The sequence below is a fragment of the Bradyrhizobium frederickii genome, from assembly GCF_004570865.1.
Lineage (GTDB): Bacteria > Pseudomonadota > Alphaproteobacteria > Rhizobiales > Xanthobacteraceae > Bradyrhizobium > Bradyrhizobium frederickii.
This window is the reverse complement of the sequence record NZ_SPQS01000015.1, coordinates 57,053-114,379: the sequence shown is the minus strand read 5'-3', so window position 1 is coordinate 114,379 and position 57,327 is coordinate 57,053. Positions and strand designations below refer to the sequence as shown.

Annotated in this window: 52 protein-coding genes and 2 tRNA genes (2 of these 54 only partly in view); 38 read left to right on the top strand and 16 right to left on the bottom strand. The window is 65.4% G+C overall.

Annotated elements, in window-relative coordinates:
* The 4 genes from E4K64_RS25015 to E4K64_RS25000 form a co-directional block, all read left to right on the top strand.
* A protein-coding gene (locus tag E4K64_RS25015) for an efflux RND transporter permease subunit (RefSeq protein WP_135165877.1) crosses the window boundary here: on the top strand, positions 1-1,106 show its 3' end. Its footprint begins 1,999 nt before the window's first position; 1,106 of the gene's 3,105 nt are visible here — the last part of the coding sequence; its start codon lies off the left edge, out of view; its stop codon occupies positions 1,104-1,106.
* A gap of 36 nt (positions 1,107-1,142) precedes the next feature.
* Complete coding sequence (locus tag E4K64_RS25010; protein WP_135165876.1) at positions 1,143-1,874, top strand: tRNA-uridine aminocarboxypropyltransferase; 732 nt, start codon at positions 1,143-1,145, stop codon at positions 1,872-1,874.
* A 94-nt stretch (positions 1,875-1,968) separates the two neighbouring features.
* Positions 1,969-2,042 (top strand) — tRNA-Cys (locus E4K64_RS25005).
* A gap of 90 nt (positions 2,043-2,132) precedes the next feature.
* Positions 2,133-2,390, top strand: coding sequence for a hypothetical protein (locus E4K64_RS25000; RefSeq protein WP_135165875.1), 258 nt, complete (start codon positions 2,133-2,135; stop codon positions 2,388-2,390).
* Positions 2,391-2,474: 84 nt separating this feature from the next.
* On the opposite strand, the gene E4K64_RS24995 is transcribed toward E4K64_RS25000, so the two are convergent.
* Positions 2,475-2,672: a hypothetical protein gene (locus E4K64_RS24995; RefSeq protein ID WP_135165874.1), complete on the bottom strand. Its 198-nt coding sequence runs from the start codon at positions 2,670-2,672 to the stop codon at positions 2,475-2,477.
* Positions 2,673-2,933: 261 nt separating this feature from the next.
* Here E4K64_RS24995 and E4K64_RS24990 point away from each other — a divergent pair, with 261 nt between their 5' ends.
* The 16 genes from E4K64_RS24990 to E4K64_RS24915 all read left to right on the top strand — a co-directional run bounded on the left by E4K64_RS24990 (position 2,934) and on the right by E4K64_RS24915 (position 21,655).
* A complete protein-coding gene (locus E4K64_RS24990; protein WP_135165873.1) occupies positions 2,934-3,194 on the top strand; it encodes a hypothetical protein in 261 nt (86 codons plus the stop codon).
* Positions 3,195-3,526: 332 nt separating this feature from the next.
* Entirely contained in the window at positions 3,527-4,447 is a 921-nt protein-coding gene (locus tag E4K64_RS24985) for an ABC transporter substrate-binding protein (RefSeq protein ID WP_135165872.1), read from the top strand.
* Positions 4,447-6,063 (top strand): amino acid ABC transporter permease/ATP-binding protein, encoded by a 1,617-nt coding sequence (locus E4K64_RS24980; RefSeq protein ID WP_135165871.1) that lies wholly within the window; start codon positions 4,447-4,449, stop codon positions 6,061-6,063. The genes E4K64_RS24985 and E4K64_RS24980 overlap by 1 nt, the downstream gene beginning before the upstream one ends.
* Positions 6,064-6,110: 47 nt before the next feature.
* The gene (locus tag E4K64_RS24975; protein WP_135165870.1) at positions 6,111-7,352 is read left to right on the top strand and encodes an acetamidase/formamidase family protein; all 1,242 of its coding nucleotides are present in this window, start codon (positions 6,111-6,113) and stop codon (positions 7,350-7,352) included.
* Positions 7,353-7,512: 160 nt separating this feature from the next.
* Positions 7,513-9,843: an acetamidase/formamidase family protein gene (locus E4K64_RS24970; protein ID WP_167772251.1), complete on the top strand. Its 2,331-nt coding sequence runs from the start codon at positions 7,513-7,515 to the stop codon at positions 9,841-9,843.
* 14 nt (positions 9,844-9,857) lie between these two features.
* On the top strand, positions 9,858-10,241 hold the full coding sequence (locus E4K64_RS24965; RefSeq protein ID WP_126257703.1) for a RidA family protein: 384 nt from the start codon (positions 9,858-9,860) through the stop codon (positions 10,239-10,241).
* A 213-nt stretch (positions 10,242-10,454) separates the two neighbouring features.
* Positions 10,455-11,609, top strand: a complete 1,155-nt coding sequence (locus E4K64_RS24960; protein WP_135165868.1) for a PspA/IM30 family protein — start codon at positions 10,455-10,457, stop codon at positions 11,607-11,609.
* A 10-nt stretch (positions 11,610-11,619) separates the two neighbouring features.
* Positions 11,620-12,282: an OB-fold-containig protein gene (locus E4K64_RS24955; protein WP_135165867.1), complete on the top strand. Its 663-nt coding sequence runs from the start codon at positions 11,620-11,622 to the stop codon at positions 12,280-12,282.
* Between the two features lie 19 nt (positions 12,283-12,301).
* Positions 12,302-13,996, top strand: a complete 1,695-nt coding sequence (locus E4K64_RS24950; protein WP_135165866.1) for a flotillin family protein — start codon at positions 12,302-12,304, stop codon at positions 13,994-13,996.
* A 207-nt stretch (positions 13,997-14,203) separates the two neighbouring features.
* Positions 14,204-14,572: a hypothetical protein gene (locus E4K64_RS24945; protein ID WP_135165865.1), complete on the top strand. Its 369-nt coding sequence runs from the start codon at positions 14,204-14,206 to the stop codon at positions 14,570-14,572.
* 136 nt (positions 14,573-14,708) lie between these two features.
* Positions 14,709-14,783 (top strand) — tRNA-Asn (locus E4K64_RS24940).
* Positions 14,784-14,998: 215 nt separating this feature from the next.
* Complete coding sequence (locus tag E4K64_RS24935; protein WP_135165864.1) at positions 14,999-15,178, top strand: hypothetical protein; 180 nt, start codon at positions 14,999-15,001, stop codon at positions 15,176-15,178.
* A 138-nt stretch (positions 15,179-15,316) separates the two neighbouring features.
* Positions 15,317-15,979 (top strand): protein-L-isoaspartate O-methyltransferase family protein, encoded by a 663-nt coding sequence (locus tag E4K64_RS24930; protein ID WP_135165863.1) that lies wholly within the window; start codon positions 15,317-15,319, stop codon positions 15,977-15,979.
* A gap of 206 nt (positions 15,980-16,185) precedes the next feature.
* Positions 16,186-17,571, top strand: coding sequence for a TolC family outer membrane protein (locus tag E4K64_RS24925; RefSeq protein ID WP_135165933.1), 1,386 nt, complete (start codon positions 16,186-16,188; stop codon positions 17,569-17,571).
* Between the two features lie 304 nt (positions 17,572-17,875).
* Positions 17,876-18,649 carry a PopZ family protein gene (locus E4K64_RS24920; RefSeq protein ID WP_167772239.1) on the top strand — a complete coding sequence of 258 codons (774 nt, stop codon included), beginning with the start codon at positions 17,876-17,878 and terminating at the stop codon, positions 18,647-18,649.
* A 129-nt stretch (positions 18,650-18,778) separates the two neighbouring features.
* On the top strand, positions 18,779-21,655 hold the full coding sequence (locus E4K64_RS24915; RefSeq protein WP_135165861.1) for a valine--tRNA ligase: 2,877 nt from the start codon (positions 18,779-18,781) through the stop codon (positions 21,653-21,655).
* Between the two features lie 2 nt (positions 21,656-21,657).
* On the opposite strand, the gene E4K64_RS24910 is transcribed toward E4K64_RS24915, so the two are convergent.
* On the bottom strand, positions 21,658-22,260 hold the full coding sequence (locus tag E4K64_RS24910; protein ID WP_135165860.1) for a DNA-3-methyladenine glycosylase: 603 nt from the start codon (positions 22,258-22,260) through the stop codon (positions 21,658-21,660).
* A gap of 130 nt (positions 22,261-22,390) precedes the next feature.
* Between E4K64_RS24910 and lipA the strand changes: the two genes are divergently transcribed.
* Positions 22,391-23,347 (top strand): lipoyl synthase, encoded by a 957-nt coding sequence (gene lipA / locus E4K64_RS24905; RefSeq protein WP_135165859.1) that lies wholly within the window; start codon positions 22,391-22,393, stop codon positions 23,345-23,347.
* Positions 23,348-23,353: 6 nt separating this feature from the next.
* Entirely contained in the window at positions 23,354-23,824 is a 471-nt protein-coding gene (locus E4K64_RS24900) for a type II toxin-antitoxin system RatA family toxin (RefSeq protein ID WP_135165858.1), read from the top strand.
* A 1,087-nt stretch (positions 23,825-24,911) separates the two neighbouring features.
* Here the strand turns inward: E4K64_RS24900 and E4K64_RS24885 are convergent.
* Both E4K64_RS24885 and E4K64_RS24880 read right to left on the bottom strand, forming a co-directional pair.
* Positions 24,912-25,517: a CinA family protein gene (locus E4K64_RS24885; RefSeq protein WP_126257692.1), complete on the bottom strand. Its 606-nt coding sequence runs from the start codon at positions 25,515-25,517 to the stop codon at positions 24,912-24,914.
* Positions 25,518-25,521: 4 nt separating this feature from the next.
* On the bottom strand, positions 25,522-26,703 hold the full coding sequence (locus E4K64_RS24880; protein WP_135165857.1) for a bifunctional 2-C-methyl-D-erythritol 4-phosphate cytidylyltransferase/2-C-methyl-D-erythritol 2,4-cyclodiphosphate synthase: 1,182 nt from the start codon (positions 26,701-26,703) through the stop codon (positions 25,522-25,524).
* A gap of 329 nt (positions 26,704-27,032) precedes the next feature.
* Between E4K64_RS24880 and dusB the strand changes: the two genes are divergently transcribed.
* Genes dusB through ntrC form a run of 3 tightly spaced genes read left to right on the top strand, consistent with a single transcriptional unit; the run spans position 27,033 to position 30,604 of the window.
* Complete coding sequence (gene dusB, locus E4K64_RS24875) at positions 27,033-27,986, top strand: tRNA dihydrouridine synthase DusB (RefSeq protein WP_235884776.1); 954 nt, start codon at positions 27,033-27,035, stop codon at positions 27,984-27,986.
* Positions 27,983-29,152: a two-component system sensor histidine kinase NtrB gene (locus E4K64_RS24870; protein ID WP_126257689.1), complete on the top strand. Its 1,170-nt coding sequence runs from the start codon at positions 27,983-27,985 to the stop codon at positions 29,150-29,152. Before dusB ends, E4K64_RS24870 begins: the two co-directional genes overlap by 4 nt.
* A 9-nt stretch (positions 29,153-29,161) precedes the next feature.
* Positions 29,162-30,604 carry a nitrogen regulation protein NR(I) gene (gene ntrC, locus E4K64_RS24865; protein WP_028136498.1) on the top strand — a complete coding sequence of 481 codons (1,443 nt, stop codon included), beginning with the start codon at positions 29,162-29,164 and terminating at the stop codon, positions 30,602-30,604.
* A gap of 168 nt (positions 30,605-30,772) precedes the next feature.
* Here the strand turns inward: ntrC and E4K64_RS40515 are convergent, their stop codons facing one another.
* Complete coding sequence (locus E4K64_RS40515) at positions 30,773-30,919, bottom strand: hypothetical protein (protein ID WP_164718604.1); 147 nt, start codon at positions 30,917-30,919, stop codon at positions 30,773-30,775.
* A gap of 178 nt (positions 30,920-31,097) precedes the next feature.
* Between E4K64_RS40515 and E4K64_RS24860 the strand changes: the two genes are divergently transcribed.
* From E4K64_RS24860 to hflX, 4 genes are all read left to right on the top strand, one after another.
* The gene (locus E4K64_RS24860) at positions 31,098-33,488 is read left to right on the top strand and encodes a sensor histidine kinase (protein WP_135165855.1); all 2,391 of its coding nucleotides are present in this window, start codon (positions 31,098-31,100) and stop codon (positions 33,486-33,488) included.
* Between the two features lie 17 nt (positions 33,489-33,505).
* On the top strand, positions 33,506-34,876 hold the full coding sequence (gene ntrX, locus E4K64_RS24855) for a nitrogen assimilation response regulator NtrX (protein ID WP_128921809.1): 1,371 nt from the start codon (positions 33,506-33,508) through the stop codon (positions 34,874-34,876).
* 314 nt (positions 34,877-35,190) lie between these two features.
* Positions 35,191-35,439 carry an RNA chaperone Hfq gene (hfq, locus tag E4K64_RS24850; RefSeq protein ID WP_007591126.1) on the top strand — a complete coding sequence of 83 codons (249 nt, stop codon included), beginning with the start codon at positions 35,191-35,193 and terminating at the stop codon, positions 35,437-35,439.
* Between the two features lie 11 nt (positions 35,440-35,450).
* Positions 35,451-36,833, top strand: a complete 1,383-nt coding sequence (gene hflX / locus E4K64_RS24845; RefSeq protein WP_167772238.1) for a GTPase HflX — start codon at positions 35,451-35,453, stop codon at positions 36,831-36,833.
* A gap of 88 nt (positions 36,834-36,921) precedes the next feature.
* Here the strand turns inward: hflX and mazG are convergent, their stop codons facing one another.
* A complete protein-coding gene (gene mazG, locus E4K64_RS24840) occupies positions 36,922-37,776 on the bottom strand; it encodes a nucleoside triphosphate pyrophosphohydrolase (protein WP_135165853.1) in 855 nt (284 codons plus the stop codon).
* 126 nt (positions 37,777-37,902) lie between these two features.
* On the opposite strand from mazG, the gene queC reads away from it, so the two are divergent.
* On the top strand, positions 37,903-38,616 hold the full coding sequence (gene queC, locus E4K64_RS24835) for a 7-cyano-7-deazaguanine synthase QueC (protein WP_135165852.1): 714 nt from the start codon (positions 37,903-37,905) through the stop codon (positions 38,614-38,616).
* Positions 38,617-38,799: 183 nt separating this feature from the next.
* Here queC and E4K64_RS24830 read toward each other — a convergent pair whose 3' ends face one another.
* From E4K64_RS24830 to nthA, 3 genes are read right to left on the bottom strand one after another with little or no spacing between them, the layout of a single operon-like run.
* Positions 38,800-39,177 (bottom strand): nitrile hydratase accessory protein, encoded by a 378-nt coding sequence (locus tag E4K64_RS24830; RefSeq protein ID WP_167772237.1) that lies wholly within the window; start codon positions 39,175-39,177, stop codon positions 38,800-38,802.
* Complete coding sequence (gene nthB / locus E4K64_RS24825) at positions 39,177-39,836, bottom strand: nitrile hydratase subunit beta (protein ID WP_135165850.1); 660 nt, start codon at positions 39,834-39,836, stop codon at positions 39,177-39,179. Before nthB ends, E4K64_RS24830 begins: the two co-directional genes overlap by 1 nt.
* Positions 39,833-40,459 (bottom strand): nitrile hydratase subunit alpha, encoded by a 627-nt coding sequence (gene nthA, locus E4K64_RS24820; RefSeq protein ID WP_135165849.1) that lies wholly within the window; start codon positions 40,457-40,459, stop codon positions 39,833-39,835. Before nthA ends, nthB begins: the two co-directional genes overlap by 4 nt.
* Before the next feature lie 62 nt (positions 40,460-40,521).
* On the opposite strand from nthA, the gene E4K64_RS24815 reads away from it, so the two are divergent.
* From E4K64_RS24815 to E4K64_RS24780, 8 genes are all read left to right on the top strand, one after another.
* Positions 40,522-41,280, top strand: coding sequence for a hypothetical protein (locus E4K64_RS24815; protein WP_135165848.1), 759 nt, complete (start codon positions 40,522-40,524; stop codon positions 41,278-41,280).
* Positions 41,281-41,311: 31 nt separating this feature from the next.
* Entirely contained in the window at positions 41,312-42,118 is an 807-nt protein-coding gene (locus E4K64_RS24810) for an enoyl-CoA hydratase/isomerase family protein (protein ID WP_135165847.1), read from the top strand.
* Positions 42,119-42,231: 113 nt separating this feature from the next.
* The gene (locus tag E4K64_RS24805; protein ID WP_135165846.1) at positions 42,232-43,704 is read left to right on the top strand and encodes a DASS family sodium-coupled anion symporter; all 1,473 of its coding nucleotides are present in this window, start codon (positions 42,232-42,234) and stop codon (positions 43,702-43,704) included.
* Between the two features lie 234 nt (positions 43,705-43,938).
* Positions 43,939-45,087 (top strand): methionine ABC transporter ATP-binding protein, encoded by a 1,149-nt coding sequence (locus tag E4K64_RS24800; RefSeq protein ID WP_209311989.1) that lies wholly within the window; start codon positions 43,939-43,941, stop codon positions 45,085-45,087.
* Positions 45,077-45,742 carry a methionine ABC transporter permease gene (locus E4K64_RS24795; RefSeq protein WP_135165845.1) on the top strand — a complete coding sequence of 222 codons (666 nt, stop codon included), beginning with the start codon at positions 45,077-45,079 and terminating at the stop codon, positions 45,740-45,742. Before E4K64_RS24800 ends, E4K64_RS24795 begins: the two co-directional genes overlap by 11 nt.
* Positions 45,743-45,986: 244 nt before the next feature.
* Complete coding sequence (locus tag E4K64_RS24790; RefSeq protein ID WP_235884771.1) at positions 45,987-48,284, top strand: TonB-dependent siderophore receptor; 2,298 nt, start codon at positions 45,987-45,989, stop codon at positions 48,282-48,284.
* Between the two features lie 56 nt (positions 48,285-48,340).
* Positions 48,341-49,630 (top strand): siderophore utilization protein FsrB, encoded by a 1,290-nt coding sequence (fsrB, locus tag E4K64_RS24785; protein ID WP_135165843.1) that lies wholly within the window; start codon positions 48,341-48,343, stop codon positions 49,628-49,630.
* 89 nt (positions 49,631-49,719) lie between these two features.
* A complete protein-coding gene (locus E4K64_RS24780) occupies positions 49,720-50,547 on the top strand; it encodes a hypothetical protein (protein ID WP_135165842.1) in 828 nt (275 codons plus the stop codon).
* Positions 50,548-50,555: 8 nt separating this feature from the next.
* Here the strand turns inward: E4K64_RS24780 and E4K64_RS24775 are convergent, their stop codons facing one another.
* The 7 genes in view from E4K64_RS24775 to E4K64_RS24745 are tightly spaced (at most 35 nt apart) and all read right to left on the bottom strand, a layout consistent with a single transcriptional unit that may run on beyond the window.
* On the bottom strand, positions 50,556-51,551 hold the full coding sequence (locus tag E4K64_RS24775) for an FAD:protein FMN transferase (RefSeq protein ID WP_135165841.1): 996 nt from the start codon (positions 51,549-51,551) through the stop codon (positions 50,556-50,558).
* Entirely contained in the window at positions 51,548-52,120 is a 573-nt protein-coding gene (locus E4K64_RS24770) for a nitrous oxide reductase accessory protein NosL (RefSeq protein WP_135165840.1), read from the bottom strand. Before E4K64_RS24770 ends, E4K64_RS24775 begins: the two co-directional genes overlap by 4 nt.
* A complete protein-coding gene (locus tag E4K64_RS24765) occupies positions 52,117-52,944 on the bottom strand; it encodes an ABC transporter permease subunit (RefSeq protein WP_135165839.1) in 828 nt (275 codons plus the stop codon). Before E4K64_RS24765 ends, E4K64_RS24770 begins: the two co-directional genes overlap by 4 nt.
* The gene (locus E4K64_RS24760; protein ID WP_135165838.1) at positions 52,941-53,861 is read right to left on the bottom strand and encodes an ABC transporter ATP-binding protein; all 921 of its coding nucleotides are present in this window, start codon (positions 53,859-53,861) and stop codon (positions 52,941-52,943) included. The genes E4K64_RS24765 and E4K64_RS24760 overlap by 4 nt, the downstream gene beginning before the upstream one ends.
* Positions 53,858-55,213 carry a nitrous oxide reductase family maturation protein NosD gene (locus tag E4K64_RS24755; RefSeq protein ID WP_235884770.1) on the bottom strand — a complete coding sequence of 452 codons (1,356 nt, stop codon included), beginning with the start codon at positions 55,211-55,213 and terminating at the stop codon, positions 53,858-53,860. The genes E4K64_RS24760 and E4K64_RS24755 overlap by 4 nt, the downstream gene beginning before the upstream one ends.
* A gap of 35 nt (positions 55,214-55,248) precedes the next feature.
* Positions 55,249-57,195 carry a TAT-dependent nitrous-oxide reductase gene (gene nosZ, locus E4K64_RS24750; protein ID WP_135165837.1) on the bottom strand — a complete coding sequence of 649 codons (1,947 nt, stop codon included), beginning with the start codon at positions 57,193-57,195 and terminating at the stop codon, positions 55,249-55,251.
* A gap of 22 nt (positions 57,196-57,217) precedes the next feature.
* Positions 57,218-57,327, bottom strand: partial view of a NosR/NirI family protein gene (locus E4K64_RS24745; protein WP_235884775.1) — the 3' portion only. The gene runs 2,113 nt beyond the window's last position; only the last 110 of its 2,223 coding nucleotides appear in the window; the start codon falls outside the window, past its right edge — the gene reads right to left on this strand; the stop codon is at positions 57,218-57,220.

The window sequence follows — 57,327 nt, the reverse complement described above, 5'->3', positions numbered from 1 at the left end:
ATTCCGACTACCAGTACACGCTGACCAGCACCGACCTCAGTCTACTGCAGAAGTGGGCGCCGATCGTGGCCAAGCGCATGGAGAGCGTCGAAGGCATCACCGACATTTCCAGCGACCGCGATCCCGGCGGCCTTCAGCTCACGCTCGCGATCGATCGCCAGAAGGCCTCGGCGCTCGGCGTCAGGGTTCAGGACATCGACAACGCGCTGAACAACGCCTTCTCGCAGCGGCAGATCTCGATCATCTATACCCAGCGCAACCAGTACATGACCGTGCTGGAGATCGATCCGAAATTCCAGGTCGATCCCTCCAACCTCGACCGCATCTATGTCGCCGGCGCGGGCGACGCGCAGGTGCCGCTGTCGGCCGTGGTGCACGCCACGCGCAGCCTCGCCGCGCTCGCGGTCTATCACTCGCAGTCGTTCCCCTCGACCACGGTGTCGTTCAACCTGCTGCCCGACGTGCAGCTCCAGGCGGCGACGCAGAGCATCCAGCGCGCGGTGGAAGAGCTGCACATGCCCGAAGGCATCCGCGGCAGCTTCGACGGCAATGCCGGCGACTTCGCCAGGACCAGCGGCCGCCAGCCGCTTCTGATCCTCGGTGCGCTGGTGGCGATGTATATCGTGCTCGGGGTGCTCTATGAGAGCCTCGCCCATCCGCTCACGATCATCTCGACGCTGCCCTCGGCCGGGCTCGGCGCACTGCTCGCCTTGCAGATCACCAACACGCCGCTGACGGTGATCGCTTTCGTCGGCATCATCCTCTTGATCGGCATCGTCAAGAAGAACGGCATCATGATGGTGGATTTCGCGCTCGACGCCGAACGCCAGCGCGGCCTGTCGTCAGCGGAGGCGATCTTCGAGGCCTGCCAGGCCCGCTTCCGGCCGATCCTGATGACGACCATGGCGGCGCTGTTTGCCGGCATTCCGCTCGTGGTGGCGACCGGCCCCGGCACGGAGCTGCGCCGCCCGCTCGGCATCACCATCATCGGCGGCCTATTCGTCTCGCAGATCCTGACGCTCTACACCACGCCCGTGATCTATCTCCTGATCGACCGCCTGCGGCGCCGTTCCGAGCCGCGTCCGCTGGCGGTACCGGCGGAATAGGTTGTTGAAGCGGCGCGCGAAGCGTATAGCGCGCCCATGTCGAACCCAGCAGATACGGCCGCTGCCGATCCCATTCCCGAATGCCCGCACTGCCAGAAGCCGATGCCGCTGTGCATCTGCGACAGCGTCACGCCGATCGAAAACCGGCTGTCGCTCCTGATCCTCCAGCATCCGCAGGAGCAGGACAGGGCGCTCGGCACCGCGCGCCTGCTTGCGAGGCATTTCGCCGACGCCACGGTGCGGGTCGGCCTGTCCTGGCCGAGCCTGTCCAAGGCGCTGGGGCGGCCGGTCGAGAACGCCGCGCGCTGGGCCGTGCTCTATCTCGGCTCGGCACGCGCCGCCGATCTCGAGGTGGAAGGCGAGATCGTCGCGCTCGACCGCAAGGGGGGTATCGCGGAGAACCAGCGCGCGATCCTCGGCAAGCTCGAAGGAATCGTGTTGCTCGACGGCACCTGGAGCCAGGCCAAGGCGCTGTGGTGGCGCAATCCCTGGATGCTCAAGTGCCAACGCGTGATCCTCAACCCGGCGCATCGCTCGCGCTATGGCCGTCTGCGCAAGGAGCCGCGCAGCGATGGGCTTTCGACCATCGAGGCCGCGGCGACAATTCTGGCCGGCCTCGAGCGGCGTCCCGACATTGCCGACACGCTGCATGCGAGTTTCGAACGATTGCTGACACGCTACCGCGAGGTCCAGGCCGAGATGCCGGAATTGGCACCCAAGCCCGCGCCGAAGGGGCGGCGCGACTTCCGGCGACGCAAACGAGGCTGACCTCGGCCCACATCGGAAGAGGCCCGTCGCGGCCATGGTCGGACGAAGGCGGTTGCCTAAACGCTTCATCCCCTATATTGCTCCGCCCTTACGGGGCCACGTGGCGGAGTGGTTACGCAACGGTCTGCAAAACCGTGTACACCAGTTCAATTCTGGTCGTGGCCTCCATCACAACTCTCTGATTTCTCAGCATAATTAGCAGCTCGGCGCGGATCCCGCCGCCGCCGCGCGCCGTCGTCTGCCGAGGGCGGAGGCGGCGTGATCACCGGGTTTGCCCGGGGCCTGCTGGACCCCCCCGAATCAGGCCGCTGGCATAGAGTTCGCATCTGCGAAGTGATGCATCTCGTCACCCGAGCACTGGAGCCACGAATGGGCGACATCGTCCGATTTGTCCCGAAATCCGAGCAGGAGCGGGCTCGCCTCATCCGTGAGGCCCGCGCGATCTATGACAGCATCTTTCCGTCGGCGACGCCCAACCGGGCGCCGCAGGATGGCGAGGATCGCGTCAAGACCTGATTGTGCCAAGTCGGGTGTCCGGCGCCGACCCCATAGCAAAACGCCCGCGGAGGCGGGCGGTTCGGTTCACGCTGAACGCGGCTCTCAGGAGGCCGCGTACCAGTCGTCGGGAAACGGCAGGAGGGGCCAGGCGCCCTCATTGTCATTGGCGGCTTTGGGCGTCGCGTCGAAGCTCCACGAGCGCCGCACGAATTCCTCCTCCGGCGCGGGGGCGAAATTTTCAATGGCCATGGCGTCCCGGACGGCATCCAGCAGCAAGTTGAATTCGGCTTCGCTTCTCATCGCACCCTCGCAGAACGCGGATGGCGCAATGTCGCAAAGCCAGCTTGTCATCCGATTGAGCCGATCGTTCGCATTTTAACGATCCGGCGATCGAAGCTCGATTGGTTAGCGATTTTTAGAAGTCCCGGCGGGAACCTACGTTCCGCACCCCCGCACGCAGTGTGAAAGAGATCACATCCCGCGCGATTTATTTCTCCTACCCCTTCGCACGACACCGGCCAGGACAGGCCGGGAGGCGGCAGGGCAGACAGGAGACTGGTCATGAAGGCGAGGTTCTTGCGGTTTGCGGGTGTGAAGAGCCGGGCGCGCAGCGCTTCCACGGTCGGGCTGTTGCTGACGCTGTTTGCCTCCGCTGCCCACGCGCAAGGAACGGCGGAGCAGCGCCGGGCCTGCACCCCCGATGTCTACCGGCTCTGCGCCGGCGAAATTCCCAATGTCCGCGCCATCACCGCTTGCCTGCGCCGTAACCGCTCCAGCCTGAGCGAGACTTGCCGCAGCGTGTTCGACCAGGCCGGCGGGTGAGCCCGCCTGTGGGTTGTTGCGCAGCAAGTAGCTTGCACGCACGCCCGAATTCCCCGCAGCCGCCCTGTGGATATGCTGCGGATAGATTGTTGACCGGTGAATTGCGGCAGCGCCGCTGCACGGAGCAAGACCTATCGTCTCTTGCGAATTTGGAAGCTCGAATCGGGCGCCCTGGCATGCGACCAGTTTTTGTGCAGCGCCATGCCCAAACCGCGGGCCTCCTCGATCCAATTTTTTGTACGCCCGCGGACAAGCTTTTCACGCGGGATCCCACCTAGCTTCGCCGTGACCTGGAACATGGCAGGCGCCATGACAACGCGAAGGAGCTGGAGATGGAGAGACGGGTTTTGCCGCAGGCGCGGCGGGGATTGGCGCGCGCATCATTGTCACCGCGCAAGCTCATGCTCGGCGCCGCCGTCGCTTTTGGACTCCTCGTTGCCGCACCGCTGAGCGCGCAGGCCGCAGCGCCCGCCGCCTGCGCCGCGCTCCAGGAAAAATATCCGGACTGGAAGGGCAAGACGCTGGTCAACGCCATCAATCCGCATACGCCGGGCTATGAGACGATCGATCCCAAGGATCCCAGCAAGTATATCGGCTTCGACATCGATCTCGGCGAAGCCATCGGCGAATGCCTCGGTTTCAAGCTGACCTACAAGGCGGTGACGTTCGCGGCGCTCCTGACCACGCTCGCCGCGGGACAAGCCGACATCGTGATCTCCGACATCTACGCCACCAAGGAGCGCGCCAAGGCCGCCGACTTCATCACCTACTCGAAGGTGTTCGACGGCGTCCTCGTCGCCAAGGGCAATCCGAAGGGCATCAACGGCATCAACTTGTCGCTGTGCGGCGCCGCTGCGGCCGAAAACACCGGCTATGTCGAGGTGCCCTTGATCCAGGCGCTGATCCCGGAATGCAAGAAGGCCGGCAAGCCCGAGCCGACCATCCAGCTCTACGACAACAACGCCAACTGCATCCAGGCGATCCTCGCCGGCCGCGCCGACACCTACATCAACGACGTCAACACCGTCGACAGCGCCGTCAAGGCCTATCCGGACAAGCTGGAGAAGGCGATCGCGGTGACGATCCCGTATTCCGTCGGCATCGCCGTGCCCAAGAACAAGCCGAAATTCCGCGACGCCGTGCTCGCCGCGCTGATCGAGGTGCAGAAGGCCGGCACGCACATGGAGCTTCTGAAGAAGCATGGGCTCGATGTGAACAACTTCATGGAGCCGGAAATTCTCACGGCCGACTGATGTCGCTGTTCCTCCACTACCTGAGCATGCCGTATCTGCTCGCGGGCATCGAGCTCACCCTCGAGGTGACCGCCCTCGGGCTCGGCGGCGGATTGATCCTCGGATTGATCCTCGCCGGCATGCAGCTCTCCCGCTTCTGGCCTCTGGCGGCGATCGCCAGGGCCTATACCGTGATCTTCCGCGGCACGCCGCTGATCCTTCAGATGGTGTTCGCCTACGACGCGCTGCCGCATATCGGCATCAAGCTGCCGGCGGTGCTGGCCGCCGGCCTCGCGCTCGCCTGCAACGAGGCGCCGTTCATCGCGGAGATGCTGCGTGCCGGCGTGCTCGGCGTCGACCGCGGGCAGCTGACGGCCGGCCAGGCGCTGGGCATGACGCCATCGGTGCTGATGCGCAGGATCATCGCGCCGCAGGCCATCCGCACCATGATCCCGGCCTTCGGCAACGAGGCGGTGAGTGCGCTGAAGAATTCCTCGCTCGCCTCCGTCGTCGCGGTGCAGGAGCTGACTTTGCGCTCGACGCAGCTTGCGTCCTCGACCTTCGACTTTTTCTCGATCTTCTTCGCCTCGGGTCTGCTCTATCTCGTGCTGACCGCAACCATCAGCGCGATCCAGCTCTTCGTCGAATGGCTGCTGGACCTCGACCGCACCACCCGCCGCGAGCGCAGGCTCGCCGATTATCTGCCCTGGCGCCGCGTCGATCTGGCTGCCAAGCTCGAACTGGCCGATGCGACCGCCACCGATCCCGAGCCCGCAGAGCTCGCGGTCACGCCGCCGCTGGCCCTGACCCGCGAGGAGCGAGCCCGCCGGGCCGCGACGATCGCGCGCAATAACATCGCGGTCGAAGTGAAGGACCTGACCAAGAGCTACGGGCCACAGACGGTGCTCGGGGGCCTCGACCTCACGGTGCGCATCGGCGAAGTGGTCGCGCTGCTCGGGCCGAGCGGCTCCGGCAAGAGCACGCTTCTTCGCTGCATCAACCACCTCGAGAACTGGGACGGCGGCACCGTGCGCGTCGGTGGCCGGCGCCTCGGCTTCAGCGAGAATGGAAAGCCGCTGTCGCCGCGGGCGATCGCCAATGAGCGCGCCAGCGTCGGCGTCGGCATGGTGTTCCAGCAGTTCAATCTGTTCGCGCACCTGTCGGCGAAGGAGAACATCGCCGGTCCCCTGCGCTGGGTTCACGGCATGACCCGCATCGATGCCGACCGCCGCGCCGCCGAGCTGCTCGATCGTGTCGGGCTTTCGCATCGTGCCCACGCGCTGCCGCGGCATCTGTCCGGCGGCCAGCAGCAGCGCGTCGCCATCGCCCGCGCGCTGGCGCCGAACCCGAGCGTGCTGCTGCTGGACGAGCCGACCTCGGCGCTCGATCCGGAGCTGGTCAACGAGGTGCTGGAGGTGATCCGCCGCCTCGCCATCGACGACGGCCTCACCATGATCATCTCGACACACCAGATCCGCTTCGCCGACGAGGTCGCCGACCGCGTCGCCTTCCTGAGCGGCGGCGCGATCATCGAGGAGGGACCGGCGCACGAGGTGCTCTCCAATCCCCGCAATCCGCTGACGGCGCGATTCCTCAGCGTGATGGAAGCCGACAAGACCCCGGAGACGGTGCGATGACCATCGTCACGACGTTCCAAGACCGCGTTCCCTGAAGAGGCCACCTCATGAAGCATGTCACGTTGCCGGTTTCGCCGAAGACTGTCCACTGGGGCTATTTTTCCAAGACAGTGGCACCGGCCCTGACGCTGCGCTCCGGAGATCGCGCCACGATCGAGACGCTGACCCACCACGCCAATGACGATTACGAGCGAATGATCCAGGGCGATCCAGGCGCCGAAAGCGTGTTCCAGTGGACGCGCGAGCACAAGGCTGTCGCGCGCCGAGGCTCAGGTCCGACGGAAGGCCCGTTCATCCGCGGTGCAGGCGAGGGCATCGGTGTGCATCTGCTCACCGGTCCGGTCGCGATCGAAGGTGCCGAGCCCGGCGACATTCTGGAGGTACGCATCCTCGATGTCCGGCCGCGGCCGAGCTGCAGCGCCTGCCATGCCGGCCGCTGCTTCGGTTCCAACGTCGCAGCCAATTGGGGCTTTCACTATCACGACCTGATCGAGGAGCCGAAGCCGCGCGAGGTCGTCACCATCTTCGAGCTGGACACCTCCGGCGAGCCCTACGCGAAGGCGGTCTACAATTACGTCTGGACGCCGCAGACCGATCCCGACAGCATCGTGCATCCGACCATCGACTATCCCGGCGTCCGCGTCGATCACGCCACCATCAGGAAGCGCGAGAACATTCTCTCCAGCGTGAAGGTGCCGGCGCGGCTGCATTTCGGCACGATGGGGCTCGCACCGTCGGAAGCCGATTTCGTCAGCTCGATCCCGCCGAGCTACACCGGCGGCAACATCGACGATTGGCGCATCGGCAAGGGCGCGCGGATGTTCTATCCGGTCGCCGTCCCCGGCGCCTATTTCTCGGTTGGCGATCCGCACGCCGCGCAAGGTGACAGCGAGCTCGGCGGCACCGCGATCGAGACCTCGCTGACCGGCGACTTCGAATTCATCCTGCACAAGAAGGCCGACCTTGCCGGCACCAGCCTCGAAGGCCTCGACCACCCGATGCTGGAGACCGACCAGGCCTGGTCGTTCTACGGTTTCACCTATCCGAACTATCTCGCCACGCTCGGCGCCGATGCGCAAACCGAGATTGCCAATCACTCGAGTCTCGACCGTGCGATGCGCGATGCGTTCAGAAAGCTCCGCCGCTTCCTGATGACCGTGCATCGTCTCAGCGAGGACGAGGCGATCTCGCTGCTGTCGGTCGCGGCCGATTTCGGCGTCACCCAGGTCGTCGACGCCAATTGGGGCGTCCACGGCACGATCCGCAAGAACATCTTCCGGTGCGACTGAACCTCTCCACGTCGTCCTGCTCTAACGCTTTGAAGAGCAGCCCGTTTTTCAGGATCGGATGGTGACCGACGAACCTCGTCTTCGGCCCGTCGCTGCGACGGATGACCGCGTGCGTCTGGCACGGAGGTTGCTTCGATCGACTGCAATCTGGGTCGATCCGATGAGCTTCCGCCCGTTCACGAGCGAGTCCTACGCGCAAGACGACCGCCCAGAAGCCTGGCGGGACGTGCTGGCCGCGGTCGGCCTGCAGCCGGCGGGTGGCCACAGCGTATTGGACGGACACGCGACCGCGTCGCACCGGCATGCCGCAGGCGTCGCGCTGACGCGCATGGCAGCGGGCGCGCAGAGCATTGTTCCGCTCTCACGAGCAAGCGAAGACCCTCCCATCGCGCTGATGCCGGTCGAGGACGGCATGGTGCTGAAGAGCGCCGGCAGTCATCGTATCGTTCCGGTCGGTCATCTCGTGCTGCTGCCGCGCAGCGGCGATTGGAGCATCGTGTTCCAGCGCGACATGCGCGCCATCGTGCTGTCGGTGACATCGGAGGCGCTGCACGGTCGCCTTTCGGGCAAGCCGCGGCTCGGCGGGCCGCGCGTCGTTCCGCCGAGCGGCTTTGCCGACGTCTTCTCCCGTCTGCTCGATGCCACTGCACGGACGCTCGACACCCTGAGCGATCCCGAATGGAATTCGGTCGCCCAATCCTTCGTCGATCTGCTGCTGACGCTGGTGCATCAGCTGGCGTCCTCGGCCTCCGATGCTGGATCGAGCGCGACGCAGGCCGCGCTGCTGCACCGGATCTGCCAGACCATCGAGCGTCGCCTCGACGATCCCGATCTGGTGCCGGCACGCGTCGCGCAGGCCGAGGGAATTTCCGAACGCTACCTGCAAAAGCTGTTCGAGACGGTCGGAGACAATTTCACCCACTACGTTCGCGAGCGCCGCCTCCAGCGCGCCTGGGCCGACCTATCCAACCCAACCGAGGCGCATCGCTCGATCTCGGAGATCGCCTACGCCTATGGCTTCGGCGATTCCGCGCATTTCAGCCGAGCCTTCCGCCATCGCTTCGGCCTGCCGCCGCGCGAGTTTCGCCAGCAGGAGGCGGAGCGCGCGACGGCGCATCACGGCGTTCCCGGCCAGCGCGGCTGGCCCCAGGAGGCGCTCGCACAGCTTCGCGCGCATCAGAGCGTTGAGGCGCGCAGCAGCGTCGCCTGCGCCGGTGCCGAGAAACGGGCCGCATCGGAGCGCAGGCATCACCATCTTCCCGTCGAAGCCAGCCGCGTTCATTGGGGCTATTTCAGCCGCTCGCTGCCGCCGCAGATCGAGATTGCCTCGGGCGACACCATCACCATCGAGACGCTGACGCAGCACGCCTCCGACGATCCCGAGTTGATGATCGCGGGCGATGCCGCCGCCGAAAGCGTGTTCGGCTGGACGCGGCAGCGGAAGAACGTCGACCGCCGCGGGGCAGGGCCGATGGACGCCAGCGTGTTCGGCCGTGGTGCGGGCGAGGGATTTGGCGTGCACATCTGCACCGGTCCGGTCGCTGTGAAGGACGCCCAACCCGGCGACGTGCTCGAGGTGCGCATCCTCGACATCGTGCCGCGGGCGAGCCGTAATCCCGATCATGCGGGCCGCGTGTTCGGTTCCTCGGTCGCGGCTTGGTGGGGCTATCATTACAACGAGTTTCTCGGCGGTCCCAAGCCACGCGAAGCCGTCACCATCTACGAGATATTCGACAACGCCGACGAGGCCCACGCCCGCGCCCTCTATTCCTACCGCTGGGAGCCGCAGACCGATCCTTTCGGCGTAGTTCACACGACCTACGACTATCCCGGCGTTCCCGTCGCATCCGCCACGATCAAGCGTCGCCATGCCGTGCTCGATGGCATCAAGATTCCCCTGCGTCCCCATTTCGGCGTGATCGCGGTGGCGCCGCGCGAGGTCGATTTTGTCGATTCCGTGCCGCCGTCCTATTTCGGCGGCAACCTGGACAATTGGCGGCTGGGGAAGGGGACAACCGTCTATCTGCCGGTTTCCGTGCCCGGCGCGCTTCTGTCGGTCGGCGATCCCCACGCCGCGCAGGGCGACGGCGAGCTCAGCGGCACAGCGATCGAATGCTCGATGACCGGCACATTCGAGGTGATCCTGCACAAGAAGGCCGATCTCGCCGGCCGGCCTTTCGCCGATCTCTCTTATCCCCTGATCGAGACCGCCACCGATTGGGTGCTGACCGGCTTCAGTCATCCGAACTATCTCGCGGAGTTCGGCGCCCAAGGACAAAGCGAGGTCTACGCCAAGTCTTCGCTCGATCTCGCCATGAAGGATGCGTTCCGCAAGATGCGGCGCTTCCTGATGAACGTCAAAGGCCTCAGCGAGGACGAGGCCATCGCGCTGATGTCGGCCGCCGTCGATTTCGGCGTCACCCAGGTCGTCGACGGCAATTGGGGCGTGCACGCCATCCTCAGCAAGCGCCTGTTCCAGGACATACCCTAGCAAGGACACTCGAGTTGAAATTCCACATGATCAGCGACGGGCCGAAGCCGGTCGCGCCCTTCAGCCACGCGGTGGAAACCGATGGTTTCGTCTTCGTCACGGGCCAGATGCCGGACACGCCGCAGACGCCGGGCGTGCTGCCCGAGGGCATCGTCGCACAGACCCGCGCGGTGATGGCGAATTTGAAGATCGTTTTGGCCGGTCTCGATCTCGGCCTCGAGCATGTCGTGATGACGCGAGTTTATCTCACGCGCTTCAGGGAGGACTACACGGCCATGAACGAGACCTACCGCACGTTCTTTCCGCCGGACCGGCTCCCCGCGCGCACCTGTGTCGGGGTCACCGGGCTCGCCTATGACGCGTTGATCGAGATCGATCTGGTGTGCCGTCGGCCGTGACGGTCGGCAGGGTGGGCCGAGAGCGGGCTCATTTGCCTCAAATTGCAATCTGTGCGAGCAAGAAAATCTTGATCGGTTGTGAGTAGAGGTATCGGGGTGGGCTTGAACGTGGGCGGCGACCGGCGCGACTAACCGGAAGAGTGCCGAGGGATCAGAGGAATGTGAACAACCCGCCTCTTCCTAAAGTACTAAAATGGTGCTTTAGTACTTTTCATGAGTCAGTCCTCTCGAAACGCGCCCTCCGCGCTGCGTTACAGGCTTGCCCCTGACCCGGCCGCCAAGGCCGCACTGGAGGCGACGTTCCAGGCCTATGACCGCATGATGGAAATCCTGGATGAGGTCGCGCGAAGCCACAACGTCGGTTCCAACGTCGTGCTGCTGCATGCCCACGCCTATGACCCGATCCGCAAAGCAACCGCGCTGCCGTCGCGTCTGGTGACGCTGGGCCTGCGCGACCGCAGCGAATATCGCGCGGCGCAGGGCCGCCGTCTGCCGCTCGACGACAAGCTCGCCAAGATCAAAGGTCCGGCCACCATCTCGATTGCGACCGTGCAAGGGCGCTTCAGCGTGCCCTTCGACTATGCCGGCTATGCCGAGGGCTGGGGGCAAAGTGTGCCCGCGTGCCTGGTTCGCACCGAGGACGGTTTCGAAGTCCACTACGGCGTCACGCCGAACATTCTGCCAGAGGAGGAGAACGCTATGGATACCATCGCTGCCGCCCCCGACAATTTCCTGTCCCGGGTCGGGCGCCTGATCGCCGGGATCGCTTACGACGCGATCGAGCAGGCGGAAGGCAAGAACAAGCTTGGGGTGGTCGGACAGGCCATCCGCGAGATCGAGCGCGCCGAGAGCGAAGCGCGCGACGCGCTCGCCGCCGCGCGCGCCGAGGAATACCGCCTCAACGCGCGCCGGACTGAAATCGAGCGCGAGATGGCCAATCTCACTCCCAAGATCGAAGCGGCGATCGCCGATAGCCGCGACGACCTCGCTCGCGCCGGCATCGCGCGACAGATGGATCTGGAGGCACAGTTCGACGTGCTCTCCCGCGCCATCGACGAGAACAACGAGAAGATCGAGCAATCTGTGACTTCGCTGCGAGCGGTGCTGTCGGCGCTCCAGGACGCCGAGCAGCGCCGCGCCGAGCTCGAAAAGAGCGAGGCGGCCGCAAGCCAGCAGGGCTCGACGTCGTCCCGTAAGCCGGGCGGCACTTCCGCCGCAGCCAAGGCCTTGCGTGCGGGCAGGGCGGTGGCCCGCGCCACCGGCGTGCCCCAGGCCATCCCGTATTCGAGCGACATCGACGAGCTCAGCACGCTCCATCGCGACAAGGAAATTGCGGCGAGGCTGGCGCGTCTGAAGTCACGCACCTGAGTGCCGTGTCATGAGCGCTCTGCTCGAACACGTCATGTCGCCGGAGGTGAGGCCGTTCGCGATTGCGGCGGCCATGATCGTCATCGTCGGCTCGATCGAGGTGGTCTCGATGCTGGTCGGGGCCTCCTTGAGCGAGATGCTCGGTACCCACATCGATTTCAGTCATCCCAGCGACAATGGCGTGATCAACGCCATCTCCTGGATCAATGTCGGCGGCGTGCCGCTGTTGATCTTCCTGCTGCTGCTGCTCGGCGCCTTCTCCATCACCGGCTTTCTGATCCAGGACGTCGCACAGATGGTGGCCGGTCCCTTGCCGGCGACGGTCGCCTCGGTCGGGGCAGTCGTGGTCTCGGTTCCACTGGTCCGCGCCGCCAGCCGCGCCATCGCGCGGGTCATTCCCAAGGATGAAAGCTACGCCGTCGGCCTCGGCGACCTCGTCGGCCGCATCGGTGAGGTCGTCATCGGCCCGCTCGACCAGGGGCCACCCGGCCGCGTCAGCGTCGCCGATGTCCATGGCAACCGCCATTTCGTCGCGGCGGTCGCGGCGCCGTCGTCGGCTCCTTTGCCGCAGGGAACCGCCGTCCTGCTGGTCGATCGGGCCGGCACGCGCTTCGTGGCGGTCAAGGCCGACGATGAACTCAAACCTTCCAAGTCCAGTCTAAGCAGCAGCTAGGTCATTATCGGAGAAAGTCATGTTCGACATCGCAGTTCCGGCCATGATCGGCGTCGCGCTGATCGTCGTCCTGGGGATCGTCTTTACCATCCTCTACAAGCGCGCAACTCGCGACGAAGCCTTCGTGCGCACCGGCCTTGGCGGCAAGAGGGTCGTGCTCGACGGCGGCGCCATGATCCTGCCGATCTTCCATTCCTATGCCAGCGTCAATCTGAAGACGCTGCGGCTCACTGTGGAACGCAAGGAGCGGGAATCCCTGATCACCAAGGACCGCCTGCGCGTCGACATCGTCGCCGAATTCTACGTCCGCGTTCGTCCTGACGACGAGAGCATCGCGCTGGCCAGCCAGACGCTGGGCGCGTTGACCAACGACGCCGAGGCCTTGCGCAACCAGGTCGAGGCCAAGTTCGTCGACGGCCTGCGCTCGGTGGCTGCGACCATGACCATCCTGGAGCTGCAGGAAAAGCGTAGCGATTTCGTCAAGCACGTGCAGGCGACCGTGGAGTCCGACGTCAAGTCCAACGGTCTCGAGCTGGAATCGGTTTCGCTGACCAAGCTCGACCAGACCGACGTGAAGTTCTTCAACCCCGAAAACTTCTTCGACGCCGAGGGCCTGACCCAGCTCAAGACCATCACCGAGACCCGCCGCCGCGACCGCAACGCCATCGTGCGCGACAACGAGGTCGCGATCGCGCAAAAGGACCTCGAGGCGCGGCAGCAGACACTGACAATCGAGCGGACCAAGAAGGAAGCCGAGCTTTCGCAGGAGCGCGACATCGCCAACAAGACCGCGAGCACCCGCGCCGAGGTCGCAACCGCAACCCAGACCGCGCGCCTGACCGAGGAGAACGCCCGGATCGATACCGACAGGGCGGTTGCCGAAAAGGAGGCCGGTGCCAAGCAGGTCAAGGAAACCGCAGTGATCGAATCGGATCTGGCGATCAACAAGCGCAAGACCGATGCCCAGCGCGAGATCCAGATCGCCACGCAGGAGAACGAGATCCAGATCGCCGCCAAGAGCAAGCAAACCTCGGAAGCCGTCGCCGAAGCCAAGACCGCCGAAGCGCTTGCCGTCTCCGCGGAGGAAAAGGTCGTGACTGCGCGTGCGGTCGAGGTGGCCGATCGCGCCCGTCTCACCCAGGTGCTTGCCGCGCGGACCGAGGCCGAACGCAAATCGACCGAGCTGATCGTCGCGGCCGAGGCGGAAAAGAAGGCTTCGCTCGATCGCGCCGAGGCCGTGAAGACGCTGGCCACGGCCGAAGCCGAGTCCAACAAGATCAAGGCCGCCGGCGTCCGCGACATCGGTGAAGCCGAGGCTGCCGTCATCACCATGAAGAACGAGGCGCAGAACAAGCTCGGCAGCAACATCATCGATTTCGAGATCGCCAAGAGGCGGATCGAGACGATGCCGTCGGCGCTGGCCGAGATGGTCAGGCCGATCGCCAACCTCAAGGACGTCCGTATCCTGCACACCGGCGGCGCGTTCGGCGGCAACGGCGCCGGCGGAGGCAATGTCGGCTTCGGCGAAGGGCTCGCGGGCGAACTGCTCAAGGTGCACGCGCTGCGTCCGATGATCGACGAGATCCTGCGCCAGGGCGGCTTTGCGCCTGGCGACGATCCCGTGCAGGCGCTGGTCGGCGCCGTGACCGGAAAGAGCAACGGCGCCGCTGTGCCGGCGCCAGCGCCGGAAAAGGCAAACACCGCCGATCTATGAATGCCGGTTCATTGCTGCGGAGAATTCGAAACGATAGAAACAGGTCGTGCGCGTCTCGCGTCGCGCAACGTTCCGGAGTGCAGATCGACGGCGTGTTGAACCTTCGATCGCGCTCCGGACCTGTCTTGAGGCAACGCTTTTGTTGCCGCGGCGCCTGCGCCGATCGACGCCGGGCGCCGAGGCCTGTTTCGATCGGAGGATTTTCACATGAAGCATTTTCTGACTGGATTGATCGCGATCGGTCTTTCGATCGCCGCCATGCCGTCGGTCGCGGCTGACGCCCGCAACGTCACCGTCGTCAACGAGACCGGCTATGCCATCAAATTCCTCGGCTTCAACGCGCCGGACGACGGCCTGGACGAGTGGGACAACGAACTGGAGAAGGTGTTGCAGAACCAGGCCAGCACCTATGTCGAGTTCGACGAGGACGACGAGGGCTGTGTCTGGAACATCCGCGTCGACTGGCAGAGCTACGACGAGGCGGTGCTGTGGAAGAACGTCAACCTCTGCAAGATGACCGCGCTTCGGCTGCGCTACGATTCCGGCACCAAGACCACCTCGTTTCTTGCGGAATAGCGGCTGCCGACAATGTCCGGAGGAGGGGCCGTTCAGACCCTTCCTCAAGGACGTTTCGGATGACGACGAATTCGTCCTTTGCAAGCGCAAGCGGCTTTGTTATACGCAGCCGCGCGCGAACGACTGGTTCGCCTTTTCCTCGGTAGCTCAGCGGTAGAGCATCCGACTGTTAATCGGATGGTCGCTGGTTCGAATCCAGCCCGGGGAGCCAAATTTTTCCGTGAATTCAACAAGTTATGGTCGCATCCTTGTGCGATGCGCGATCTCGTTGCATTGATCTCTGAACCGCGAATCCGCGATTCCTGCCGGGAGTTCGCATTCAAGCCGATGTGTGGATGGGCATCGTCGCGCCATGCGGACGGCGCCAAATCGACCCAATTGCAATCGAGCTTCGACAGCTGCCGGATCTTTACGGAGCTGATTCCCATGCCACACATCCAGGTCGACCGTTCCCAAATGGCCCCCTCGATTCTGCCGGCTGAGATCCCGGAGCTCAGCGACGACGAATGCCTCGCCTGTCTGGCGCGTGCGGTCGAGACGCCCGATTCGGCGCGACTGGATGAGGTCGCAGCTCTGATCGGCCGGCTCGCGGTGGCGATCGAGTAATCCGTTCCGGAGCCCGACGCGGTCAGATGCGGAAGCCTTAGTCCCGCAGGCGAACGGCCGTGTTGCGTTTTGGCCGTGCATGCTCCAAAGATGCCGCGAATTTCGTCCGCGGCATCGTCCGCATTGCAGGGTCCGCAAATGTCCGGTTTTTCGACCGCGCGCCTCAAAATGGTCGATGGCCAGGTGCGCACCAATGACGTCACCGACCGTCGTGTTCTCGATGCCATGCTTACGGTTCCGCGCGAGGCCTTCGTGCCGGCCGCCCGGCAGGCACTGGCCTATCTCGATCTCGACCTCGACGTGAGCGAGGGCACAGCCAAGCGTTTCCTCATCAAGCCGCAGCTGACCGGCAAGCTGCTTCAGGCCGCCGAAATCGGCGAGGGCGACAGCGTGCTGGTGGTCGGCTGCGCCACGGGATACCTCGCGGCGCTGGCTGCCAAGCTGGCCCGCCAGGTCACCGCAACGGAATGCGATTCGGCGCTCGCCGCGAAGGCCAAGGATGCCTTTACGTCGCTGGGGCTTGCCAATGTCACCTGCAAGGCCGCAGCCTGCACCGAAGGCGATCCGTCCGCCGCGCCCTATGACGTGATCATCCTCAATGGCGCTGCCGAGGTCATGCCGGAGGCGCTGCTCGGGCAGCTCAAGGAGGGCGGGCGCCTGGTAGGGGTGTCCGCCGAATCCAGGCCGCCGCGGGCCATGATCATGACCCGGACCCACGGTGAATTCGGCCATCGAACCCTGTTCGACGCCACCGCGCCGGTCCTTCCCGGGCTCGAACGGGCCGCCGCTTTCGTCTTCTGACGACCCAAAGCCCGTTAAAATCCCGTTCTGAATCAGAAGTGTGGCCGGGATGCTGCACGTGAAGAGTTTCCACCGAGAACTACCTTGAGGTGGTTCCGTCGCGGCAATCCGCGTCCTATGTTGCGGCGGGGCAACGACTCCACTCGGTAGACGGTAACCCAGCTCGCGGGCACGAGCCGGGCGTTAGAATGAACGGAATTTCAGGGATGCATGGGGTGAAGCTCTTCACCGGAGCTGCGGTTTCGGTCCTGTTGCTGGCGCTTGCCGGGCCGACGCCTGCCTTGGCCGACACGATCGAGGCGGCACTGGTGCGCGCCTATCAGAACAATCCGCAGCTCAACGCACAGCGTGCCCAGGTGCGATCAACTGACGAGGGCGTGCCGCAGGCCTTGTCCGGCTATCGGCCCAAGGTCAATCTGACTGCGAGCGGTGGCTATCAATATCAGGATTTGCAGAGTGGCGTGGGGACTGACTCAGTCTACGGAACCAGGACGCCCCGCAGCGTTGGCGTTACCGCGACGCAGACGCTCTACAACGGCAACATTACCGGCAACAGGACGCGGGCGGCGGAGAGTCAGGTTTCCGGCACCCGCGAAGCGCTGCGCGGTATGGATCAGAGCGTGCTGCTGAGCGCAGCAACGACCTACATGGATTATCTGCGGGACGCCGCCACGCTCGAGGTCCAGCGCAGCAACGTGCGTGTCCTCGAACAGACGCTGAAGCAGACCCGTGATCGCTTCAATGTGGGTGAGGTGACACGCACGGACGTCGCACAATCGGAAGCGCAGCTGGCTGCCGGCAGGACCCAGGCCCTTACCGCGGAATCGAATCTCAACACGACTCGCGCCACCTTCCGTCGGGTCATCGGCAACGATCCGACGAACCTTGCGCCGGGCTCACCGGTCGATCGGTTTCTTCCCCCAACGCTTGCCTCGGCGATCGAACTCGGTCTGGTCGAGCACCCCGACGTGACGGCCGCCATGTACGGCATCGACGTCAATTATCTGCAGGTCAAAATCGCCGAGGGTGCGCTGCTGCCGACACTTACGGCTCAGGTAACGGCCCAGCGGGCCGACGAACAGTCCTTGATTCAGATGCGCTCGTACACCGCATCGGCGATCGCGCAGCTCCAGGTGCCGATTTATAATGGCGGTGGCGAATATTCGCTGATCCGCCAATCCAAGGAAAATCTGGCGCAGCAGCGCCTCAATCTCGAAAAGACTCGCGATCAGACCCGCGCGACCATCGTGCAATGGTGGGGTTCGTTGCAGGCCGGCAAGGCGCAGGTGCAGTCGGCGCAGGCGCAGGTGACGGCGTCCGAGATCGCGCTGAACGGCGTCCGCGAGGAAGCCAAGGCCGGTCAGCGCACGACCCTCGACGTGCTCAACGCGCAGCAGGCGCTGGTCAATGCGCGCGTCGCGCTCGTGACCGCGCAGCACGACCGTGTCGTCGCGTCCTACAACGTCCTCGCCGCCGTCGGCCGTCTGGCGCCGCAGGTGCTTGGCCTTGCGACCAATGTCTACGATCCCAGCGTTCACTACCATCAGGTCCGCGACAGCTGGGCCGGTGTGCGCACGCCTGACGGGCGCTGATCCCCGTAATCGTCCGGTCGGCCTCGCGAACAGCCGAAGCCGACCGGCGCTTTGCTTGCAATCATCAAAATCCCTGACATAGCCTTGCCAGGACAATGCGGGTCGATTCGCCTCGTATTGATGCCGTATGCGTAAAGCTTGAGTGCCGGGGGCAGGGGCGCACCGCCGCACGTTGAGCCGTGATCTGGGGACAAGTCGGGCTGCCGCGACGAAAATGGCAGGCCGCACGCCCGGAACCGGGCCAATCCTGCCTTGCTTGGTGTAAAACAACGCATGCGAGGGCGTTGATGATGTGGAGTCGGAGATGACGCAGCCTGCAAAGGTCACAGAACCCTCGATGGAGGAGATTCTGGCCTCGATCCGGCGCATCATTGCCGACGACGAGGCCAAGCCGCCGCCGGCTGAGACCGCCAAGCCTGAGAAAGCCGCGGCCCCCGCAGCGCCGCCAAAGCCGCAGGCGATGAACGACATTCCGCCCTCCAAGGTCGCGCCCGCAAAACCTGCTGCCGAGAAGCCCGCTCCCCCTCCGGCCGCAAAGCCGGCCCCAGCTCCCGCACCGGCGGCGGATGCATCGCCAAACAGTCAGGACGATATCGACGCGCTGCTGGCGGGACTCGACGCGGCCACGCCCGCGCCCGAGGTCCGCGCGCCTGAGCCGGAACCGGAGCCCGAGCCTGAACCCGACGTGCTCGAATTGACCGACGAGATGGCGATGGATCCGACGCCGGCTCCGCCGCCACCGAGCTTCCGCAAGGTCGAGCCGCGGGACGATCTCGAATTCGCCGAATCGCCGCCGCCGCGCCCGACCCCGCCACCGTCCTACGCGCCGGTGGACTTCGACGCCCCGCCGCTGCCGCCGCAGCAGCCGATCCTGGCGCAGTCGACGGTCTCGGCGGTGGAATCCGCCTTCAACTCCCTGGCCCATACGGTGCTCAGCAGCAATGCACGCACGCTGGAGGATCTGGTCAAGGAGATGCTGCGTCCGATGCTGAAATCCTGGCTCGACGACAATTTGCCGGGCCTTGTCGAACGCATCGTGAAGGCCGAAATCGAGCGGGTCTCGCGCGGCGGCCGCTGACGCGGGCGGTGCGGCCCCGATAAAGCCCTGCTCCTGCGGCATATTCGGCCTGCGGACCGGGCTGGAAAGCCTTCTTGCCGCTGAGCTTTCCGTTGACTTGCCCCGCGCACGCGGCTTTCTAGCAGCCCCATGATTGAGAAAAATTACCAGCCCGCCGATATCGAAGCCCGCATGTCCGTGGTGTGGGAGGACAGCCTTGCCTTCAAGGCCGGCCGTCCCGACCGCCGCGACGCCGTGCCGTTTACCATCGTGATCCCGCCGCCGAACGTGACGGGCTCGCTGCACATGGGCCACGCCCTCAACAACACGCTCCAGGACATCCTGTGCCGGTTCGAGCGCATGCGTGGCCGCGACGTGCTGTGGCAGCCCGGCACCGACCATGCCGGCATTGCCACCCAGATGGTGGTCGAGCGGCAGCTGATGGAACGCCAGCAGCCCGGCCGCCGCGAGATGGGCCGCGAGAAATTTCTCGAGCGGGTCTGGCAGTGGAAGGCCGAGAGCGGCGACACCATCATCAACCAGCTCAAGCGCCTCGGCGCGTCCTGCGACTGGTCGCGCGAGCGCTTCACCATGGACGAGGGCCTGTCGAAGGCCGTCGTCAAGGTGTTCGTCGAGCTGCACCGCGAGGGGTTGATCTACAAGGACAAGCGGCTGGTGAACTGGGACACCAAGCTGCTCACCGCAATCTCGGATCTCGAGGTGCAGCAGACCGAGGTCAAGGGTCACCTCTGGTATCTGCGCTATCCGATCGAGGGCAAGACGTTCAGCCCCGAGGATCCCTCGAGCTTCGTCGTCGTCGCCACCACGCGGCCCGAGACCATGCTCGGCGATACCGGCGTCGCCGTGCATCCGGAAGATGAGCGCTATCAGAAGCTGATCGGCCACAACGTGATCCTGCCGCTGGTCGGCCGCAAGATCAAAATCGTCGCCGACGATTATTCCGATCCGGAAAAGGGCTCGGGTGCGGTCAAGATCACGCCGGCGCACGACTTCAACGACTTCGAGGTCGGCAATCGCCACGGTCTGCGCCGCATCAGCGTGATCGACAGGGAAGGTTGTCTCGATCTCGTCGACAACGAGGACTATCTGCGCGACCTGCCCGAAGGCGCCGGGGAGTTCGCCGAGGAATTCCACAAGGTCGACCGCTTCGCCGCGCGCAAGCGCATCGTCGAGCGGCTGGAGAGCTTCGGCTTCGTCGAGCGGATCGAGCCGCACACCCACATGGTGCCGCATGGCGATCGGTCCGGCACTGTGATCGAGCCGTACCTGACCGACCAATGGTATGTCGACGCCAAGACGCTGGCCAAGCCGGCGATCGCGGCGGTGCGTTCGGGCGAGACGACGTTCGTGCCGAAAAACTGGGAGAAGACCTATTTCGACTGGATGGAGAACATCCAGCCCTGGTGCATCTCGCGCCAGCTGTGGTGGGGCCACCAGATTCCGGCCTGGTACGGGCCCGACGGCAAGGTGTTCGTCGCCGAGACCGAGGAGGAGGCGATCAGCCACGCCCTCGGCTATTACGTCGAGCAGGAGGTGATCACGGCCGAGCAGGGCCGCGAGTTGGCGCTCGACCGCAACAAGCGCGAAGGCTTCATCACGCGCGACGAGGACGTGCTCGACACCTGGTTCTCCTCGGCGCTGTGGCCGTTCTCGACGCTCGGCTGGCCCGAAGACGCGCCCGAGGTGCAGCGCTACTACCCGACCAATGCGCTGGTGACCGGCTTCGACATCATCTTCTTCTGGGTCGCCCGCATGATGATGATGGGCCTGCACTTCATGAAGGAAGTGCCGTTCTCGACGGTCTACATCCACGCCCTCGTCCGCGACGAGAAGGGCGCCAAGATGTCGAAGTCGAAGGGCAACGTCATCGATCCGCTCAACCTGATCGACGAATACGGCGCCGACGCGCTGCGCTTCACGCTGGCGGCGATGGCGGCGCAGGGGCGCGACATCAAGCTCGCCACCAGCCGCGTCGAGGGCTACCGCAATTTCGCGACCAAGCTCTGGAACGCCTGCCGCTTCGCCGAGATGAACCAGTGCGCGGTACCTGAAGGCTTCGAGCCGGCGAAGGCGAAGGAGACGCTGAACCGCTGGATCGCGCATGAGAGCGCGCACACCACGCGCGAGGTGACCGAGGCGATCGAAGCCTATCGCTTCAACGATGCGGCCGGCAGCATCTATCGTTTCGTCTGGAACGTCTATTGCGACTGGTATGTCGAGCTCGCCAAGCCCGTGCTGCTGGGCCCCGACAGTCCCGCCAAGGACGAGACCCGCGCCATGGTCGCCTGGGCGCGCGACGAGATCCTGAAGCTGCTGCACCCCTTCATGCCCTTCATCACCGAGGAGCTGTGGGAGGTGACGGCCAAGCGCGACGGCCTGCTCGCGCTGGCGCCATGGCCGCTGCAGCGGACCGAGCCGACGTCCGAGCAGCTTGCGATGCTCGCCGCGACGACCGGGACGACCGATCCGCTGGTCTCGCCGGCCTGGGTGCTGCCGATCTTCGACCATGCCGACTTCACCGACCCTGCGGCCGAGGCCGAGATCGGCTGGGTGATCGACCTCATCACCCAGATCCGTTCGGTGCGCGCCGAGATGAACATCCCGCCGGCGACGTTGACGGCGCTTGTGCTGGCCGGCGCCTCGGCCGAGACCAGGGAGCGCGCGCCGCGCTGGACCGACGTCATCAAGCGCATGGCGCGGCTGTCGGACATCTCCTTCGCCGACCGTGCGCCCGACGGTGCGGTCCAGCTGCTCGTGCGCGGCGAGGTGGCCGCGCTGCCGCTCAAGGGCGTGATCGACGTCGCTGCCGAGCGCACGCGTCTCGACAAGGAGATCGCCAAGGCCGACGCCGACATCAAGCGCGCCGAGTCGAAGCTCGCGAACGAGAAATTCGTCGCCAACGCGGCCGAGGAGGTCGTCGAGGAGGAGCGCGAAAAGCGCGAGGCCGCGCTGGCGCGGAAGGCCAAGCTGCTCGAGGCGTTGGAGCGGCTGAAGCAGGCGTCTTAGGCCTACCTCGGAAACGGCTTGCTCAAGAACTTCGATCCCCTGATGCCGTAGCGCCAGGGCAGCTCGACCGCCTTGGTGATGCCGATCCGGATGCCGGTTGCGACCTCGACGTCCTCCGTCCGCGCATGCAGCGCGATCGGCGGCCGGTCCAGCGGCAGCGTGTTGTGCGCGATGGTGATCCCGAGCGCTTCGGTCAGCTTGCCCGGGCCCGAGCACAGCGCGTGCAGATCCTGGAGATGACGGCGGCGGCGCATGGTGGCGATGCCGTGCGTCGGCTCGATCGCGCGGATCAGCACGGCGCTGGCCGAGCCTTCCTCCTCGCAGACGAAATTGACGCACCAATGGATGCCGTAGGAGCGATAGACGTAGGCATAACCGGGCGGGCCGAACATCACCTGGTTCCGCGGCGTCGGCCCGTTGTAGGAGTGCGCCGCCGGGTCGGTATGATGATAGGCCTCGACCTCGACGATGATGCCGCCGATTCCGTCGACCAGCATCGTCGCGCCGATCAGGTCGGGCGCGACCTCGTGGACGCTGCGGCCGAAAAAGGCACGCTGCAACCGTTTGCCGAGCCGCGGGGGTGAGGCGTTCGATCTTGGAGCCATTCGAGATGAGAATCGCCAGAGGACAGAGCAGGATATTGCCCATATCTGCCATGTTCCCCGAAGCGGGGCGAGGCGGGTTGCGATGCCCCGCCAGACCGACTAGGTAGGACCTGAACAGACCGGACACCCCATGGTCGTAATCGTCGACACCATCTCGAACCCGCTGCGCCCGCGCCACCCCGAAAAGGTGAACCGACCCGATTCCGCTTCCCCGCCGAAGCCGGACTGGATCCGCGTGCGCGCGCCCAACACCCGCGGCTATGCCGACACCCGCAACATCGTGCGGTCCAACGGCCTGCACACGGTGTGCGAGGAAGCGGGCTGTCCGAACATCGGCGAGTGCTGGGACAAAAAGCACGCCACCTTCATGATCATGGGTGACACCTGCACCCGCGCCTGCGCCTTCTGCAACGTCAAGACCGGCCTGCCGAACGCGCTGGACGCGGCCGAGCCGCAGAACGTCGCCGAGGCGGTCGCCAAGCTGGGGCTTGCCCACGTCGTCATCACCTCGGTCGACCGCGATGACCTCGCTGACGGCGGCGCCGAGCATTTTGCCCAGACCATCCGCGCAATCCGCGCCGCGTGTCCCTCGACCACGATCGAGATCCTGACGCCGGACTTCCTACGCAAGGAGGGGGCGCTCGAAATCGTCGTCGCCGCCAAGCCCGACGTCTTCAACCACAATCTCGAGACCGTGCCGTCGCGCTACCTCACGGTGCGGCCGGGCGCGCGCTACTTCCATTCGATCCGGCTGCTGCAGCGGGTCAAGGAGCTCGATCCCACCATCTTCACCAAGTCCGGCATCATGGTCGGTCTCGGCGAGGAGCGCCACGAGGTGCAGCAGGTGATGGACGATTTGCGCTCCGCCGACGTCGATTTCCTGACCATCGGCCAGTACCTGCAGCCGACCCGCAAGCACCATGCGGTGATGCGCTACGTGCCGCCGGACGAGTTCGCCTCTTACGAGAAGGTTGCCTACACCAAGGGCTTCCTGATGGTGTCCGCGAGCCCGCTCACCCGCTCGTCGCATCATGCCGGCGAGGATTTTGCGAGACTGAAGGCCGCGCGGGCAGCGCACGCCCGCTGAACCGCCATGCCCAAATTTTCGAGCAAGCGCCGTGTCAATCACAGCGCATCCGAGATGTTCGACCTGGTCGCCGACGTCGAGCGCTACCCGGAATTCGTGCCGCTCTGCAGCGCGCTGAAGGTGCGCCAGCGGATGGCGAAGCCCGACGGCACCGAGGTGCTGATTGCGGACATGACGGTGTCGTTCAAGCTGGTCAGGGAATCCTTCACCAGCCGCGTGACGCTCGACCGCGCCAATCTGAAGATTCTCGTCGAATATCTGCAAGGTCCCTTCAGCAATCTGGAAAACCGCTGGACGTTCGAGCCCAAAGGTGAGGGCGTCTGCGACGTCGGTTTCTTCCTGTCCTACGAATTCAAGAGCCGCATGCTGGCGTTGCTGATGGGCTCGATGTTCGATGCCGCCTTCGCGCGCTTCTCCACCGCGTTCGAAAAGCGGGCGGACGCGATCTACGGCCGGCCGAAGCTGGCGTCGACGTAGCCGTTGTGGCTTCTCGTGTCCCGGACGCGCCGCAACGCGCAAGCGTTGCTGCGCAGAGCCGGGACCCATGACGCCACGGCACTCGCTGCGACATGGGCCCCGGCTCTGCAGCGCATCGTCGGAGGGGCGCTGCGCTGCGTCCGGGGCACGAGAGCGGGGTGTTGCGTACGAAGGCGGAAGCAAGCCAGAAGCTTTCCGTAGAGACAGTATCAATCCCGTCATCCTGAGGTGCGAGGCATGCGATGCGAATGCATCGCATGCGGAGCCTCGAAGGATGCGCGGCCGAGCTGATGCAGCGGGGCCGTCGCCCTTCGAGGCTTTGCTCTGCGACGCTATCGCGCCGCAGCGCGCGCACCTCAGGGTGACGGTGATGCATAGGGTTTGCAACGTACTCGCCTTCCTACGGACACACCCCCGCATCCTCGCGGCTCATTTCGCCCGAGCTTTGCCTGGTCGCTTCGCCCTCCTTTGTCAGAGGGCGCAGGGAAGACCGGATGCCGGCTGGGCACCCGCGGTCCACTGTGCGAAACCTGCGTGTCGAGAAACTGCACAGCGGCATACAGGTGAAGCCAAACAACCGGCCTTCCCTGCGCAGTGGTTTGACGGCTTATGCCGTGCTCTCCCCGGGGAGCGTTGCACTATTGCCCCCGTCGCCTTGCAGATCGCTGATGCGCGCACCCGGTCGGGCCGCCACATCACCGCAAGACTTGACGCACAGACCCCGGGCGTCAGGACCACACGGTTTTGCCGTACGCATGTCACACCGGTCGTGTGCGCGCCGGCTGTCGCTCACGGTCTTGCCGCCCTGCGATGCCTCTCGCGCCGATGTGACTTGCGTCCACCGCAGCTCACCCCACGTTTCGTGACGATCGCGATACGCCCCTCTGACCGGGATGAGGTGAGGGGACGATGCGATAAATCCGAACTTCTGTAAAGGCGAATATTTTCGCGATGATGTCTTGCCCTGCGGCTAGCGTGTTTTGCCTGTCGGGCAACGCAAAGGCTTGTAGCCCGATCGGACCACCGCGCCTCTCCCGGCACCGTGCTCGATCACGCCGGCGCATTGCTCGCGGCGGCGTGGGGTGCTTCAGCCCCGCGGCGACCGCGGCGGCCTGCGCTTCACAGCGTGCCGGCGCGGCGAGCGGGTCACGCGCGGGCGCAGGCGGGTTGCGGCGGCGCGCGGCTTGGTCTGGGCTTGCGGGCCGCGGGCAAGATCCATCAGCATGCGCAGCGCCTCGACGACGGAGCGCTGACGCACGGCGGTGCGGCCGATCGCGCCGAAGCGATGCTCGCGGTGGATGATCCGGCCATCGCGTGCCGCGGCGGCGAAGTGGACGAGACCGACTGGCTTGCCGGGCGTCGCGCCGCCGGGGCCGGCAATGCCGGTGATGGCGACGGCGAGATCGACGCCGGCGCGCTCCAGCGCGCCGACCGCCATCGCGGTCGCGGTTTCCTTGCTGACGGCGCCGAAATTGGCGAGCGTGCCGGCTTCGACGCCGAGCATCGCGCGCTTGGCGTCGTTGGAATAGGTGACAAAGCCGCGATCGATCACGTCGGACGAGCCGGGGATGTCGGTCAGCGCGCCGGCGACGAGGCCGCCGGTGCAGGATTCAGCGGTGGCGATCGTCAGCTTGCGCATCCGGCACAGATCGAGCAGCGAGCGGGAGAGGGCGCGTGCGTCGCTGCCGCCCATGATCTTACACGCTCCAGGGCAGACGGATGGTGGCGCTCGCGGTGGCCGCGATGCCTTCCTCGCGGCCGGTGAAGCCGAGCCGCTCGCTGGTCGTCGCCTTCACCGCGACGCGCGAGATGTCGACGCCGGAGATCTCGGCGATGCTCGCGCGCATGGTGTCGCGCAAGGGGCCGATCTTCGGCCGCTCGCAGATCATCGTCACCTCGAGATTGGCGACGCGGCCGCCGCGCGCCGTGACGCGCTCGATGGCGTATTTCAGGAACTGGTCGGAGGAGGCACCCTTCCACTTCGGATCGCTCGGCGGGAAGTGTGAGCCGATGTCGCCGTCGGCGAGCGCGCCGAGGATGGCGTCGACCAGCGCATGGAGGCCGACATCGCCGTCGGAATGGGCGAGAAAACCCTTGGTGTGCGGCACGCGCACGCCGCACAGCATGACGTGATCGCCTTCGCCGAAGGCGTGCACGTCGTAGCCGGTGCCGGTCCTGATATCGCCGAGCTGGGCCGCCAGGCGCGCTTCCTCGCGCACGAAATCCTCGGGTGTGGTGAGCTTCATGTTGGCAACATCGCCTTCAAAGGTTGCAACCGTCAATCCTGCCCATTCGGCAATCGCGGCATCGTCGGTGAAATCGCTGCGGCCGTCCTGCGCCGCGCGACGATGCGCTTCGAGGATGACGTCGAAACGAAAGGATTGCGGCGTCTGCGCGATCCGCAGCCGGGCGCGGTCCGGCGTGCCCTCGACCTCGCCGGCATCGCCGGTGAGCTTGATGGTATCGGTGACGGGGATGACGGGGATCGCGGCGCCGGTTCGGTTCGTCGCCTCGATCGCGCGCGAGATCAATCCTTCCGAGACGAAGGGGCGCGCGGCGTCGTGAATCAGGACGATATCGGGCTTGTGTTGTACGAGCGCCTCGAGGCCGGCAAGCACCGAGGCCTGCCGCGTCGCGCCGCCATTGGTCGGCGGCTCGTGCTTGAGCCCCGCGACCGCGGCCGTGAACATCGCGCTGTCATCGGGGTTCACTACCGGCTGCACCGCAAACACGTCGGCGTGGCGGCTGAAGGCTTCCATGGCGCGATAGATCACCGGCACGCCGCCGATCTCGCGATATTGCTTCGGCCCCCCGGCGCCCGCACGCAGTCCACGCCCGGCTGCGACGAGGACGACCGCGGTGCGCTGTGATTTCGCCATAGGACTCAAATACTCAGTTGGTGATGGAGAGTCGGGGAGTGGGGTGATTGCCGCATGCCTCTAGCACGGCAGGCCCGCAAAAAAAGGGGGTTTCCCCCGATTGTTCGCAACGGCATTTTGCTGCACTGCACTTGAAAGACTTGCAGAATTGTCTAAACTGTAGGCATGACGCTTGACTGCACAAGAATTGTGCGCAAGATAGATCATGGCAGGCGCGATGAGGCCCCTGCCCAGTCGACGAGACCCCTGTGACCGGTTCGGCAATATTCGGCTCTAAGCCGTTGAAAATAGGCGATATTGATGTCGCCATTCCGGTCTTCCTGGCGCCGATGTCGGGGGTGACTGACTCGCCCGTCCGCCGGCTGGCCGCGGAGCTCGGGGCCGGTCTCGTCGTGTCCGAAATGACCGCCAGCGATGAGCTCGCCAACGGCCATTGGATGTCGCGGTTGCGTTGCGAAGCCGCCGGAATTGGTCCGCACGTGGTCCAGCTCGCCGGCTGCGAGGCCCATTGGATGGCCGAGGGCGCCCGGATCGCCGAGGCCGAAGGCGCCGATATCATCGACATCAACATGGGCTGTCCGGCCCGCCACGTCACCGGCGGCCAGTCCGGCTCGGCCTTGATGCGCGACCTCGACCACGCCGTCAGCCTGATCGATGCCACCGTCGCGGCGGTGAAGGTGCCGGTGACGCTGAAGATGCGGCTCGGCTGGGACGATCGCAGCCGCAACGCGCCGGAGCTGGCGCGGCGCGCGGAGGCCGCCGGCGTCAAGCTCGTGACGGTGCATGGCCGGACCCGCAGCCAGTTCTACAAGGGCGAGGCCGATTGGGACGCGATCCGCGCCGTGCGCGAGGCGATCGCCATTCCGCTCGTCGTCAACGGCGACATCACCTCCTACGAGCGCGCGCGCGCGGCGCTCAAGGCCTCCGGCGCCGATGCCGTGATGATCGGCCGCGGCGCGCAGGGCCAGCCCTGGCTGCCCGGCCAGATCGGCCGCCGCCTGAAGGGCGGGGCTGAGGAAGCGGTGCCCTCGCTCGAAACCCAACTGCATTATATCCGCACCCTCTATGAGGGCGTCTGCGCGCTCTATGGTCTTCGCGTCGGACTGAGACATGCCCGCAAGCATCTCGGCTGGGCACTCGACGTCGCGGCCGCGGCGAGCGGCGCGTCGGTCGAGAAGCTGAAGTCGTGGCGCCAGAAGATCCTCACCTCGGAGGATCCGCGCCTCGTCCACCAGTCGCTGCAGGATGCGTTCGACGACTTCGCATGGAGCGCTGCTGCATGAGCTCAGCCGCTGAACATCGCGGTCCATCCGACAGCGACGCAATGCTCGATGCCTTGCCCAATCCCGTGCTGATGATCGGGCCGGACGGCAAGATCGTCGCCGCCAACATCGCAACCGAAGCCTTCTTCGAGATCTCGACGCAGTTCCTGAAGCGGCAATCGTTGAAAGAGCTGGTGCCGTTCGGCAGCCCGTTGCTGGCGCTGATCGACCAGGTGCGCTCGTCGAACTCGCCGGTCAACGAATACAAGGTCGATCTCGGCACGCCGCGCATGGGCGGCGACCGTCAGGTCGACCTTCACGTGGCTCCGCTTACCGAGCGCCCCGGCCATATCGTGGTGATGCTCCAGGAGCGCACCATCGCCGACAAGATGGACCGCCAGCTCACCCATCGCAGCGCGGCGCGCTCGGTGATCGCGCTGGCCGCGATGCTGGCGCACGAGATCAAGAACCCGCTGTCCGGCATCCGCGGCGCGGCGCAGCTTCTTGAGCAGCAGGCCTCGTCCGAGGACCGCATGCTGACGCGCCTGATCTGCGACGAGGCCGACCGCATCGTGACGCTGGTCGACCGCATGGAGGTGTTCGGCGACGAGCGTCCCGTGGTGCGCGGTCCCGTCAACATCCATTCGGTGCTGGACCACGTGAAGCGGCTGGCGCAGTCGGGCTTTGCCCGCAACATCCGCTTCATCGAGGATTACGACCCCTCGCTGCCGCCGGTGCTGGCGAACCAGGATCAGTTGATCCAGGTGTTCCTCAATCTCGTGAAGAATGCCGCCGAGGCCCTGATCGACGTGCCCGACGCCGAGATCCAGCTCACCACCGCGTTCCGCCCCGGCGTGCGCCTGTCAGTCCCCGGTCAAAAATCCCGGGTATCTCTGCCGCTCGAGTTCTGTGTGAAAGACAACGGACCGGGCGTGCCGGACGATCTTCTGCCCAACCTGTTCGACCCCTTCGTGACCACCAAGCAGACCGGCTCGGGCCTGGGTCTTGCATTGGTCGCCAAGATCGTCGGCGATCACGGGGGCATCATCGAATGCGAATCTCAGCCGCGCAGGACCACCTTCCGCGTGCTGATGCCGATGTATTCCACATCGGCGAAACATGCCGATCAAAGCAGTCGCGCCGACTCTGCCGGGAAGTCGTCGCCTGTGTCACAGGGGGCAAAATGAGGATTAACGATGCCCGCAGGTAGCATTCTCGTAGCTGATGACGATACCGCCATCCGCACCGTTCTCAATCAGGCGCTGTCCCGGGCCGGCTATGAGGTCAGGCTCACCGGCAATGCCGCAACGCTGTGGCGCTGGGTCAGCCAGGGCGAGGGCGATCTCGTCATCACCGACGTGGTGATGCCCGACGAGAACGCCTTCGACCTGCTGCCGCGGATCAAGAAGATGCGGCCGAATCTGCCGGTCATCGTCATGAGCGCGCAGAACACGTTCATGACGGCGATCCGCGCCTCCGAGCGCGGGGCCTACGAATATCTGCCGAAACCCTTCGACCTCAAGGAGCTGATCGCCATCGTCGGCCGCGCGCTCGCCGAGCCGAAGGAGCGCGTCTCGACGCCGGACGAGGACGCCGAGATGGAGGCGATCCCGCTGGTCGGCCGTTCGCCGGCGATGCAGGAAATCTATCGCGTGCTCGCACGCCTGATGCAGACCGACCTCACCGTGATGATCACGGGCGAATCCGGCACCGGCAAGGAGCTGGTGGCCCGCGCGCTGCATGATTACGGCAAGCGCCGCAACGGCCCGTTCGTCGCCGTCAACATGGCCGCGATCCCGCGCGACCTCATCGAATCCGAGCTGTTCGGCCACGAGCGCGGCGCCTTCACCGGCGCCAACACCCGCGCCTCCGGCCGGTTCGAGCAGGCGGAAGGCGGCACGCTGTTCCTCGACGAGATCGGCGACATGCCGATGGAGGCGCAGACGCGATTGCTCCGCGTGCTGCAGCAGGGCGAATACACCACCGTCGGCGGCCGCACCCCGATCAAGACCGACGTGCGCATCGTCGCGGCCTCCAACAAGGATCTGCGCGTCCTGATCCAGCAGGGCCTGTTCCGGGAGGATCTGTTCTTCCGGCTCAACGTCGTGCCGCTGCGGCTGCCCCCCTTGCGCGAGCGCATCGAGGATCTGCCGGATCTGGTGCGGCACTTCTTCGCGCTCGCCGAGAAGGACGGCCTGCCGCCGAAGAAGCTCGACACGCTGGCGCTGGAGCGGCTGAAGCAGCACCGCTGGCCCGGCAACGTGCGCGAGCTGGAGAATCTCGCCCGGCGTCTCGCCGCGCTCTATCCGCAGGACGTCATCACGGCGTCCGTCATCGACGGCGAGCTCGCGCCGCCCTCGGTCAGCCCGGGCGCTGCGGTCCAGCAGGGCGTCGACAATCTCGGCGGCGCCGTGGAGGCGTATCTGTCATCGCACTTCCAGGGCTTTCCGAACGGCGTGCCGCCGCCCGGCCTCTATCACCGCATCCTCAAGGAAATCGAAGTGCCGCTGCTCACGGCTGCGCTGGCGGCCACCCGCGGCAACCAGATCCGCGCCGCCGACCTGCTCGGCCTCAACCGCAACACGCTGCGCAAGAAGATCCGGGATCTCGACATCCAGGTCTATCGGAGCGGGGGGTAGTTGCTCGACCGGGACGGTGGCTCAGCTCCCCCTACCAAGGCAGAGCTGAGCCTGTCCGGATCGCGCTGGCCGTTATGGCAGACGCGGTGAGCAGAAGTCCGCATCAGAGCGAAATGTTCCATCCGCGCCGTAAAATCGGTGATCCGGCCGCACCGCGCGGCACCGCACCTATCTGACGAGCCGGCCCGATGCCGGCATGACGCTGGCGACATTCACCAGCGGCTGCTGGAGACCCAGGCCGTTGACCAGCAGGTCGGCGGCCACGATCAGCAGCAGAACGGCCGACACCATCGTCGCGAGGAAATATCTATCCATGCCGGGTCAAGCCTGGATGGCGGGAATCCGTTCCCGTCCAGGCGGCATGTGGTTGTGGATGATGGGCGTCGGTCGCGAGGGAAGCGCCGCGGAATTGTCGCAATTCGGCAACAATGTGGTACGAATACATCAGTATCCGCGCGCCCGCGGACCCCTTTTCAGCATCGCCATTGCCGGAATGACCAGCGCAGAGACCTCGGCCGCACACTTCGACACGGCCCCAGCGGATGAGCCCCGGCGTTGGTCGGCTCGGCGCTGGCTGGCGCCGTTTGCCGTGGGGCTGGCGCTGCTGTCGGCGTTCCTGACCTTCCTGGTCCTGACCGGCCTCACCAGGATCGAGCCGACGCCCGAGGTCGTGCGCTCGTTCTACCTGATCAACGCGGCGACGATCCTGCTGCTGGTCGGCATCATCGTCCGCGAGCTCTGGCAGCTGATCCTGGCGCGGCGGCGGGGCAGGGCGGCGGCGCGCCTCCATGTCCAGATCGTCAGCCTGTTCTCGATCGTGGCGGTGCTTCCGGCGGTGCTGGTCGCCGTCGTCGCCAACGTCACCATCGAGCGCGGCCTCGACCGGCTGTTCTCCGGGCCGACCAAGCAGGTGATCCAGAATTCGCTGACGATCGCGCGGGCCTATATGCAGGACCATGCCCAGCTGATCCGTGGCGACATTCTCGGCATGGCCAACGACATCGCGCATGCCCGGCCGCTCTACGACCAGGATCGCCGCTCGTTCCGCGAGATGCTGACCGCCAGCGCCGGCTCGCGCAATTTGCCGGGCGCGATGATCATCGACAAGAACACCAACATCCTGGAATCCGCCGACACCGGCATGCGGCTCGCCTATTCGCCGCCCGCGCCCGACTTCCTCAGCAACGTCAACGAGAATGAGCCCGAGATCGCGGTGCTCCCCGATGCGAGCTTCGTCGCCGCGGTGATCCGGTTGCGCGCGTTCAGCGACACCTTCCTCTATGTCGCCCGCCCCCTTGATCCCAACGTCGTCAATCAGCTCAAGCAGACCGAGGTCAGCGTCGCCGAATATGCCCAGATCGAGTCGCGCCGGCTCGGTATCCAGGTCGCCTTCGCGCTGATGTTTGCCGTGATCGCGCTGACCATCCTGATGGCCTCGGTGCTGATCGGCCTCAACTTCGCCAACTCGCTGGTCTCGCCGATCCGGCGGCTGATGAACGCGGCCCACACGGTCTCGACCGGCGATCTCCATGTCCAGGTGCCGGTGCATCAGTCGGAGGGCGATCTGGCCCAGCTTGGCGAGACCTTCAACAAGATGACGCAGGAATTGCGCAGCCAGCGCGACGAGCTCGTCAACGCCAGCGACCTCATCGACAGTCGCCGCCGCTTCATCGAGGCCGTGCTGTCCTCGGCGAGCGCCGGCATCATCGGCGTCGATGCTTCCGGCAGCGTCGGCATCTTGAACCGCTCGGCGGAGAAGCTGATCGGGCACGCCGAATCCGAGACGCTCGGCCACCCGCTCTCCGAGGTGCTGCCCGAGCTCGACGAAATGATGAAGGCGGCGCGGGAAGGGACCCAGCGCCTGGTGCAGGGGCAGATCACGATCACCCGCGACGGGCAGGAACGCAATCTGTCCGTTCGGGTCAGCGCCGAGAAGAATCAGCCGCACGACAGCTACATCATCACGCTCGACGACATCACCGAGCTGGTTTCGGCGCAGCGCACCTCGGCCTGGGGCGACGTAGCGCGCCGCATCGCCCACGAGATCAAGAACCCCCTGACGCCGATCCAGCTCTCGGCCGAACGCATCCGCCGCAAGTTCGGCAAGGACATCACCGAGGTCAAGGACAAGCAGATCTTCGAGCAGTGCACCGACACCATCGTGCGCCAGGTCGACGACATCCGCCGCATGGTCGACGAGTTCTCGCGCTTTGCCCGCATGCCGAAGCCGGTGATGGAGGGCGAGGACGTCGCCGACACCGTGCGGCAGGCCGTGTTCCTGATGAAGGTCGCTCATCCCGAGATCGATATCGAGGCCGAGTTCAAGCAGGATCCGCTCCGGGCCCAGTTCGACCGTCGGCTGATCTCTCAGGCGGTCACCAACATCGTCAAGAACGCCACCGAGGCGATCGAGCAGGTCCCGCCGGAAGAGCTCGGCAAAGGCCGTATCGACGTCGTGGTCTCCCGCGAGGGCGATGACGTGCTGATCGACGTGATCGATAACGGCATCGGCCTGCCCAAGGTCGCGCGCTCGCGGCTGCTCGAACCCTACGTCACGACGCGGGCCAAGGGCACCGGCCTCGGCCTTGCGATCGTAGGCCGCGTGCTGGAAGACCATGGCGGACGCATCGAGCTGAAGGATGCCTCCGACTTCCGTGAGGGCCAGCGCGGTGCCTGGATGCGGATGCGCTTTGCGATCTCCGGGCAACCCGCCAAAGCCGAAGGAGCCGGGCAGGCGCCGGTGGCCAGGGAAATCACCAAGGACGCAGTGACGGGGCCGGCGAAAGAGGCGGCGCCGGAAACAAAAGGGCCGGCGGCCGAAACCAAAGAGGCCGCTGAAAAGACCAATGATTCAACGAAAATCGAAGCCTCAACGGGCAGCTGACATGACAGGCGCGATCCATGGCAAGTGAAATTCTGATTGTCGATGATGAGGCCGATATTCGCGATCTCGTTGCGGGCATTCTCGAGGACGAGGGCTTCGTGACCCGGACCGCACGCGACAGCGATACGGCACTCGCCGAGATCGCCAACCGCAGGCCGCACCTGGTGTTCCTCGACATCTGGCTGCAAGGCTCCAAGCTCGACGGCTTGCAGCTGCTGGAGCAGGTCAAGAAAGACAACGCCGATCTGCCGGTCGTGATGATCTCCGGCCACGGCAACATCGAGACCGCGGTCGCTGCGATCAAGCGCGGCGCCTACGACTTCATCGAGAAGCCGTTCAAGGCCGACCGTTTGATCCTGGTCGCGACCCGGGCGCTGGAGAACTCGCGGCTGAAGCGCGAGGTGAAGGAGCTGAAGCAGCTCGCGCCGAGCGCCAGCCAGCTCGTCGGCCGCTCGCCCAGCATGAACCAGCTGCGCCAGACCATCGAGCGGGCCGCCAAGGCCAACAGCCGCATCCTGATCGTCGGCCCTGCCGGCGCCGGCAAGGAATTGGCCGCACGCACCCTGCACACGGCCTCGGGCCGTGCCGACGGTCCCTTCGTCGTCATCAACGCCGCCGCGATCACGCCCGAGCGGATGGAGCACGAGCTGTTCGGCGTCGAGCAGTCCAACGGCGAGCAGCCGCGCAAGGCCGGCGCGCTCGAGGAGGCCCATGGCGGCACGCTGTTCATCGACGAGATCGCGGACATGCCGCGCGAGACCCAGAACAAGATCCTGCGCGTGCTGGTGGAGCAGTCGTTCCAGCGCGTCGGCGGCACCGCCAAGGTACAGGTCGACGTCCGCATCATCTCGTCGACCGCGCGCAATCTCGAAGAAGAGATCGCGGCCGGCCACTTCCGCGAGGACCTCTATCACCGGCTCTCGGTGGTGCCGATCCGCGTGCCCGCGCTCTCGGAACGGCGCGAGGACATCCCGGAATTGATCGACTATTTCATGGAGCAGATCTCGGCCGGCAGCGGCCTGCCCAAGCGGCAGATCGGGCAGGATGCGATGGCGGTGCTGCAATCGCATGTCTGGCCGGGCAATGTGCGCCAGCTCCGCAACAACGTTGAGAGGGTCATGATTCTCGCGGCAGGCGGGCCGGAGGTCATCATCACGGCGGACATGTTGCCACAGGACGTCGGCTCCATGGTGCCGGCGATGCCGACCAGCAACAATGGCGAGCACATCATGGGCCTGCCGCTGCGTGAGGCGCGCGAAGTGTTCGAGCGCGACTATTTGATTGCACAGATCAGCCGTTTTTCAGGAAATATTTCTCGCACAGCCGAGTTCGTTGGCATGGAACGGTCGGCGCTGCATCGAAAGCTGAAGGCACTCGGTGTCGGCTAGCGCGTTTTCGCGCGAAGCGGCCACCGGCTCGCATGAGGAAAAGGACGTCAAAACAAGAATCCAGCGCCGCGACATTGCGGCGGCATCTTAGGGATAAAGCAGGAAAATCATCGATTTCCGTATTTTTTCGGAGCAATCAGGCGGGGGCTGCCGCGTGAAGCGGCTTGCCTAATAGGCCCACCTGTCCTCTAATCGCACAGCTGTTCCTTCCGAGGGGGATCTCATGAGGGAACGGCAACCGGGAGAGGCCCCGAACCTCACAAAGAGGGCCGCAACCGGCGCAATAAAAAGAAACTCAAAGCGAGAAAAAAACAATGGCGGCAGACCGCGCACAAAACCTACAGGACACCTTCCTCAATCACGTTCGCAAAACCAAGACGCCACTGACGATCTTTCTGGTCAACGGAGTAAAGCTCCAGGGCATCGTGACCTGGTTCGACAATTTCTGTTTGCTGCTTCGGCGCGATGGTCATTCGCAGCTGGTCTACAAGCATGCGATCTCGACCATCATGCCTGGTGCTCCGATCCAGCTGTTCGAAGGCGGCGAGGATCAGCCGGCTTGAGAGTGATCTGATTGGAACCCCGGAATTTCGACGGGGATGCCGACCGTCCGCGGTCGGCAGGGGCAAAGCAGACGGGGCGGGTGCTTGTCATCGGCCCCTACTTGCGTGTGCGCGCGGGCGGTACCGACGCGCAATCGGAAACACATGTCTTGCGTGACGCCGAGGCACGGCTCGACGAAGCCGCCGGCCTCGCGCGCGCGATCGATCTCGTCGTCGCCGACGCCATCATCGCACCGATCAGCCAGATCCGTCCCGCCACTTATATCGGCAAGGGCAAGGTCGAGGAGATCGCTGGCCTGATCAAGACCCTCGAGGTCGAGCTCGTGGTGATGGATTGCGCGCTGGCGCCGATCCAGCAGCGCAATCTCGAGAAGGAGCTGCACGCCAAGGTGCTGGACCGCACCGGGCTGATCCTGGAAATCTTCGGCCGCCGTGCCAAGACGCGGGAAGGCTCGCTCCAGGTCGAGCTCGCGCATCTCAACTACCAGCGCTCGCGCCTCGTGCGCTCCTGGACCCATCTGGAGCGCCAGCGCGGCGGCTTCGGCTTCATGGGCGGTCCCGGCGAGACGCAGATCGAAGCGGACCGCCGCCTCATCCAGGAACGCATCTCCAAGCTCGAGGGCGAGCTGAAGAAGGTGCAGGCGACGCGGCGGCTGCATCGTGCGGGACGTCAGCGTGTGCCGTATCGCGTCGTCGCGCTGGTCGGCTACACCAATGCCGGCAAGTCGACGCTGTTCAACCGCCTGACCCGCGCCGACGTGCAGGCCGCCGACATGCTGTTTGCGACGCTCGATCCGACCTTGCGCGCGCTCAACCTGCCGCATGGCGGCAAGGCGATGCTGTCGGACACGGTCGGCTTCATCTCCAACCTGCCGACCCAGCTCGTCGCCGCCTTCCGCGCCACGCTGGAGGAGGTGCTCGAGGCCGACGTCATTCTCCATGTGCGCGACATCTCGCATGAGGATGCCGAGGCGCAGCAGAGCGACGTCGACGCGGTGCTGCGTCAGCTCGGCATCAACCCCGATGATTCAGGCCGCATCATCGAAGTCTGGAACAAGATCGACCGTTACGATTCCGAGCAGCGCGAAGAGCTTTTGAACATCGCGGCGCGCCGGCCCGTCGACCACCCGGCCATGCTGGTCTCCGCCGTCACGGGCGAGGGCGTCGATGCATTGCTCGCCGCGATCGAGGAACGCCTTGCCGCAAAGCGCACCACGCTCGATCTCTCCATCGACGCCGCCGACGGCGCCGGCATTAGCTGGCTGCACCGCAATGCCGAGGTGCTGGCCAAGGAGCTGCACGACGGCCGCTTCGACATGACCGTGCGGGTGGACGAGACCAAGCGGGACATCGTGGTGTCGAGGTTCGACGCGGTGCCGCATCTCGCGACATAGGACCCGCCGCCTGAGTTGCGCCAACTGCGGCCTCGGCGGTGCTGTCGTCCCGGACAAGCGTAAGCGCAGATCCGGGACGACAGTGGAATTACCGGCGCGCTTCCTTGCGCCCCTCTGACTCCGGCTTCGTCTCAGCCTTGGCCTCGTTCCACAGCGCATCCATCTCGGCCAGCGACGCCTGCTCCAGCGTGCGGCCCTGCGCCTCCAGCGCGCGTTCGATATAGGCAAAGCGCCGCTCGAATTTCGCGTTGGTCGCGCGCAACGCCGCTTCCGGGTCGGCATCGACATGGCGGGCGAGATTGACGAGGGCGAACATGAGGTCGCCGGTCTCTTCCGCCAGCTCCTGCTTGTCGCCACGGTCGAGCGCGGCCTCGATCTCGTCGGCCTCCTCGCGGATCTTGGCGAGCACAGCGCGCGGGTCGTTCCAGTCGAAGCCGACGGTCGAGGCCTTGCGCTGCAGCTCCATGGCGCGGGTCAGCGCGGGCTGGCCGGCCTTCACGCCTGACAGCAGCGATTTGTGCGTCGGCGTCTCTTCGGGCGGCCGGCGCGCGGCGCGCTCGGCTTTCTCCTCGGCCTTGATGCGGTCCCAGACCTCCTTGACGTGGGAGGAGGCGAGGTTGCCGTCCTTGTCGGCGAAGACGTGGGGATGGCGTCGGATCATCTTACGGGTGATGGCTTCGACGACGTCGCCGAACGCGAAAGCGTTCTGCTCCGACGCCATCTGAGCGTGGAACACCACCTGGAGCAGGAGGTCGCCGAGCTCTTCGCGGAGATCATCGAGGTCGCCGCGCGTGATGGCATCCACCACCTCATAGGCCTCCTCGATCGTGTAGGGCGCGATGGTCGCAAAATTCTGCTCGAGGTCCCAGGGGCAGCCGGTCACCGGCGTGCGCAACGCCGCCATGATCTCGATCAGGCGGGAAATATCGCGGGAAGGGGTCATTGCGGGGCTATTCTCCTGGCTCCCAGCTTTATGCCAAAAGCCGGCCGCCGTTCCCAGCGCGGGCGTGCGGAACGGGTCGATTTCCACCGATTGGCTGAGACGTTCCACAATGCTAAAGCGCGGGCCATGAGCGACACATGTTCATCCGAAACCGCGCTGGTGCTGTTTTCCGGCGGGCAGGATTCCACCACCTGCCTTGCCTGGGCGCTCAGCCGCTTTTCGCGCGTGGAGACGCTGGGATTCGACTACGGCCAGCGCCACGCCATCGAGCTCGCCTGCCGCGAGCGGCTGTTCGACGGCGTCAAGGCGTTGCGCGCGGATTGGGCCGCAAAGCTCGGCGACAGCCATACCCTGTCGATCCCGACGCTGGCGGCGGTGTCAGAGACCGCGCTGACGCGCGACGTCGCGATCGCTATGGGCGCCGACGGCCTGCCGAACACCTTCGTGCCCGGCCGCAACCTGGTGTTCCTGACCTTCGCTGCGGCGCTGGCCTACCGGCGCGGCATCACCCATATCGTCGGCGGCATGTGCGAGACGGATTATTCCGGCTATCCCGATTGTCGCGACGAGACCATCCGCGCCATGCAGACGGCGCTCTCGCTCGGCATGGCCAGGAAGTTTGAGCTGCATACGCCCTTGATGTGGATCGACAAGGCCGCGACCTGGCAGCTGGCGCAGGATCTCGGCGGCGAGGGGCTGGTCGATCTGATCCGCGAGCACTCCCACACCTGTTATCTCGGCGAACGCGGCGCGCAGCACGATTGGGGCTATGGCTGCGGCGAGTGTCCCGCGTGCAGCCTGCGGGCGAAGGGGTGGCGGGAGTTCGTGGCGGGGCGGTGAGGGCTGTCACACCCACCGCCGTCATCCTGAGGTGCGCGCCCTTGCGCGCCTCGAAGGATGGGCTGCAAGCGCGCCCGGAGCCCATTCTTCGAGGCTTCACCTTGCGATGCAAGGCATCGCAAGGTTCGCGCCTCAGGATGACGGCGGAGAGTGGGGCGGCCGCCGTACAGCAATGGCAAAGGACTATCGAAAATCCTCCGGCCGCAGCTCGATCGGCTTGCCATGCGGCGTGCGGTCGGCGGCGCGGTCCCAGGCATCGCGATAGCGGTGCAGCGTGTCCGTCGAGGCGACGCCTTTGCTTGCCACCAGGCCTTCCAGCGTGGCGAGCCAGTGCAGGTAATAGGTCTCGCCGGTGTCTGGATCGCCCGCGGCCTGCGCTCGTTTGATCTGATGCGCGAGTGCAGCAGCCCATTCCGGCCAGGTGAACACGCCGCGCTGGTGCAGCGTCAGGGCCATCGCAAATGCATGCGCCTCCCAGGGCGCGCGGAACACCGGACCGTCGTCATCGCGCGGAATGCTCGGAATGGCCGCCGTCGCGGCAGCGGCAAGCGCGCTGCTCATCACGCCGGATCCAGATAGGGCTCGAAGGCGTCGATCGAGACCTTCAGGGTCGGATCGCCGTCCTCGCCCCAGAGGTCGCGGCCTTCGAACACGACCGTGTAAAGCCATTGCGGATGTTCGCCGCGCTCCATCGCCGCCGTATCAGGAAACACGTGGCAGCCATGGTTGAGCTCGACAACGCCGACATGGCCGCGGACATAGCGCGGCAGCCTTGTATGCGTGGTCGGATGGATGTTCTTGGCGCGGACGCGATCGCCGATCTTGAACCTAGCGGGCGCCGGGGCGGGGCGGGCGAACTTGCCGCGCACCATCACGCGCTCGACATTGGCGCGATCGAACTTGCCGTGCTTGAGCGCCTTTGCGGGCTGCATCGCATGGCCGGCTTCGACCTCCTCCCTGGTGAGGTAGCCCTTCTCGATCAGCATCTCCTCGAGCCCGAGGAACCACTTCTTGTAATAGGAGCTCGAGAGGTACACGTGCGGCGGCAGCGTTTCGCGATAGTAACGCGAGGTGTCGATGTTGAAGGCGCCGGCCGCGCCCATCGCGCGCACCATCGCGAGCACACGTGACTCCCATTCCTCGTGAAACATCGGCTCGTTCGGCTCGGGCTCGACCTTGCCGAACCCGTCCATGCCGCCCATGTCGTGCACGCCGTTCATGACGGCGCTCCGGGCGTGCTGGGAAAGCCGGTGCCGATCATGGAATCGCGGGTGACGAGCTCGGCGAGCCGCTCCTCGCTCCATCCCTCCGTGCCCGCGGGGCGCATCGGCAGCACCAGGAAGCGCGTCTCGGCAGTGGAATCCCATACCCGGATTTCCATGTCCTTGGGCAGGGTGACGCCGAAATCGGCGAGCACGCCGCGCGGATCCTTCACCGCACGCGAGCGGTAGGGCGCGGCCTTGTACCAGACCGGCGGCAGCCCCAGCATTTCCCAGGGGTAGCAGGAGCATAGTGTGCACACGACCATGTTGTGGCGCTCCGGCGTGTTCTCGACCACGACGAGATGGTCGCCGACGCGGCTGACATGGCCGAGCGTGCCGATCGCCTTGGAGCCGTCCTCCAGCAGTGCCTTCTTGAAGGTCGGATCGGTCCAGGCCTTGGCGACGACGCGTGCGCCGTTGTGCGGGCCGATCTTGGTCTCGTAGGCCTGGATGATGGCATCGAGCGCGGCGGGCTCGACATAGCCCTTTTCCGTCAGGATGGTCTCGAGCGCGCGCACGCGCAGCTCGGTCTCCGACAGCTCGGAATGGTCGTGATCGTGGTCGTGGTGGTGCTCGCTCATGGCGCGAACATAGTCCCAGAATCCGGGCCTTGTCGAGGCGAAGACTCTGCTAACATCTCGCCATGGGCTGGCCTGAACGAACCGGAATAATTGCCGCAATCGCGGCTCTTGTCGCATTGGCGGCGCATGATGCGCGCGCTGCGAATGGCGCCTATGCGGTCGATGCCGCCGACATCTCCGAGGTCGGCTCCTGCAAGGTCGAGAGCTGGATGTCGGCCGCGACCAACACCGATTTTTCGGCGGTCGCCAATCCCTCCTGCGTCGTCGATCCCTTCAGGCCGATCGAGCTCAGCCTCCAGACCATCCGCGCCCGCAGCGATGGCGATTGGAGCACGACGATCGCTCCCAAGGCCAAGACGAACTTCATCCCGACCGGGGTGGGGCGATGGGGATTGTCGGCCTATGGCGGGGGATCGTTCGACGTGGCGACCGGCGAGGCGCTGTCCGCCTTTGCCGTCATCCCCGCGACCTTCCGCCTGTCCGAGACCATGCGCATCAACGTCAACGGCGGCTGGCTCTGGGATCGCACCGTGGATCGCCACTACCTGACCTATGGCATCGGCTTCGACTGGAAGTTCACGGACACGTTGCAATGGACGATCGAAGCCTATGGCCAGGCCGGCGCGTCCGAGGTCGCGAGCGTCGTGCAACCGCGGTTGCAGACCGGCGTCCGCTACCGGCCGAACGAGATATTTTCCGTCGACGTGATCTACGGCCGCAACATCGGCGGCGAGAACGCCAACTGGATCACCATCGGGACGACGATCCGGTTTCCGGTCCACGGCAGTGAGCCGGAGCACCGGCGCACCGGACATCTGTGATCAAGAGCAACAAGAACAGGGGAGACTTCCGTTGACCAATTACGTGACGATCGAGAAGGGTCACGGGCCGGAGGGGCGGATCGCGATCGTGCGGTTCGACCGCAATGACGGCATCAATGCGCTGTCGCCCGAGGCGCTGCGGCAGCTCACCGCGGCCGCGCGCAGCTTCGAAGATGACGCGACAACCTCCGTCGTGGTTCTGACCGGCAGCACCAGCGCATTCAGCGCCGGCTTCGACTTGAAAGACGACGAGGGCCGCTCGCGCAAGGAGATGGATCTCGGCACGCTGCGCCGGCACCTCAAGCTCGGACCGCGCTTGACGCACGCCTGGCAGGAGATGGAGCAGATCACGATCGCGGCGATCGAGGGTTTTTGCGTCGGCGGCGGCGTCGCGCTGGCCGTGGCGCTCGACTTCCGCGTGATGGGGCACGACGCGCATCTGCGCGTGCCCGAGATCGGGCTCGGCATGAACATGAGCTGGCAGAGCATCCCGCGCATGCTGCACCTGATCGGACCCGCCCGCACCAAGCAGGCGGTGATCCTGGCCGACCAACGCATCTCGGCGGATGAGGCCTATGAGTGGGGCCTGGTGGAACAGGTGACCGATCCCGGCCATGCCTTCGATGCCGCCATGGAGCTCGCTCGCAAGGTCGCCGCGCAGCCGCCGCTCTCGGTTGCGATGACGAAGCTCACGGTCAACCGGCTCGCGCATGCGCTGGACGATCTCGCCAGCCACATGGATGTCGACCAGTTCGCGCTGGCCAGTTTCAGCGAAGATCACAAGGAGGGCGTTGAGGCATTCCTGGGCCGCCGCAAGCCGCGTTTCAAGGGTCGGTAGATTTATGCCAGGCCATTGATCGCGTCACCGACAGTCCGTATACGCCGCACCGGGACAAGAGCTGTGCTCGGCCAACGGGCTGCACAATGCGACCATAATCGAGGGGAGGGCCCATGATCGCCAATTCGCAGGCACCGGAGGCGAAGGGGTTTCGCTGGAGACTGGTCGCACCGCTCGCGGTGTGGCTGGTGATCTATCTGTGGCCGGCGCCCTCGGGGCTCAACGTCAATCAATGGCACTATTTCGCGGTGTTCGCGGCCGTCATCACCGGGCTCATCCTGGAATCGATGCCGGTCGGCGCCGTCGGCTTCATCGGCCTGACGGTCGCGGGCGTTGCCGGCTATATCGATCCCGATCCGACCAAGTCGCTGCGCTGGATGCTGGCAGGCTTTGCCGAGAGCACGGTCTGGTTGATCGTCGGCGCCTTCGTGTTCTCGATCGGCTATCGCAAGAGCCAGCTCGGCCGGCGCATCGCATTGGTGCTGGTGCAGCGGCTCGGCCGCAACACGCTCGGCCTTGGTTATGCCGTGGCGATGTCGGACTTCCTGCTCGCGCCGGCAACGCCCTCGAACACCGCACGTAGCGGCGGCATTGTCTATCCCATCATCAGCAACATCCCGCGCATCTACGGCTCCGAGCCGGGGCCGACCGCCGGCAGGATCGGCACCTACGTGATGTGGACGGCCTTTGCCGCGACCGCCGTCACGAGCTCGCTGTTCTTCACGGCGCTGGCGCCCAACGCGGCGGCGCTGGCGATCGCCAAGAAGACCGTCGGGGTCGAGGTCAGCTGGGGCCAGTGGTTTCTCGGCTTCGCGCCGCTCGGCATCCTGCTGATGGTTCTCGTGCCGCTGCTCAGCTACCTGGTATGCCGGCCCGAGGTGAAGCGCAGCCCGGAGATCTCCGATTGGGCGGCGAAAGAGCTCGGCGCCATGGGACCGATGTCGCGCAACGAGTGGATCATGCTCGGCCTGATCGTGCTCGCGATGTTCTTGTGGATCGCGGGCTCGAGCCCGGACATCCACGTGCCCGTGCTCGGCTCGAACTTCGTCAATGCCACCACCGTCGTGTTCATCGTGATCTCCTTGATGCTGGTGACCGGGGTGATCGAGTTCGCCGACATCGTCAGCGAGAAGAGCGCCTGGGAGGTGTTCTTCTATTTCACCTCGCTGCTGACGCTGGCCTCCGGCCTCAACGAGATCGGCTTCATCAAATGGTTCGCGACCGAATACGCCAAGCCGCTCGCCGGACTGTCGCCGTCGACCGCGATGCTGCTTCTGGTCGCGCTGTTCTTCTGGATCCACTATTTCTTCTCGAGCATCACCTCGCATGCCGCCGCGGTGCTGCCGGTGGTGCTCGCGGTCGGATCGGGCATCCCCGATCTGCCGGTCACGACGCTCGCCATGCTCTGCATGTACTCGCTCGGCCTGATGGGCGTGATCTCGCCTTACGCGACCGGGCCCGCGCCGATGTATTTCGGCAGCGGCTATATCGGGAAGGGCCAGTTCTGGGGCTTTGGCCTGATCTTCGGACTGCTTTATTTCGCTGGGCTCCTGCTGATCGTGTTGCCCTGGCTGCGGATGGGGTGAGCCCGGCGGGAGGCTGCTAATCCGGGCGAAGGAATATTCTTCTCCGAGGAGAGATTGGGAAAACTTCGTCCAACTCCCTGCAAATATCTGACATTGCAAGACAGGCCCGAAAGGGCGATGGTGTGTGCTGCGATGCAGCGCGTTCCATCCGAGCCCTCACCGCAGTTCAACCCCCGTCGCTCGATGCGATCTGGTTCCCATACGCTAAGGCGTGCGGCGACCATATTATTGTGCATGAAGGCCGCTTCCATGAATGCCCATCAATCGCTTGCGATCGGACAGCCGATCGAGAGGTTCGAAGCGATTTCACCTGCTGCCGACGAACCGGAGGCGATGGTTCGTTTCGCCGGCATCTCGAAGACTTATCCCGCCTACCGCGGCAAGCCCGGCGTCAGCGCGCTGCAAAATATCGACTTCGCCATTCCACGCGGATCCATCACGGGCGTGATCGGCCGCTCCGGCGCCGGCAAGTCGAGCCTGGTGCGGCTCATCAACGGGCTGGAGAAGCCGACCACGGGCCGCGTGATCGTGGATGGCCGCGATATCTCGGCGCTGGCGGGCCGCGAGTTGCGGCTGGCACAGCGCTCGATCGGCATGATCTTCCAGCATTTCAACCTGCTGTCCTCGCGCACTGCGGCCGACAACATTGCGCTGCCGCTGGAGATCGCCGGCTGGACCAAGGCCGACATCAAGGCGCGCGTGACCGAGCTGCTCGCGCTCGTCGGCATCGCCGACAAGCATGACCGCTATCCGTCGGAGCTCTCCGGCGGCCAGAAGCAGCGCGTCGGCATCGCCCGGGCGCTGGCGACGCGGCCGAGCGTGCTGTTGTCGGATGAGGCGACCTCCGCGCTCGATCCGCAGACCACGCGCGCGATCCTCGATCTGCTCGCCAACATCAACCGCGAGCTCGGGGTGACCATCGTGCTGATCACCCACGAAATGTCTGTGGTGCGCCAGCTCGCCAGGGACGTCGTGGTGCTCGACGCCGGTCATGTGGTCGAAAGCGGCCATGTCGCCGATATCTTCACCCACCCGAAGCATCCGATCACGCAGTCCTTCCTGGCCGAGGTGATCGGCGACAGCCTGCCGGTCTCGCTGGCGAGCCGGATCGTGGCGGCACCGTCTGCCGGCGGGCAGGCTGTGATCCGGCTCCAGGTGCGCGGAGCAGGGGCCGGCGACACCCTGGTCGCCCGGCTCGCCCGCGAACTCGGCCTCGACGTGTCGTTGCTGTCTGCGCGCATCGACGAGATCGGCGGCCAGCAAGTCGGCTCGCTCGTTCTGGGCATTCCTCTCGGTATTCCCGGCGAGGACGCGGTGACGCGGACGCTGGCCTTTCTGTCTCAACATCAATTCCCGGCGGAGCATCTCGGCTATGTCGCCTGAGCTCATCAACCTGATCGTCCAGGCCACCTTCGAGAGCCTTTACATGGTCGGCATCGCGGCGCTGCTCGGCACCGCCTTCGGCCTGCCGCTTGGCGTCTTCCTCGCGACCAGCCGGAAGGGGGAGCTGTTCGCGGCTCCGATCGTCAATCGCGTGCTCGGCATCGTCGTCAATGCGACGCGGTCGACGCCCTTCATCATCCTGGTCGTCGCCATCATCCCGTTCACGCGCCTCGTTGCCGGCACCTCGATCGGATCGACCGCGGCGATCGTGCCACTGACGATCGCGTCGGCGCCGTTCATCGCGCGCCTGGTCGAAGCTGCGATCCGCGAGGTCGACGGCGGTCTGATCGAGACCGCGTCCTCGTTCGGCGCCTCGCCGCTTCAGATCGTGTTCAAGGTGCTGATCCCGGAGGCGCTGCCGGGACTTCTGCTGGCGCTGACGCTCGCGGTGGTCAGCCTGCTCGGCTATTCCGCCATGGTCGGCGCGGTCGGCGGCGGTGGCCTTGGTGATCTCGGCATCCGCTACGGCTATCAGCGCTTCATGCCGGAGATGATGCTGGCGGTCGTCGTCGTGCTGATTGCGCTGGTGCAGCTGGTCCAGAGCGCGGGCGACTATCTGGCACGCCGGGTCAACCGCCGGCTGCGGCATCGCTGAAAGACCGCTCTGTGCGGAACAGAGCGCAGATCGACAGTCTGGAAATATTCCAATTCTAAAGAACGCATCTCGCAGAATGCGCTTTGAGCTGCACAGCTCGCGTGAGCGCATTGGTCGCACGTTCTGCGCACACGTCTGGAGAAATTCTAGCCTCGTTCCTCTCGCACTCCGAAACCGCCTGAGCTAGGGCGGAACATCAAGAACGATACCGGCAAAGCCGGCAGTGCGTGGGGCTTCGAAAGACGTGACCGACCTCCAATCTTCTTCGCGTGGCAACACGCGTTCTCGCCGGATCCAGATTCTCTGCCTCGGAGCGGTCAGCACGCTCTGCCTCGTCGTTCCCTTCGGTTCCGCAGAGGCCCAGACGCAGATTCCGGCGGTCACCGTCGATGCGCCGGCTCAGCGCGCCCGTCCTGCGGCGATCGCTTCGTCGCGAAGATCGGCGACGCGGACCTCGCGCGCCAATCGCCGGTCTCCCGCGCAGCAGGCCGCGCCAACCCAGTCGGCATCATCGAATGGTGCGACGGGCGAGCGCGCCAACGGCCCGGTACGCGGTTTCGTCGCCACGCGGAGCGGCACCGCCACCAAGACGGATACGCCGCTGATCGAAACGCCGCAGTCGGTGTCCGTGATCACCACCGACCAGGTCAGGAACCAGGGCGCGGTCTCGATCGGCGAGGCACTGCGCTACACCGCCGGCGTCAGCGGCGACGTCAATGGCGGCTCCGACACCCGCTTCGGTGCGCTCCAGATTCGCGGCTTCGACACGACCATGTCCGGCCTCTACGTCGACGGCCTGCGGATTCCCTCGAGCAACTACGTCCACTTCAACGGCCTCGATCCCTACGGCGCCGAGCGCCTGGAAGTGCTGAAGGGGCCGTCCTCGGCGATGTATGGCGGCAGCGGCACCGGCGGCATTCTCAACTACGTGACCAAGCTGCCGACCGCACAGCAGTTCGGCGAGGTCTCGATCTCCGGCGGCAGCTTCAACCGCTACCAGGGCCAGTTCGACATGGGCGGGCCCGCCAACAAGGAAGGCACCGTGCTGTGGCGCCTGACCGGCGTTGTCCGCGACGGTGAGACTCAGGTCGACTTTACCAAGGACAATCGCGTCTTCATCGCGCCCGCGGTCACGTTCAAGCCGAACGAGGACACGACGATAACACTGCTCGCCAACTATCAGCGGGACCGGGCAGGGTGGGGCCTTCAGTTCCTGCCGGCCTCGGGCACGGTCTGGCCGAACAACGGCCGCACCATCCCGGTCTCGTTCTTCGCGGGTGTGCCGAGCTTCGACGCCTTCAACACCGAGATCGCGACCGCCGGCTATCAGCTGTCGCACAATTTCACCGACAACATCACGTTCCGGCAGAACCTGCGCTACGCCTACCAGCACAACGAGGAGAAGGTCTTCTACGGCACCGGATACACCGACGAAGCGGCGGGACAGCTCGGGCGGTTCGGCAGCTACAGCAACTCGTACATCAACTCCTTCGCGGTGGACAACCAGCTCCAGGGCAAGTTCGTAACCGGCATCCTCAGCCATAACACCCTGGTCGGGCTCGACTATCGCAACACCACGTTCCGCGACACCGCCTTTGCCGTCACGACGTCGTCGCCGGAGCTCAACGTCTTCAACCCGGTCTACAGCTACGACTGGACCATGGGCGGGATGTACGACAACAAGGGCGTCAAGCAGTCGCAGCTTGGCCTCTACGCGCAGGATCAGATCAAGCTCGGCCGGCTCTCGTTCCTGCTCGCAGGTCGCCAGGACTTCGTGACGACCCAGGTCGACACCAATCTGGCCCCGGCCGATACGTCGGTCACGAAGGATGCCTCGGCCTTCACCGGTCGCGCCGCCGTCATGTACAATTTCGACAACGGCATCGCGCCTTATTTCAGCTATTCGGAATCGTTCCTGCCGGTGCTGGCGACCAATGCCGCGGGACAGATGCTCAATCCCGAGACCGGCGTGCAGTACGAGGTCGGCGTCAAGTACCAGCCGCTCGGCTGGAACGCGTTGTTTACCTTCGCGGCCTTCGACCTGACGCGCGACAACGTCGGCGTCTACGTGCCTACAACCACCTATTACGAACAGATCGGGCAGGTGAAATCGCGTGGCATCGAGCTCGAAGGCTCGATGTCGCTCGCCGACGGCTGGAACTTGCGTGCCGCCTATGCCTATGTCGATGCCGTCGTCACGCAGGATCCGGTCAATGTCGGCAAGGCGCCGATCCCCGTGCCGCTCAACCGCGCTTCGTTGTGGAGCGACTACACGCTCCAGAACGGGCTGCTGGCGGGCTTGCAGTTCGGCGGCGGCATCCGCTATGTCGGCGCGACCTGGGGCGATGAGGCCAATACGTTCAAGGTGGGATCGGCCACGGTGCTGGACGCGCTGCTTGCCTACACCAGGGACAATTGGCGTCTGTCGGTGAACGTCACCAATTTGGCGGATACGCGTTATGTCGCCGCCTGCTACGGCCTGTCGGGCTGCATGTACGCCGAAGGACGGAAAGCCATCGGCAAGCTGACCTACCGGTGGTGAATTGGAAGACGGTCCGGCGAAGGGGAGCCGGATCTACTGGATGAGAGTGGAACACGATGAGAGCGATATTGGGCAGGCTGCATCGGTGGGCGGGACTGCTCACGGCCGGATTCCTGTTCTTCTCCGGCATCACCGGCGCGATCATCTCCTGGGATCACGAGATCGACGACGTCCTGAACGGCCATTTGTTCGACGTCACCAGCAAGGGCCCGGCGATACCCTCGATCGAGCTCGCCAGGATGATCGAGCAGCGCGATCCCCGCGCGCGCGTCGTCTACCTCTTCATGACGCCGGAGGAGGGCCACTCGCTGTGGTTCTTCGTTATGCCGCGGATCGATCCTTCGACCGGCAGGCGCTACGCGATCGACTACAATCAGGTGTTTCTCGATCCCAACACCGGCGCGGAGCTTGGCCGGCGCTATTGGGGCGCGGTGTGGCCGGTGACGCGGGAGAATTTCGTCTCCTTCCTCTACAAGCTGCACTACACGATGCACATCCCGGAATTCTGGGGCAGCGATCGCTGGGGCATGCGCGTGCTCGGCGTGATCGCCATCATCTGGACCATCGATTGCTTCGTCGGCTTCTACCTGACGCTGCCCTCGCGAAGGCGCGCCAGCGCGGCGCGGGCGCCTAGCGTCGCGCGCCAGCTCGAGCGTGGCTTCTGGGCGCGCTGGGCACCGGCCTGGACCATCAAGACCTCGGGCAGCGCCTACCGGATCAATTTCGACATCCATCGCGCCTTCAGCCTGTGGACCTGGGGCGTGCTCTTCGTCATCGCCTTCACCGCGTTTTCGCTGAACCTCTATTTCGAGGTGTTCTCGCCGCTGATGAAGATGGTGTCGAACTATACGCCGACGCCCTATGAGCAGCGGCCCTATCGCGATCTCGACGATCCGATCGAGCCCAAGGTGACCTTCGCCGAGATCGCCGCGCGCGCGGCGGCCGACGGCAAGGCGCGAGGCTGGACCATCCCGGTCGGCTCGATCAATTACGGCCCGGCCCACGGCGTCTATGCCGCCGCCTTCTTCCACCCCGGCGACGATCACGGCGCCGGCGGGGTCGGCCCGGCGCAGCTCTATTACGACAGCGAGGATGGCCGCCCGATCGGCGAGCGGCTGCCCTGGGTCGGCACCGCCGCCGATATCTTCGTCCAGGCGCAGTTCCCGCTGCATTCGGGCCGCATCGTCGGCCTGTTCGGCCGCGTCCTGATCTCGATCATGGGCCTCGTGGTGGCGGCGCTTTCGGTCACCGGCGTCGTGATCTGGTGGCGCAAGCGCCGCGCCCGGGTCCGTGTCCGCGAGACCGCGGCGGTGCGCTTGAACCGGCAGCTGACGCCGGCGGAGTAGGACGCAAGAGCGCGGTCGTTGCGGATGAACCTTCGCGCCTACCGGCGGCACAAAGATGGAGATCGCCCCCCAAAGTCCGCGGACATTGAATGAGATTGCCTGCCTTGCTCTGCCTGCTCGTCCTGGCGACGCCTGCTGATGCGGCGGCGCCCGAGCAGCACTATCTCGGCCTGCGCGATCGCTACATCGCAAAGTTCTCGAAGGCCAAGGAGAGCGACGAGATCTACAAGCAGCACGATGCCGCTCTGAAGGAGTTGGCAGGCGTGCTGCGCGGCCTGGTGGGACCGGTCGCGATCAAGGGACTTGCCGCGGACGGCAAGTCGAACGTCGACACGCTGTTCCGAAGCGACGTCGGCTTCGGTCATCTCGACGGGCTCAGTTTCGCCTCGGACGGCGACAAGACGCAAGCCGTCGTGACCACGACCGCGCTTCTCGCGCAATGGCTGCGCGAGCATCGCGAGGACGGCATGCCGCAGGAGAGCAGCGCCGCGTTCCAGTCCGACCGCTTCTATTATCACGCGATCCAGGATGCCGCCTTCGCCAAATATGCCGAGCTGCCGATCACCAAGCCCGCATCCGCGAGTGCCGCGTTCGCCGTCCTCGGCCTGCGCGGCAATGGCGGGCTCAAGGGTGCGCCGGATGAAATCGACGTCGTCGCGATCAAGGGCGACAAGGTCTACTTCATCGCCACAAGGGACGCCGTGAAGACGGCGGAAATTCCGGCCTGCGAGCGCGTGTGGAAGCAGATGATGGCGAAGCCCGTCAACAAGAAGGATCCGCGCGGCGACATGGCCAGGGAAGACCAGGCGATGGACGCCTACACCAGATGCTTCGCCAAGGAAGCGCCGAGCCAGAGCTGGTACGCGGCGGCCGTGAAGAAGGCGCAGAGCCAACTGGATCTGCTGCCGTTGCGCTAAAGCGCAGCTTACGCCGACAATTCGACCGCCTTGCCGGCCTCATCGATCAGGTGCACGCGGTCGATGTCGGCGCGCGGCAGCAACGATCGAATCTCGTCTTCCGGCATCAGGCTGAACGCCGTCGACAATGCATCCGCGGCGGTCGCGCTGCGGGAAACCGTCGTCACGCTGCGATAGCGGCGCGCACAGCCACCCGATCTGGGATCGAACAAATGGTTGAAGCGCGCGTCGGCATCGAACTGGCAGCCGTAACCGCCCGAGGTGGAGACGGCGCGATCGACGATCGGCAGCACGGTTTTCGTCTGGCCGACAACGTCCGGATCGGCGATGCCGACCTCCCAGGGGCGTCCGTCCGGACGCGAGCCGATTGCGCGCGCTTCACCCATGTCGACCAGGCTGTGAGTGACGCCGTGCGCCCGGAGTAGGTCCACCACCTTGTCCGTGACGTAGCCTTGCGCGATCCCGTTCAGGGTCACGGCCATGCCCCTGGGCATCACGATGCGGTCGCGGCTGACCGACAGCCGGTGGCTGCCGACCCGCGCCAGCGCGGCCGCGATCGCGGCCGGCGGAGGACCCGCGGGATCGGCGTCATCTCGCGCGAAATGGCCGGCATAGAGCTCCCACAGCGGCTGCACCGTGACGTCGAACAGGCCGCCCGTCAGCGTGGCATAGCGCTGCGCGGCCGATAGCAGATCGACCATCTCGGCGGCGGGATCGATCAGGATACCGGTCCGGTTCAGCGCGACCAGGGCGGAATCCTCAAGGTAAAGGCTGAACAGCCGCTCGAGCCGCCGCGCCTCGGCGCAGGCCAGCACGATCAGTCGCTCCGCCCGGCTGCGATCTTCGTCGTGGATCTCCATCGTCGCGACCGCGCCCAGCATCGTGCCGCGCCAGGTCACCGGCGCGACCTCTGCACGAACGAGATGTCGCGGGGCCAGCGCGCCGAGGCCCGCTGTCGCCGCGCTGATCCGGATGAAGCGTCGGCGCGTCAGGGTGCGCGTCATGGCGTCCTCCTCGGTCGTTCGCCTGGCGGGCCCTCGGCCGCTTCGTCGGCCGCAGCGGCGCCGGTGGCATTCGCCGACGCCAGGACGTAGTCCTGCGGCACCTCGTCGAAGCCGACGATCCGGCCGCCGTTTTCACCGACGAACTTCTCCGCCGCCGCTCGGTCCGAAAACGGAACGGCCTCGTCGCCGCCCATGCCGCTCCTGACCCGGCTCTCGATCACGAACAGCGCCTTGCGCGCCTCGATCCAATTGTCGGCGCCGGGCTTGTCCCAGCCCGACGCCTTGCCCATGTCGGACACGTAGATCGCCAAAATGTCCTTCGGCTCGTCCGGCAACATGGTGAAGGCGATGGTGTCGCGCACCGACGAGAACCACACCGGCGCGATCAGGCTCGCGGCGAAGATATGGCCCTTCGGTCCCGGATGCTCGAGCACGTTCATGCCGCAATAATGGCCGATGTCTTCCGCCGTCATCCGATGCGGCGGCGGGACCTTCGCCACCTGCTTGTCGTTGCAGCCGGCGAGCGCCAGCGGCACGAGCAGGGCGAGAAGCAACATTCGGCGCTTCATAGCTCCCTCCGCGAGAAGGCGAGCGCGGCCAGCCCCAGCGGCAGCAGCGTCCAGCCGAGCAGGGCGGTCAGCAGGACCGGTATCGTCAGGGACGTGGTTTGGGCAAGACCGGCCATGCCGGCGAAGGTGCTGACATTGGCAAAGCCGGTCAGGTTGATCAGCCGGTAGGCGTCGGTCGGGTTCGCCAACAGCATGGCGTTGAGCGCGGCCGCCGAGATGCTGCGTCCCTGATCGAGCGCAAGCACGCCCAGCAGCGCCATGTCGTAGATCAGCACCAGCAGCAGCCACAATCCGATGCAGATGCCGGCCGCCGTTCCGCGGTCGCGCACGAGCGCGCTGACCAGATATCCGATGGCGACGAAAGCTGCGCCGAGCAGCACCGAGGAACCCACCATGGCCGCGAACGCCAGGAAACTATCGCTATCGATCTGGCTGCCGGTCGCCGCCAGCGCTCCGACCGCCGCGCCGTAACCGAGGCAGGTCGCAAAGGCGAGCACGGCGAGGTGGCCCAGGAACTTGCCGAGCAGCACTTGCCATCGCGCCACCGGATAGCTCAGCAGCAACAGCATCGTCCCCCGTTCCATCTCGCCGACGATGGCGTCGTGGGAGATCAGAAGCGCGATCAGCGGAACGAGAAAGATCGTCAGGCTCGACAGGCTGACGACGACCACGTCCAGCGTACGAACGCCCACGTTGCCGGTTGGCGCGCTGCCGAGAAAGGTCAGCGACAAAGCAAGCCCGGCGAGCAGGAGCGTTGCGGCAAGCACCCAGCGATTGCGGATGGCCTGGTGGATTTCCTTGGCGGCGATGATCAGGACGTTCATGGCGCCCGCTCCGATTGCCGAAGAAAGTGAGCGTAGAGCTCGTCGAGGGTCGGCGGGACCACGTCGACATCCTCCACGGCATTGCCGGCGGCCGTCGCGCGGTGCAGCAGCTCGATCTTCCGCTCCGGCGCGGCGTCGATCTCGACGATGTGGCCGTTCAAGCGGCGGCAGGTCGCATCCTGCGGCGCCCAGTCCGGCATCTCGCTCGGGGCCAGGCCTGCGACCTTGAGACGGATCCTGGTGGGCAGCCGGGCGAGACGACGCAGCTCGTCGATCGATCCGTCCGCGACCTTGATGCCGCGGTTCATGATGATGACCCGGCCGGCGCGCTCCTCGAGCTCGGTCAGCGCATGCGATGACAGCAGCACCGTTGCGCCCCCGGCCGCGAGCCGCGCGATGATGTCGTAGAAGGTCTGCCGCAGCTCAGGATCAAGGCCGGTGGTCGGCTCGTCCAGCAGCAGCACGCGCGGCGCCCCAAGCAGCGCCTGCGCGAGGCCCAGCCGTTGGCGCATGCCCTTCGAATAGGTGCTCACCCGGCGGCGGCTGGCGGCGCCGAGCCCGACGGTGTCGAGCAGACCGAGGGCCTTGGCCACCGGCTCCCGCTTCAGCCGGGCGTAGAAGGCCTGCGTCTCGCGGCCGGTGAGGGCAGGGTCGAAGGAGACGTTTTCGGGGAGATAGCCGAGCTGGCGCCGGCCGGCGAATTCGCCGGCGGCCGGATTGTCTCCGAGAACCTCGATGGCGCCGCTGGTTGGCCGGATCAACCCCAGCATGAGCTTCAACAGCGTGGTCTTGCCGGCGCCGTTATGACCGATCAAGGCGACCAGCTCGCCTTCTCCAAGCGAGAACGAGGCATCGCGCACGGCCTCGACCCGGCCATACCTCTTGGTGACGTCGCTGACGCGTACCGTGCCGGTCATCGCGTCTCCTTCGGCGTGCTCTGCGGCGGCGATACCAGTGGATGGCTGTCGACCACGCCGCCGGGGAGCAACGCCGGAAACTGCGCCTGCGCCCAGCGGATCACCTGGACGGCGGGGCTGTTGATCAGGACCTTCGCAGCCGGCGCCGTCCACAGCACGCGGTCGATGAGGTCGTTCGGCCTATATGCCGTGTCGGCTATGCCGTCCCCGTTGAGATCGAATGCCGGATTATCGCTCCAGTAATTGCCGCGCCCTCCGGTCGACCAGTCGAGGTGCCGGGTGCCGACATATTTCACCTGGTTGGCATTGCTGACGAAGGCATTGCCGGTGATTTCGTTGCCTTCGGAGCCGGCCGTGAAGTGCACGCCGATGGCGCAACGCTCGAACCAGTTGTTGCGGAATTTGTTGTGATTGGTGTTGTAGATGAACACGCATTTCTCCGGGCCGCTCTTCAGAGTGCTCTCCCGTTTCGGCTGCGGAAGCATGCCTCGCTCGTCGTCGGGGCTATCTTGCGTGCTCAGTATCGTCGCGTTCAGCGGGCCGCCGGTCACCCGGTTGTTCTCGATCTGGGCATAGTTCGCGTAGTTGAAGAGCATCCCATAGTCGCGATCGTGATCGGAGACGTTGCCGCGGATCACCAGCCGGTTCGAATACATGATGGCGTAACCGACATGGTTGCCGATCGAAACGTTGCCGCTCACTTCGCTGTCGTTGGTGTACATGTAATGGATCGCGAAGCGGACCTGCTCGAAGCGGTTTCCGACGAAGCGGTCCTTTCGGCTTGAAATGGTGAAGATGCCGTCGCGGCCGTAGCGGAACTTGTTGTTGGCGATGGTGACGTCGGGCGCATTCCACAGCGAGACGCCGTTCCCGGCCTCGCTGAGCCGGCCGCCACGCAGTCCCTCGATCTCGTTGCCGACGACCCGTGAGCCCTGGGCGCCATGCACATAGACGCCGAACAGGTTGCCCACCAGCCGGTTGTCCTCGATGGTCGCGCGTTCGGCCGTCTTCTGCAGAAAGATCCCGGAATTCATCGTCTGCAGGTCGCGACCGGACGCCCGGATGGTCAGACCGCGGACGGTGACGTCGGGGGCGCTGACCGTGATGACGTTGCCCGAGCCGTCGCCGTCGAGCACCGCCTCGCGACTCCCGACCAGCTGCAGGGGACGGTCGATCTGGATCGAACCATGGTATTCGCCAGGCGCAAGCTCGACGACGTCGCCGGCACGCGCGCCATCCAGCACAGCTTGCAGCGACTGGCCAGGCGCAGCCGTCAACGTCTCCGCACTGGCGAAGCCAGACAATCCGGCGGCGACCAGCGCCGCCGGAAACATGCGCAACAATGGACCCACGAGGTCGCTCCGATCAGATCGACTTCAGACCGACTTCAAACCGATTTGGGCTCGACGAACATCCGGCCCTTCATCTCCATGTGCATGGCGTGGCAGAACCAGGAGCAATAGTACCAATAGACGCCTGGCTTGTCGGCGGTGAAGGTCACCGACGAGGTGGCCATCGGCCCGATCTCCATGTTGATGCCGTAGTTGACGATACAGAAGCCGTGCGTGAGGTCTTCGACCGCGTCGATATTGGTGATGAAGACGGTGACCTCCTCGCCCTGCTTGACCTGGAACTGCTCGAGGCCGAAGGCGGGGGCGGTGGACGTCATGTAGACGCGCACCTTGTTGCCGTCGCGAATGACCTTCGAATCCGCCTCGAGGTCGATGCCGTCGGCCTTGGCCTGCTTGACCGCATCCGCAAATATCGGATCCGCGCGGTCGTAGATCGAGATCGGGTTGATCTTGGAGCGGTGGACGATGGTGGCGTCATGCGGCTCGGCGAAACTGGGGCCATCATGCACCAGCTTCATCTGATCGCCTGAGATATCGATCAGCTGATCGTTCTCCGGCTTGAGCGGCCCGACGTTCAGGAAGCGATCCTTCGAGAACTTGTTCAGCGAGATGAGCCACTTTCCATCCGCCTCCTTGGTCTGCCCCATCGAGGTGTGGTTGTGACCGGGCTGATAGTGCACGTCGAGCTTCTGGAGGATGGGATTGACCTTCTCACCCTGGAAGGCCCGCTTGGCGAGGTCGATGCTCCACTTGCAGACCTGGCTGTCGAGGAACAGCGTGGTGTAGGCGTTGCCCTTGCCGTCATAGGCGGTGTGCAACGGGCCGAGGCCAAGTTCGGGCTCGGCGACGACGACGTCGCGCGGCTTGATCTTGTCGTCGAACAGATCGTCGAACTTGCGCACGTCCATCACGGTCACGGTCGGCGAGAGCTTTCCGGCCGCCACGATGTGGATGCCGTCGGGAGCCGTGTTCATGCCGTGCGGATTGTTCGAGACCGGAATGTAGCGGGTGTAGGCTGAGCCTTTGCGGCCGTCGATGACGGGCACGCCGTTCATTTCCTTGAAGTCGCCCTTCTTCAGGGCTTCCTCGATCCGCTTGATGTTGAAGATGACGACCCAGTCCTGTTCGCTGGCGGTCATTTCCGCGAGGGTGACGCCTTCCTCGCCGTTGTAGCAGGTCGCGAAGCAGTATTTGCCCTGGTAGTCGGCATCGACGTTGTCGAGGTTGCCGCTGACGATCACCTGCCAGGCCACCTTCATCGTGTCGCCGTCGATCGCCGTGAAAATGGAGCGATATTGCTTGGGATCGTCGAGGATCTTGCCGTCGTTGGGCAGCGGCACGCCATCCTCGCCGTTGGCGAAGACATATCCCGTGCGCGGATATTTCTGCAGGCGCAGGCCGTGGACGGTGTGCTGGTTCGGCAGCTCGATGATCTTGTCGCATTTCATGATGTCGAGCCGCACCCGCGCGACGCGGCTGTTGGCCTTGTCGTTCATGAAGGCATAGCGACCGTCATAGGTGCCGTCCGTGAACGAAACGTGCGGGTGGTGGAGATCGCCGTTCAGGAACGTGCCGCCGCGGTTCTTGAGGAATTCGCGGGTCGCGGGCTGCATCCCCTCGGTCAGAACCTTGAGGCTCTCGTTGGTCTGGCCCCATCCGGTCGCGCTGCAACGGTTGAACACCGGCACGCGCATCAGTTCGCGCATCGAAGGAAGGCCGATGATGCGCATCTCGCCGGACTGGCCGCTGGAGAAGAACACGTAGTATTCGTCGAGCTCTCCCGGTGCGACGTCGGTCTTCTGCACCGCTGGCCGGGCCGCGGGCGCTTTCGGCGCAGCATTCTTGGTCTGCGCGTCCGCGGACGAGACGAAGCCGCCATCCTTCATCGCGACTCCGCCGGCAAGGCCCACGCCCGCTGCGGCCGCCGTCGTTCCCAGCACTGTTCGTCGGCTGACGCCCTTTGCCTGCTCGTTCTCGCTCATGATAGCCTCCTCGGCTTTCGGTTCAGTTGGGTGGTGGAGAGATGACTGCCGACGCACCGACAGGTCTGCCGCCGGCGGTGATGACGGTCGCGGGACCCTTGCCGCTCGAGCGCATCGAGGGCGAGGACATGG

Coding starts and splice junctions, on each gene's coding strand:
- E4K64_RS25010 (WP_135165876.1), top strand. CDS start 1,143: ATGTCGAACCCAGCAGATACGGCCGCTGCCGATCCCATTCCCGAATGC.
- E4K64_RS24995 (WP_135165874.1), bottom strand. CDS start 2,672: ATGAGAAGCGAAGCCGAATTCAACTTGCTGCTGGATGCCGTCCGGGAC.
- E4K64_RS24990 (WP_135165873.1), top strand. CDS start 2,934: ATGAAGGCGAGGTTCTTGCGGTTTGCGGGTGTGAAGAGCCGGGCGCGC.
- E4K64_RS24985 (WP_135165872.1), top strand. CDS start 3,527: ATGGAGAGACGGGTTTTGCCGCAGGCGCGGCGGGGATTGGCGCGCGCA.
- E4K64_RS24980 (WP_135165871.1), top strand. CDS start 4,447: ATGTCGCTGTTCCTCCACTACCTGAGCATGCCGTATCTGCTCGCGGGC.
- E4K64_RS24975 (WP_135165870.1), top strand. CDS start 6,111: ATGAAGCATGTCACGTTGCCGGTTTCGCCGAAGACTGTCCACTGGGGC.
- E4K64_RS24970 (WP_167772251.1), top strand. CDS start 7,513: ATGAGCTTCCGCCCGTTCACGAGCGAGTCCTACGCGCAAGACGACCGC.
- E4K64_RS24960 (WP_135165868.1), top strand. CDS start 10,455: ATGAGTCAGTCCTCTCGAAACGCGCCCTCCGCGCTGCGTTACAGGCTT.
- E4K64_RS24955 (WP_135165867.1), top strand. CDS start 11,620: ATGAGCGCTCTGCTCGAACACGTCATGTCGCCGGAGGTGAGGCCGTTC.
- E4K64_RS24950 (WP_135165866.1), top strand. CDS start 12,302: ATGTTCGACATCGCAGTTCCGGCCATGATCGGCGTCGCGCTGATCGTC.
- E4K64_RS24945 (WP_135165865.1), top strand. CDS start 14,204: ATGAAGCATTTTCTGACTGGATTGATCGCGATCGGTCTTTCGATCGCC.
- E4K64_RS24935 (WP_135165864.1), top strand. CDS start 14,999: ATGCCACACATCCAGGTCGACCGTTCCCAAATGGCCCCCTCGATTCTG.
- E4K64_RS24930 (WP_135165863.1), top strand. CDS start 15,317: ATGTCCGGTTTTTCGACCGCGCGCCTCAAAATGGTCGATGGCCAGGTG.
- E4K64_RS24925 (WP_135165933.1), top strand. CDS start 16,186: ATGCATGGGGTGAAGCTCTTCACCGGAGCTGCGGTTTCGGTCCTGTTG.
- E4K64_RS24920 (WP_167772239.1), top strand. CDS start 17,876: ATGACGCAGCCTGCAAAGGTCACAGAACCCTCGATGGAGGAGATTCTG.
- E4K64_RS24915 (WP_135165861.1), top strand. CDS start 18,779: ATGATTGAGAAAAATTACCAGCCCGCCGATATCGAAGCCCGCATGTCC.
- E4K64_RS24910 (WP_135165860.1), bottom strand. CDS start 22,260: ATGGCTCCAAGATCGAACGCCTCACCCCCGCGGCTCGGCAAACGGTTG.
- lipA (WP_135165859.1), top strand. CDS start 22,391: ATGGTCGTAATCGTCGACACCATCTCGAACCCGCTGCGCCCGCGCCAC.
- E4K64_RS24900 (WP_135165858.1), top strand. CDS start 23,354: ATGCCCAAATTTTCGAGCAAGCGCCGTGTCAATCACAGCGCATCCGAG.
- E4K64_RS24885 (WP_126257692.1), bottom strand. CDS start 25,517: ATGGGCGGCAGCGACGCACGCGCCCTCTCCCGCTCGCTGCTCGATCTG.
- E4K64_RS24880 (WP_135165857.1), bottom strand. CDS start 26,703: ATGGCGAAATCACAGCGCACCGCGGTCGTCCTCGTCGCAGCCGGGCGT.
- dusB (WP_235884776.1), top strand. CDS start 27,033: ATGTCGGGGGTGACTGACTCGCCCGTCCGCCGGCTGGCCGCGGAGCTC.
- E4K64_RS24870 (WP_126257689.1), top strand. CDS start 27,983: ATGAGCTCAGCCGCTGAACATCGCGGTCCATCCGACAGCGACGCAATG.
- ntrC (WP_028136498.1), top strand. CDS start 29,162: ATGCCCGCAGGTAGCATTCTCGTAGCTGATGACGATACCGCCATCCGC.
- E4K64_RS40515 (WP_164718604.1), bottom strand. CDS start 30,919: ATGGATAGATATTTCCTCGCGACGATGGTGTCGGCCGTTCTGCTGCTG.
- E4K64_RS24860 (WP_135165855.1), top strand. CDS start 31,098: ATGACCAGCGCAGAGACCTCGGCCGCACACTTCGACACGGCCCCAGCG.
- ntrX (WP_128921809.1), top strand. CDS start 33,506: ATGGCAAGTGAAATTCTGATTGTCGATGATGAGGCCGATATTCGCGAT.
- hfq (WP_007591126.1), top strand. CDS start 35,191: ATGGCGGCAGACCGCGCACAAAACCTACAGGACACCTTCCTCAATCAC.
- mazG (WP_135165853.1), bottom strand. CDS start 37,776: ATGACCCCTTCCCGCGATATTTCCCGCCTGATCGAGATCATGGCGGCG.
- queC (WP_135165852.1), top strand. CDS start 37,903: ATGAGCGACACATGTTCATCCGAAACCGCGCTGGTGCTGTTTTCCGGC.
- E4K64_RS24830 (WP_167772237.1), bottom strand. CDS start 39,177: ATGAGCAGCGCGCTTGCCGCTGCCGCGACGGCGGCCATTCCGAGCATT.
- nthB (WP_135165850.1), bottom strand. CDS start 39,836: ATGAACGGCGTGCACGACATGGGCGGCATGGACGGGTTCGGCAAGGTC.
- nthA (WP_135165849.1), bottom strand. CDS start 40,459: ATGAGCGAGCACCACCACGACCACGATCACGACCATTCCGAGCTGTCG.
- E4K64_RS24815 (WP_135165848.1), top strand. CDS start 40,522: ATGGGCTGGCCTGAACGAACCGGAATAATTGCCGCAATCGCGGCTCTT.
- E4K64_RS24805 (WP_135165846.1), top strand. CDS start 42,232: ATGATCGCCAATTCGCAGGCACCGGAGGCGAAGGGGTTTCGCTGGAGA.
- E4K64_RS24800 (WP_209311989.1), top strand. CDS start 43,939: ATGAAGGCCGCTTCCATGAATGCCCATCAATCGCTTGCGATCGGACAG.
- E4K64_RS24795 (WP_135165845.1), top strand. CDS start 45,077: ATGTCGCCTGAGCTCATCAACCTGATCGTCCAGGCCACCTTCGAGAGC.
- fsrB (WP_135165843.1), top strand. CDS start 48,341: ATGAGAGCGATATTGGGCAGGCTGCATCGGTGGGCGGGACTGCTCACG.
- E4K64_RS24780 (WP_135165842.1), top strand. CDS start 49,720: ATGAGATTGCCTGCCTTGCTCTGCCTGCTCGTCCTGGCGACGCCTGCT.
- E4K64_RS24775 (WP_135165841.1), bottom strand. CDS start 51,551: ATGACGCGCACCCTGACGCGCCGACGCTTCATCCGGATCAGCGCGGCG.
- E4K64_RS24770 (WP_135165840.1), bottom strand. CDS start 52,120: ATGAAGCGCCGAATGTTGCTTCTCGCCCTGCTCGTGCCGCTGGCGCTC.
- E4K64_RS24765 (WP_135165839.1), bottom strand. CDS start 52,944: ATGAACGTCCTGATCATCGCCGCCAAGGAAATCCACCAGGCCATCCGC.
- E4K64_RS24760 (WP_135165838.1), bottom strand. CDS start 53,861: ATGACCGGCACGGTACGCGTCAGCGACGTCACCAAGAGGTATGGCCGG.
- nosZ (WP_135165837.1), bottom strand. CDS start 57,195: ATGAGCGAGAACGAGCAGGCAAAGGGCGTCAGCCGACGAACAGTGCTG.